The organism is Azospirillum terrae, from assembly GCF_053470425.1.
The window spans coordinates 1-55995 of the sequence record NZ_JBPXMR010000004.1 but is presented as its reverse complement, the minus strand read 5'-3'; the positions used below and the strand labels follow the sequence as shown (position 1 = coordinate 55995).

The window sequence follows — 55995 nt, the reverse complement described above, 5'->3', positions numbered from 1 at the left end:
ACCGGGCGCGCACCGTCCAGGTCGCCATCGACCCGGCCACCGGGCCGCAGGACATCACCACGCCCGGCCACGTGTTCCCGCTGCTGGCGCGCGACGGCGGCGTGCTGGTGCGCGCCGGGCACACCGAGGCCGCCGTGGACATCGCCCGCATGGTCGGGCAGATCCCGTCCGGCGTCATCTGCGAGATCATGAACGACGACGGCACCATGGCCCGCCTGCCGGATCTGGTGAAGTTCGCGCAGTTCCACGGCCTGAAGGTCGGCACCATCGCCGATCTGATCGCCTATCGCCGCCGCACCGAGACCATCGTCGAGCAGCGCCTCGTCGGCACGCTGGACAGCCGCTACGGCGGGCGCTTCCAGACCTACGTGTACGTCAACAAGGTGGCGTACGCCGAGCACGTCGCGCTGGTGCGCGGCGACATCTCCGGCGACGAGCCGGTGCTGGTCCGCATGCACGCGCTCAACGTGCTGGAAGACGTGCTGGGCGACACCTCGACCGGGCGCGACGGCGAACTGCACGCCAGCATGGAGCTGATCGCCAGGGAAGGCCGCGGCGTCATCGTGCTGCTGCGCGAGTCGCAGCCGGCCAACCTGTCGGCGGCGCTCAAGGCCCGCATGGAAGGGGCGGCCGGTGCTGGCGGCGAGCTGCGCGATTACGGCGTCGGCGCGCAGATCCTGCTGGACCTCGGCGTGCGCTCCATGATCCTTCTGTCGAACCGCAAGAAGACGATCATCAGCCTGGAAGGCTATGGGCTCACCGTCGTCGGGCAGCGGCCGATCCCGATGTCCGGGAACGGCGACGGGGAGTAGGCGGGCATGCCGGACACGCCGCACATCATGGTCATCGAGGCGCGGTTCTACGAGGACATCGCCGACGAACTGGCGAAGGGCGCCATCACCGAGATTGAGAAGGCCGGCGCCACCTACCAGCGTTACGCGGTGCCCGGCTGTCTGGAGATCCCGGCGGCGATCATGTACGCGGTGCGGTCCATGGACTTCTACTCGGCGCGCAAGCGGTTCGACGGGTATGTCGGGCTGGGCTGCGTGATCCGCGGCGAGACCACGCACTATGATATCGTGTGCAACGAGAGTGCGCGGGGCCTGCAAGACCTCGCGTTGCGCTACACGCTGGCTGTGGGCAACGGCATCCTGACCGTGGAGAACCGCGAGCAGGCCTGGGCCCGCGCCGGCACCGGCAACAAGAACAAGGGCGGCTTCGCGGCGCAGGCTTGCCTTGACATGATCGATCTGAAGCGCCAATTCCGCCTCTTCCCGCGCTGACCCCGCACCCTTGAAAAGACTTAGCAGAGCATCATGAGCAACGACGAAGCGCCGTCGCGCGCGAAACCGAAGCGTAACTCCCGGAGGACGTCCGGCGGCGGTTCGGCCAAGGCGCGGCGCAAGGCGGCCCGGCTTGCCGCGGTGCAGGCGCTCTACCAGATGGAGCAGTCCGGCACCGGAGTCGAGGCCGTCATCGGCGAGTTCGTCAAGCACCGCTTCGGCGAGGAGGTGGACGGCGCGCAGTTCGTCGCCGCCGACCCGCAGCTGTTCGGCGACATCGTGCGCGGCGTCAGCAACCGCCGGCCGGAGGTGGACGGGCTGGTGTCCACGGCGCTCGACCCCAAGTTCCCGCTGGAACGGCTGGAGATGCTGCTGCGCGCCATCCTGCGTGCCGGGGCGTACGAGGTGTTCGCGCACACGGGCACGCATCCGCGCATCCTGATCAGCGAGTACGTGGACGTGGCGCACGCCTTCTTCGCCGGGCGCGAGCCGGGGATGGTGAACGGAGTCCTCGACACCGTCGCACGCAAGGTCCGCGCCGAGGAACTGGCTCAGCCGGCGCCGGGTTCCTCGTAACGTCATGGCCGGGCTCGACCCGGCCATCCCGCGCCGCACATGGCAACGTCTCCGTGGATGCCCGGGTCAAGCCCGGGCATGACGGACGGAATGAAGTAATGACCAAGCCCCTCGGCGAGTTCGGCCGCATCGACCGCTTCTTCAAGCCACTGGCCGCCGGCTTTGCCGGGGCGCGCGGGCTGGCGGACGACGCGGCGGTGTTCGGCGTGCCGGACGGGAGGGAAATCGTGGTCACCGCCGACGCCATGGTCGCCGGCGTGCACTTCCTGGCATCCGACCCGCCCGGCGACATCGCCGCCAAGCTGCTGCGCGTCAATCTCTCCGACCTCGCCGCCATGGGGGCGGAGCCGCTGGCCTACACGCTGGTCACCGCGTTGCCGCGTGAACTCGGTGAGGACTGGCTGGCCGCCTTCACGGCGGGGCTGGCCGAAGACCAGCGGCGTTTCGGTATCCATCTGGCGGGCGGCGACTCCGTGTCCACCAGCGGGCCGATCACGCTGTCGGTGACCGCTTTCGGGCTGGTGCCGCAAGGGCAGGCGCTGCCGCGGCGGTCGGAGCGGATCGGCGATCCGGTGTTCGTCACCGGCCGCATCGGCGACGCGGCGCTCGGCCTTCAGGTGGTGCTGGGCAAGCTGGCCGGTCCGGGGATGGAGCCGCTGGTGGCGCGGCTGCGCCGGCCGGACCCGCGGGTGACGGTCGGGCCGCGGCTGCGCGGGCTGGCGGTGTCGTGCATCGACGTGTCCGACGGGCTGGTCGCCGATCTGGGGCATCTTGTCGAGGAATCGGGGTGTGCGGCGGTGCTGCACGCCGCCCGCGTCCCGGTGCCGGCGGTGGCTGGCGGCGATCCGGCGTTGCTGGCGCTGGCGCTGACCGGCGGCGATGACTACGAACTGCTGTTCACCGCACCCGAGGACGCGCGCGGCGAACTGGTGGCGCTCGCCGCCGAGTCCGGCGTGGCGATCACCGAGATCGGCCGCACGGTGGCCGGGCCGGCGGGGCGGGTGGAGGTGTTGGACGCGCAGGGCGAGCCGCTGGCACTGCCGCGGCGCGGCTGGGATCATTTCTGAAACCGAAGGCGCTTGATGTCTTTCATCAAGCGCCTTCGGTTCAACCCGGCAGCTCAATGCAACGCTCTCGCCCTTTGCCTATAGCAAAGGGCTGCCGCCAGCGCTTTCGTCCCGAAAGCGCGATAGGCATTGAGCGGGAGGGGCATACGGCCGGCCGATCATGAAGCATTCATGCGCCGGCCGTATGATTTAACCCGCCATAAAGTATCGGCGCCTTACGGTCAGGGCCGAACGATGGCGGACCCACCATGAAAGCGCTCTTCCTGTTGCTGTTCGGCTTGATGCTGCTGGGTGGGGCGGCGTTCGGCGGCTGGACGCTCTACAACAAGTTCATGGTCCCGCCGACCGCCGAGGAACTGGCGAAGAAGGAAGCCGAAAAGCCCCCGCCGCCGGTCGCTTACGTGCGCATCAACCCCATCGTCGTGCCGATGATCGGCAAGGACAAGGTTGAGCAGTTCGTCACCATCGTCGCCACCGTCGAGGTGGACGCCGCCAAGCAGCCGATCGCCCAGGCCAACACGCCGCGGCTGGTGGACGCGTTCATATCCGCGCTCTATGGGGGAATCGACGACAAGTCGGTGATGAGCGGCCCGCTGGTCAACATCCCCGCGGTGAAGGAAAAGCTGGCCGCGGCAGCCACCAAGGTGCTCGGCCCCGGCGTGGTGCAGAACGTGCTGGTCCAGGTGGTGACGCAACGCAACCTGTGACGAAAGGTACTCCTTTCGCAGGTGCGAATATGACTTTCGACAAGTCGTTTTTGTTTGGAAGCGATCTAAAGATCCCGCTCCGGCAATCCTAAAGTTTCAAAGCTGTCAATTCGTCGCGCTTCCTTGAGCGTGGCGGCTGTTGCATTGCTGTCCCCGCTTGGGCATGCTTCCCGCCGAAAATAGCAGCCCATTTGCACCGCGGCATTTGTTGCAGTGCGAAGTCGGGCTGGCGACAATTTTTTGGGGGAACGGATGACGGTAGGATTCCTTGTAGTCATCGCCTGCGGCCTCCTGGCGCTCGCCTATGGCGCGTATGCCGGGAAGCAGGTCATGGCCGCCGACGCGGGCTCCGCACGCATGCAGGAGATCTCGGGTGCGGTTCAAGAAGGTGCGCGCGCATACCTTAATCGTCAGTACACCACCATCGCCGGCGTCGGCGTGGTCATTCTCATCATCCTCGGCGCCATCCTCGGCCTGCCGGTGGCGTTCGGTTTCCTGATCGGGGCGGTGCTGTCGGGCATCGCCGGCTACGTCGGCATGAACGTGTCGGTGCGCGCCAATGTGCGCACCGCGCAGGCCGCCACCGTCGGCCTGGACCGCGCGCTGGACATCGCCTTCAAGTCGGGCGCCATCACCGGCATGCTGGTGGTCGGCCTGGGCCTGCTGGGCGTCGGCGGCTACTTCGCCATCCTGTCGATGATCTACAAGGTCACCGACCCGGCGCAGGCCCGCATCGTGCTGGAGGCCCTGGTCGGCCTGTCGTTCGGTGCGTCGCTGATCTCCATCTTCGCCCGCCTGGGCGGCGGCATCTTCACCAAGGGTGCGGACGTCGGCGCCGATCTGGTCGGCAAGGTCGAGGCCGGCATTCCCGAGGATGATCCCCGCAACCCCGCCGTCATCGCGGACAACGTGGGCGACAACGTCGGCGATTGCGCCGGCATGGCCGCCGACCTGTTCGAGACCTACGCCGTCACCATCGTCGCCACCATGCTGCTGGCCGCGATCTTCTTCACCGGCGACATCGTCCGCACGCTGCTGATGTACCCGCTGGTCATCGCCGCGGTCTGCATCATCGCCTCGGTCGCCGGCACCTTCATGGTCAAGCTGGGCCCGAGCAAGAACATCATGGGCGCCCTCTACAAGGGCCTCATCGGTTCGGCGGTCATCGGCGCCGTGCTGATCCTCGTCGTCACCGCGGTCATGTTCGGCTTCGCCCGGCCGATCCAGATGTCGACGGGCAGCGGCACCGCCACCGTCATCGTCACCGGCCTGAACTTCTTCGTCTGCGCGCTGGTCGGCCTGGGCGTCACCGGCCTGCTGGTGTGGATCACCGAGTACTACACCTCGACGTCGTTCCGTCCGGTGCGCTCGGTCGCCCGCGCGTCGGAGACCGGCCACGGCACCAACGTCATCCAGGGCCTCGCCGTGTCGATGGAAGCCACCGCCATGCCGGTGGTGGTCATCTGCGCCGGCATCATCATCGCCTACAACCAGGCGGGCGTGTTCGGCATCGGCATCGCCGCGACGACGATGCTGGCGCTGGCCGGCATGGTGGTGGCGCTCGACGCCTACGGCCCGGTGACCGACAACGCCGGCGGCATCGCCGAAATGTCGGAAATGCCGAAGGACATCCGCGTCACCACCGACGCGCTGGACGCGGTCGGCAACACCACCAAGGCGGTCACCAAGGGCTACGCCATCGGCTCGGCCGGTCTGGCCGCGCTGGTGCTGTTCGCCGCCTACATCCAGGATCTCGGGCACTACTTCCCGAACCTCGTCGTCGAGTTCAAGCTCAACGACCCGTACGTGGTGGTCGGCCTGCTGATCGGCGGCCTGCTGCCGTACCTGTTCGGCGCCATGGGCATGACCGCGGTCGGCCGTGCCGCCGGCTCGGTGGTGGTCGAGGTGCGCCGCCAGTTCCGCGAGATCTCGGGCATCATGGAAGGCACGGGCAAGCCGGACTACGGCCGCGCCGTCGACCTGCTGACCAAGGCCGCCATCAAGGAGATGGTCATCCCCTCGATGCTGCCGGTGTTCGCGCCGATCGTGCTGTACATCATCGTCGCCGCCATCGCCGGCAAGGCTCCGGCCTTCTCGGCCGTCGGCGCCATGCTGCTGGGCACCATCGTGACCGGCGTGTTCGTCGCCATCTCGATGACCTCGGGCGGCGGTGCGTGGGACAACGCCAAGAAGTACATCGAAGAGGGCAACCATGGTGGCAAGGGTTCGGACGCGCACAAGGCGGCCGTGACCGGCGACACCGTCGGCGACCCGTACAAGGACACCGCCGGCCCGGCGGTGAACCCGATGATCAAGATCACCAACATCGTCGCGATCCTGCTGCTGGCGATCCTCGCTCAGCTGGCCTGATCGACACGAAGTTGTACGTTACGGCCCCGGGGCGGCGACGCCCCGGGGTTTTTTCTTTTCTGGAAGCGAATTGACAGCCTCGGCAGGCCGCCCCATCGTTCTAACGGATATACGAACCGTCTAGCGAGGAGGCCGCCGTGCTGGCGCTCAAGCTCACGACCGTCGGGAACTCCGTCGGTGTCGTCCTGCCGAAGGAAGCCTTGTCCAAGCTGAAACTGGAGAAGGGCGACACGGTCTATCTCACCGAAACGCCGGACGGCTATCGGATCACGCCGTACAACCCGGACTTCGAGGAGCAGATGGGCACCGCCCGCACGATCATGAAGAAGCGCCGGAACGCCCTGCGCGAACTGGCGAAATAGGATGGCGTGGGTCTGGGTGGACGAGGCCGTCGTCCTGGCGATCCACGACGAGCAGTTGGCGGAGCATGGCGGCGCGTCCGCGGTCCGCGACCTGACGCTCCTGCAATCCGCGCTGGCGCGCCCGCGGCATCTCGAAGCGTACGGCGCACCGGACGCGGCGGCGCTGGCGGCGGCCTACGCCTACGGGATCGCGCGCAACCATCCCTTCGTGGACGGCAACAAGCGGACCGCGCTGGTCGTCGCCGAACTGTTCCTGGCGCTGAACGGTTACGAACTGGCGGCGGACGACGCGGCCTGCGTCACCGCCTTTCTCGCGCTGGCGGCTGGGACGCTCGACGAGGGCGCGCTGGCGGCGTGGTTCGCCGCAGGCATCAAAAACGAAAATGGGCCGGAGTCGCCTCCGGCCCGCCCGAAATCCTGAACCAATCCTGAACCGCTCAGCCGGTCAGCTGCCGGGGCCCTTGCCCTTGCTGTCCTTGGCGGAGAAGCGGCCGAAGTTGCCGATCATCTGCTCCAGGAAACCCATCTCGCGGCCGTGCGTCGGCGTGGTGCGCTCGACCATCTCGACGTCGAGGCCCTGGTTCTGGTCCAGCGTCTTCAGGTCGCTGACCACACCGGCGTCGTTGAAGTGCACGACGACGACCCGGCGCTCCAGCACGTCGGGCTTGAAGAAGGCGGTCTTTTCCGTCTTCTGCCCGATGTAGTACCAGACGTTCTGGTCGAAGGTGCCGACCGACGTGGGCGTGCCCAGCAGGCTCGCCACCTGATCGCGGGTGGTCGTCCCGGTCTGGATGGTGGCGACCGCATCGGGGTCGGTCAGGTTGCCTCGCGTCGCCAGGGTGGGCGTGCAGGCGGCGGCCGTCAGGCCCAGGAGGGCGACGGCGATAACGCGGGAAGGAGTCGATCTGGTCATGGCGCTCGGCTAGGATGAGGCATCCACGGGGCGGCCATGCGCTCAAACGAGCGAAAGCCCTGAACCCCAAGACGAAGGGACAATCGCACCCGGCGGTTGGCCCTGTCAACGACTCCGCCGAGTTGGGAGCCACAAGCGTGTTTGACCGCCTGCCCGGAAGCCCTTTCGGGCGCCTGTTCGGCCGCTCGCGCGAGCAGCGCGCCGCCGCCGACCTCTATTCGCGGATCGTCGCCCAGGCGCGCCGGCCGGAGTTCTACGACACGCTGGGCGTGCCCGACACGCTGGACGGGCGCTTCGACATGGTGGCGCTGCACCTGTTCCTCGCCATGCACCGGCTGAAGGGGCAGGGGGCGGCGGCGGACGCGCGCTCGCGCCGCCTGTTCGAGGTGGTGACCGCCGACTTCGAACGCTCGCTGCGCGAACTCGGCGTCGGCGACCAGGGCATCTCCCGGCGCGTCACCGCCATGGTCGGCGGCGTCAAGGGCCGGGTGATGGCCTACGATGCGGCGCTGGCCATCGGCGAACAGGCTGTGGAAGTGGCGCTCGACAACAATCTCTATGGCACGGTGCCGGAGCCCGATCCGCGTGACCTCGCCGCCATGGCCGGCTATATCCGGCGCGAGGTGGCGGGCCTCGCCGCGCAGCCGCTGGAGTCGCTGCTGGCCGGCGACATCCGCTTCGGCGCGCCGCCAAAGAAAATGGAGTAGGGGCGAGCCGCCCGGACTTCCGGGCTGTTAACCCGAATGGATAGGAATGAACCCATGCAGAACCATGTGCCGCCCCCCGAATTCTCGCGCCTCGTGAAAGCCGATTCCGTGCAGCAGCGCGGCGAGGTGGTCGAGGTGATCGAGGCCGACGAGGCGGAGCGCACGGCGCTGGCCGCCCGCTTCGAGCTGGAGGCCATCGGCCGCCTGAAGGCCACCGTGCGCCTGACGCGCACGCAGGGCGGCGAGATGGTGCGCGCCGTCGGCGAACTGGAAGCCGACGTGGTGCAGACCTGCGTCGTCACGCTGGAGTCGGTGCACAATTCGGTGAAGGAGCTGTTCGAATCGCTGTTCGCGCCGCCGGCCCTGGTGCCCGACACCCCCGACGACATGGACTTCGACGCCAGCATCGCCGACGAGGACATCATCGAGCCCATCGTCAACGGGCGCATCGACATCGGCGAACTGACGGCGCAGCACCTGTCGCTGGCGCTCGACCCGTACCCGCGCTGCCCCGGCGTCGAGGTGCCGGAAGAACTGCGCGGCGACGAGGACGAGGTGGTGGAGGAGCGGCCCAACCCCTTCGCTGCGCTCGGGCGCCTCAAAGGCTCGCAGCAGGAAGGTTGATCGGGCTTGCCCTTGGCGCGGGTTTGCCCTATTGAATGCGGCTCGCGCTGGGCGGCCTCTCATCGGGCCGCCTTTTCCAATGAGTTAAAGTGAGTTTCGGCCATGGCTGTTCCGAAGAAGAAGACCTCCAAGTCGCGGCGCAACATGCGTCGGTCGCACCACGCGCTGACGACGTCCGCCTATCACGAGTGCAAGAACTGCGGCGAGCTGAAGCGTCCGCACCATGTCTGCACCTCGTGCGGGCACTACGACGAGCGCGAAGTGGTGAAGACGACGGCTTGATGTCGGTTCGGCCGGCCGCCACCCGTTTGTTCCAGGGAGCCTGTCCTCGGTGAGCCAGCGCCTGACCATAGCCCTCGACGCCATGGGTGGGGACCACGCCCCCGACATGGTGGTCGCAGGGGCGGCCCTCGCCCGTGAGCGTTTCCCGGATGTCCAGTACCTGCTGTACGGGGACTCCGCGCGGATCGAGCCGCTGCTCGAAAAGCATCCGGCGCTGAAGGCGGTGGCGCAGGTCATGCACACCACCGAGGCGGTGGCCGGCGACGCCAAGCCGGCGGTGGCGTTGCGTGCCGGGCGGCAGTCCAGCATGCGCCTCGCCATCGACGCGGTGGCGGCGGGCAACGCGGCTGCCGTGGTCTCGGCCGGCAACACCGGCGCGCTGATGGCGATGGCGAAGTTCGTGCTGAAGACGCTGCCGGGCATCGACCGGCCGGCGATCGCGTCGTTCTTCCCGACGCAGCGCGGCGAGAGCGTCATGCTCGACCTCGGCGCCAACATCGAGTGCACGCCCGACAACCTCGTCCAGTTCGCGCTGATGGGGTCGGTCTTCGCGCGCACGGTGCTGGGGCTGCTGGAGCCCACGGTTGGGCTGCTCAACATCGGCTCGGAAGACGTCAAGGGCAACGAGACGGTGCGCGCCGCGGCGGCGCGGTTGCGGGAAGCGCCGTTCCCCGGCCGATTCTATGGATTCGTCGAGGGCAACGACATTGCGGCCGGCACCACCGACGTGATCGTCACCGACGGCTTCACCGGCAACGTCGCGCTGAAGACCGCCGAGGGCACCGCCAAGCTCTACGCCGAGTTCCTGCGCCGCACCTTCCAATCGTCGCTGATGGCGAAGCTGGGCTATTTGCTGGCGCGCTCGGCCTTCAACAAGCTGAAGCAGCGGGCCGACCCGCGCCGCTACAACGGCGCCATGTTCCTTGGCCTGCGCGGCGTCTGCGTGAAGAGCCACGGCGGCACCGACGCCATCGGCTTCGCCAACGCCATCGGCGTCGCGGTGAACCTGGCGACCAACAGCTTCAACGAAAAGATCAAGGCGGAGATGCACCGCCTCGGCGGCGACAGCACTCTTCCCGACACCAAGGCGGCGGCGGTCTGATATGGCGAAGCGTTCCCGGATCGTCGGCTGCGGCGCGTACCTGCCGGCCAACGCCGTTTCCAACAAGGATCTGGAGGCGCGCGGCGTCGACACGTCGGACGAGTGGATCGTCCAGCGCACCGGCATCAAGTCCCGCCACATCGCCGCCGAGGGCGAGATGACCTCGGATCTGGCGGTGGCCGCGGCCCGCGCGGCCCTGAACCACGCCGGGCTGGACGGCTCGGACATCGATTGCATCATCCTGGCCACCACCACGCCGGACAACACCTTCCCCTCGACGGCGACCAAGGTGCAGGCGAAGCTCGGCATGAGTCGCGGCTTCGCGATGGACGTGCAGGCGGTGTGCGCTGGCTTCGTCTACGCGCTGTCGGTGGCCGACACTTTCATCAAGGCCGGTCAGGCGACCCGCGCGCTGGTGATCGGCGCCGAGACCTTCTCGCGCCTGCTGGACTGGAAGGACCGCACCACCTGCGTGCTGTTCGGCGACGGCGCCGGTGCGGTGGTGCTGGAGGCCGTGGAGAGCAAGGGCGACTCGGCTGAGCGCGCGGTCTTGTCCACCCACCTGCACTCGGACGGCCGATTCTACGATCTGCTGTACGTGGACGGCGGCCCGTCGAGCACGATGACCACCGGGCACGTGCGCATGCACGGCCAGGAGATCTTCCGCCACGCCGTCACCAAGCTGTCGGAAGTGGTGGAGGAGGCGCTGGTCGCCAATGGGCTGGAGGCGGCGGACGTCGACTGGCTGGTGCCGCATCAGGCCAACCAGCGCATCATCGACGGCATCGCGCGCAAGCTGAAGCTGCCGTCGTCGAAGGTCGTGCTGACGGTGGACCGGCACGGCAACACCTCGGCCGCCTCGATTCCGCTGGCGCTGGCCGAAGCGGTGCACGATGGACGCGTCAAGCGCGGCGACCTGATCCTGATGGAAGCCATCGGTGGCGGGTTGACGTGGGGCTCCGCGCTCGTCCGCTGGTAGTGGGCCGCTGGTAGTGGGCACTCCCAACCTTTTGAATTGACGAGGTTCTCCTCGCGCATTACCGTTTCCTCCGAGGCTCGCGGGGGAGACTTTTCATGTCGCAGAACACCGTCACGCGCGCGCAGTTGAGCGAGGCCGTCTACCAGGAGGTGGGGCTGTCGCGCAACGAGTCCGCCGATCTGGTCGAAAGCATTCTCGACGAGATTTCCGACGCGCTGGCGCGTGGCGAGATGGTCAAGATTTCCTCCTTCGGCAGTTTCCAGGTCCGCTCCAAGGGCGAGCGGGTCGGCCGCAACCCCAAGACGGGCGAGGAGGTGCCGATCCTGCCGCGCCGCGTCCTGGTCTTCCGCGCCAGCCACGTGCTGAAGAACCGCATCAACCAGGGTCTCGCCGAAGTCGAAGCGGCGCAGACGCGCGTCAAGGCCGTGTCGTGACCCTTGGCTAGGGCTCTCTCCGCATGTTGAAGGCAGAGGGCCCGGTGAAGTCGCCCCCCGTAAAATCGACGACAGCGTTCCGCACCATCAGCGAGGTGTCCAGCGACCTGGACGTGCCGCAGCACGTCCTGCGGTTCTGGGAGACCAAGTTCCCGCAGATCCGCCCGCTGAAGCGCGGCGGCGGCCGGCGTTACTACCGGCCCGAGGACGTGGACCTACTGCGGCGAATCCAAAGCCTGCTTTACCACGAACGCTACACGATCAAGGGCGTGCAGCGCCTGCTGAAGGAGAGCCGGGGCGCCGTGCCGCCGACTCCGGCGCCTTACCCGGCCGCGGAAGAGGGCGACGACGAGCCGGCGATGCCGGACCTGTTCGCCGACGAGCTACCCCTGGTGCCGCCGGGCGTGGAATTGGCTGCTTCGGAATTGCCCGACACGGCGCGCCGCGAGATTGAGGCGGTGATCGGCGAGCTGCGCGACCTGCGGGTGCTGTTGGCGGTCCGCCGGGCGTGACGCACTTCTTGCCGCAAGGGCGTAAAAAGGTCACCGGAACCCGTTGCGTCCTCCATCGGGCGCCGCTATAGTCCCGGCCCGCACCGGTTCCAGGTTCGGAGCGTAGCGCAGCCTGGTAGCGCATCAGACTGGGGGTCTGGGGGTCGCAGGTTCGAATCCTGTCGCTCCGACCATTGCTGGAATCGGGCGGAAAGCCCCGGAGCCCAACGGCTCCGGGGCTTTTCCTTTGCCCACCTCAAATCGGCACGAACCACCCTGGATCGACCCGCGATGGCGGGATTCCCAGCAGCGTAATGTCGTCCGTCGCCGACATCCTGACCACCGCGTTGCCGAAACCATCCCCACCGACGGTAAAGCCCATGCCCGCGGCCAACCCGATCCTGTCGCCGTCGATGGGCGAGAAGTCCGCGATAACGTCGTGCCCGCTCCCCGGCTGGAAGGCGAAGAGGTCCGCTCCGCCCCCTCCCTTCAGCCAATCATTGCCCTGGTCGCCCCAGAGCGTGTCCTGATCAGGGCCGCCGAACAGCGTATCGTCATCCCGCCCCCCGTGCAGGAGATCGTTCCCGGCGCCCCCGAACAGGGTGTCCCGCCCCGGTCCACCGGTCAGCGCATCGTTGCCGGCTCGACCATCGAGAATGTCGTCGAGCGCGGTCCCGGCGATAACCTCATTTCCGATGCTGCCGACCCTCACGACGCCGCTTGGATTCGGCACCACGCGTGTCACCACCGTCGGCGTCGCAGTCGTGACCATGTCTGTGGTCACCAGCGGAGAGGGCGCAAACGGCGAGGTCACAAACGGTGTGGTCCCATGGAAGAACGGGTCCGTGGGAAGCCCGGTGCTCACCTGCCCGGTGCTGATGGTGACGGTGTTCCTGAAAGGGTCGATGCTTGTCCTGCCGACGCCAACCCCGGTGCTGGTGAAAAAATCGCCGTCGCTCATGACCAGTGACACATTGAAAGGATCGCTGCTGTTGACGACGCCCGATCCAGAGACGTCAAGAAACGGGTCGCTGCCGGTTCCAAAGATCGTAACGGTCATAGTGCTGCCCTCCCATGACTGACGCACCCAGTGCCGCCACGGAGTCAACGCTGCAGACAGCATCCGTGCTCCCCGCCTCCCTGAAATAGTTCGATCGCGTACGGTCTTGGCCGGTGAAGTCTAACGCATCGCGTCCGATGCCTTGCGCGCTGGCGAGACAATTGACCCTCCATCTCGACATCCCGACCTGGATCTCGGTCTCGAAGGCTGGGGGTAGCGGGATTTCCTGTGTCCGGCCAACAGCGGCGGTTATGGTTAAGGCGAAATTAACCAAAACGTGCGAGGGTTCGAAGGTCCGAACATCAGAGCACTTGCCGCAAATGTCCAGCAATCGACTGAGCGTGATCCCGGCGACCGACGACTCCGTCCTCCCGGTTCCAGAGACCTCGCTGAATCGCGAGCCGGACGTTCAACTCGCCGCCATGGTGCCGCAGAGCGTCAAGCGTGCCGTGCGTCGCCGCGCCGAGGAGGAGGGCACCACCGTGCGCAGCGTCCTGTTGCGCGCGCTCAAGCTGGCCGGCATCGCCGAGGTGGACGATACCGAGATCGCCGACCGCCGCGTCGCCGCCGGGGCTATGCGCTCCGGCCTGTGGCGCACCGCGCGGCGCTGACGGGGCGCGCGCCCATGAGCCTGCTGAACCGTCTGATGCTGAAGACCGTCCCGGCCCTGGGGGTGGACGATGTCCTGCGGTGGCCGCTGGGCATGCTGGCGGATGCGGCCGGCCGCTGGCTGAACGCCGACGTCCCGGACGTGGGGCGGGCGGAGCGCGAGCAGGCCAACGCCGCGGCGCACAAGATGGCTGCGGTGCTGGCCAGCACCACCGACGGCGTCTTCGAGGTCGACCCGGACTGGCGCATCACCTTCATGAACGACCGTGCCCGCATGCTGATCGCCGAGGGGCGCGACGTGGTCGGCAAACGGCTGTGGGACGCCTTCCCGGACGCGGTGGACAGCGTCTTCAGCCGGGAATACGACCGCGCCCTGGCCGAGCAGGAACCGGTGGAGTTCGAGGGCTACTATCCGCGGCTGGACGCGTGGTTCGCGGTGCGGGCGTTCCCGTCGCAAGGCGGGCTGGCGGTGTTCTTCCAGGACGTCACCGCACGCAAGCGCAGCGACGCGGCGCTGTTGGCCGCCAACCGCGAGAAATGCGAACTGCTGGCCCACCACGACGCCATGCTGGCGCACGCGCCGGTGGGCTTCGCCTTCTTCGACCGCGAGCGCCGCTGCATCCGCGTCAACGAGGAACTGGCCCGCCTCAACGGCTTGCCTGTCGATGCGCACGCCGGCCGCCCGCTGGACGAGGTGCTGCCCGGCAATGCCATGGTCATGGGACCGATCCTCGACCGGGTCTTCGCCACCGGCGAGGCGGTGCAGACCCGCGAGATCGTCGGCGAGGTTTCCCCGTCCGCCGGCGGCGGCCGGCGCCACTGGCTGACCAACATCTATCCGGTGAAGGAGGACGGCGCGGTCACCGCGGTGGGCGTCGTCGTCATGGAGATCACCGATCTGCGTGACGCCGAGGCGGCGCGGCGGCAGAGCGACGAGCGCGCCCGCTCGGTCTTCGCGCAGGCCGCCGTGGGCATCGAGCGCGTGGCGCTGGACGGCCGCATTCTGGAGGCCAACGGCAAGGCCTGCGCCATCCTTGGCTATACGGCGGAGGAGATTGCCGGGCGGTCGTTCCGCGAGTTGACGCACCCCGCCGACCGCGCCGCCGAAGAGGCGCTGCTCGACCGCCTGCTGGTCGGCGACGTCCCAAGCTACGCCCTGGAAAAGCGCTGCATCCGCAAGGACGGCAGCATGGTGTTGGTGCGGGTGACCTCGTCGCTGGCCCGCATCACCGGGACGGAGGCGGCCTATCGCATCGCCATCGTCGAAGACATCACCGAGCGCAAGCACGCCGAGGAGGCGCTGAAGGACAGCCAGGAGCGGCTGCGGCTGGCGCTGTCGAGCGCCGAGGCAGGAACCTGGGAGTGGGACATCGCCTCCAACACGAGCCGGTGGTCGGCGGAGTCATACGCGCTGTTCGGCCTGGAGCCCAACGGCAGTGCGCCGAAGCGGGAGACCTGGCTGGCCGTCATCGTGCCGGAGGACCGTGCCATTGCCGACGCCTGTCTCCACGACACGCTGGCGAACCGCCGCACCGAGTTCCACACCGAGTACCGGGTGAACCATCCCAAGCGCGGCTTGCGCTGGCTGGCGGCCATCGGCCGCGCCATCTACGCCGACGACGGCACGCCGGTGCGCATGACCGGCATCAACCTGGACATCACCGGGCGCAAGGAAATGGAGCAGGCGCTGCACCGCGCCAAGGAGGAGGCGGAGCGCGCCAACCTCGCCAAGACCAAGTTCCTGGCGGCGGCCAGCCACGATCTGCGCCAGCCCTTGCAGTCGCTGTTCTTCTTCACCGCGGCGCTGGAGGCGCAGGTTTCCTCGCCCAAGGGGGCCGAGGTGCTGCGCCATCTGGAACGCGGGCTGGACGCGCTGAAGGGTCTGCTGGACAGCCTGCTCGACGTCTCGCGCCTGGACGCCGGGCTGGTGACGGCGGACGTCGAGGACTTCGCGGTGTCCGACGTGCTGGACGAGATCGCCACCGCCTACGCGCCGGTCGCCAACGCCAAGGGGCTGCTGTGGCGGGTGACGCCCTGCCATTCGGTGGTTCGCAGCGACCGCACGCTGCTGTCGCGCATGGTCCGCAACCTCATCGAGAACGCGTTGCGCTACACGGCGGAAGGGGCGGTGGCGCTCGACTGCCGCAGCGACGGCGAGGCGCTGCACATCACCGTGCGCGACACCGGCATCGGCATCCCGCCCGACCAGCTCGAGCGCATCTGGGAAGAGTTCCATCAGGTCGGAAACCCGGAGCGCGACCGTGCGCAGGGACTGGGCCTGGGGCTGGCCATTGTGCGGCGACTGTCGGCCCTGCTCGACCACCCGGTGGAGGTTCGCTCGACGGTCGGCGCGGGGGCGGAGTTCCGCATCCGCGTGCCGCTCGGCACCGTCGCGGCCAAGCCGGCGGCGACGCCGGGCGGGCCGGTGGCGAGCGGGGCGGGGCGCTTCGCCGTGCTGGTGGACGACGACGCCATCGTGCTGATGGGATTGCAGGCCATCCTGAAGGAGTGGGGCTACGAGGTGCTGGCCGCCGGTTCGGCCGATCAGGCCGTGGAGGGGCTGGCCGCGGACGGGCGGACGCCGGACATCATCGTCGCCGACTACCGCCTGCGCGAGGGCCGCGTCGGCACCGAGGCGATCCTGCGCGTGCGGGCGCTGCACGGCGCCGGCATTCCCGGAATCATCCTGACCGGCGAGACCGGCCCGGAGTGCCAGCACGACGCCGCCGAGCACCACTTCTGCGTGGTGCACAAGCCGGTGACCCCGCGCGAACTCGGCGCGGCGCTGGAGCGGCAGATGCTGGCGGCGGAGTAGGGCGGCGGCTCCGCCTATCCGAACAGGTTTCCCTGGCGCCCTCCAAAATCCACCTGGATGACGGTGGAGCGCGCCATCACCGCGGCGCGGCCGGCGTCGGTCAGGCGGCAGACCAGCCAGTCCGGCTTGAGCGGGTTGTGGAACCAGTGCTCGGCCCATCCGGCGTCAAGGCAGGCGCGGATGGTGCGCAGATTGACGCGCTGGCCCTGTCGGGTGAACAGCGGCAGCTTGCCGCCGGGTTGCTCCATGCCGCGCCGAAGCCACGCCGCCTGCGGATCGCTGGGCGTGCGGCGGGAGCCGGGGGAGCGCGGCGCGGACATGGTGGACCCGGACTTCGGCTGTGGCAAACTTGGGACATTCTAAACCGGAACCGGGGGCGGGTCCAATGGACCTCGTGTCCGTCCATGGCTGATACGGCCGGCGCATGAATGCTTCCATGATCGGCCGGCCGTATCACCCTTTCGCTCAGTGCTATGCATTGAGCTGTCGGGTTTAAACCGAAGGCGCTTGATGGAAGACATCAAGCGCCTTCGGTATGAGACGGCGGTTGCATGTCGGCCATGCGGCCGGCATGGTTGCCGGTGCCAGGTGTGCGTGCGACCTTTTGTCCGATCCATCCGCCCCCGGAGATGTCGATGACCGAACTGTCCGCCCGCCTGTCCGTCGGTTTCTCCTGGGTTGGCCATACGCTCATGCACATCGTCGCCGCGCTGTATCTGACCGTGGTGCTGGCGCTGGAGCGCGAGTGGAACCTGCCCTACGACGATCTGATCCGGCTGTGGACGCTGGGGGCGCTGCTGATCGGGCTGGGCGCGCCGCTGGCCGGCTGGCTGGGCGACCGCTGGAGCAATTCCAAGATGATGGCCGCCTTCTTCCTGCTGACCGGCGCCGGTGCCGTCGCCTGCGGGCTGGCCGACACGCCGAGCGGGCTGATGGCGGCGCTGGCGGTGCTCGGGCTGGGGGCGTCGATCTACCATCCCGTGGGCATGGCCTGGATGGTCAAGAACGCGGTCAACCGCGGCAAGGCGCTGGGCTACATGGGCCTGTTCGGCACCATCGGCGTGGCCTCCGCGGCGCTGGTCGCGGGTGGGTTGACCGAGCTGATGGGCTGGCGCTGGGCCTTCTTCATTCCCGGCGGCATCTGCATGGCGTTCGGTGTGGCTTTGAGCGTGTTCATCGCGCTGGGCATGGTCCACGACCGTGCGGGCGACCTGACGCCGCAGGCCAAGCCGTCGCGCGGCGACGCCATGCGGGCCTTCATCGTGCTGTCGGTGACCATGGTCTGCGCCGGGCTGATGTTCAACGCCATGCAGGTGGTGCTGCCCAAGCTGTTCGAGGCGCGGCTGGGCGACATGCTGGGCGGCAGCACGCTGGGCGTCGGCGGGCTGGTGACCTTCGTCTATCTGCTGGCGGCGGTGCCGCAGCTCATCGGCGGGCATCTCGCCGACCGGTACCCGCTGAAGCGGATCTACGCGCTGTGCCTGCTGATCCAGGCGCCGATGATGGCGTTCATGGCGGTGCTGCTGGGCCTGCCGCTGGTGGTCGCGGCGGGGGCGGTGGTGATCGCGTCTCAGGTGCAGATCCCGGCGGAGAACATGCTGCTGGCGCGCTACACGCCGGACAAGCACCGCGGACTGGCGTTCGGCGCCAAGTTCATCCTGTCCTTCGGCGCCGGCCCGGTGGCGGTGCAGATGGTGGCGGCGTTCTACGAGCGTTTCGGCGAGTTCCAGGCGCTGTACCTGACGCTGACCGCGCTGGCGCTGGTGGCGTTCCTGGCGGCGCTGCTGCTGCCCGGCGAGCGCAAGGAGGCGGCGGCGGCGACCGCCCCGGCCCCGGCGGAGTAGCAGCCGGCGAACGCCCCCGCGAACGGACGCCTAGATCCGGTACAGCCACCCCACATAGGGCAGCGCCGCAACGGCGTTGGTGACGCTGAGGTTGCCGCTCCACGGCAGCAGCCATGCGTCCTTGATGCCGGCGGTGCGGACGATGGCAAGCTGGCGCAACGCGTCCTCGCGGTCGGTTGGGCGGATCACCACGCGGTAGTGGAGTTTGCCGAACACCGTCGCCTCGACGATGTCCATCGACGGGTGGGGAATGGCGGCGCGCTGCGCCTCGGCATGGGCGCGCTTGGTGAAGCTGCCGACCACCACCAGGACCGGCTTGCCGCCGTCGCGCAGCGCCGTTTCGACAGCGCCGGGCCGATCCGCCGGGGCTGGAGGCGGGGCTGGAGGCGGAGTGCGGGCAGGGGCGGGCAGGGGAGCGGCGCCGGGCGCCGGGGTGCTGTCGGTCAGCACCAGCGGGTCGGCCTCGGCCACCTCGACGCGGCCTTCGGCGCGGTCGCGGGCGGCGCGGGCGACGCTGTCGCTGGACGGCGGCACCGTCTCCACCTCGCGCAGCATCTCGGTGAGCAGTTGCGGCGGCGGTCCATCCTCGCACAGGCGTCCCCGGAGCAGCACGTTCACCATCGAGCAGTCGCGATCCGCCGCGGCCGAGATGATGTGGTCGGTGGCGGTCTTGCTGGTGCGTAGATACAGCACCGTGTCGACATAGAGCGAGGCGGCCGAGACCGCCACCGGCACGCCGACGCATCCCGCCATCCCGAGGCTCGCCGCAGCGGCGAGCCCGATCGTCAGCTTCACGCCCATCCCACACCCCTGAAGACAGAGCACCGCGCTCCCTACCAAGGTCCGTCCAGCGCGCAGGCGAATCAAGGAAGCGGCCGGAGCCCTCCAATTTGGTGTTGGTTTGCGAAAGCGCTTACCCTTTTCGGCGCCGTTGCGTTCGGATTGAACGCTCGCGGTTATCGTGAAACCATGTCCCGGCAACCAATAAAAACGGGAAGAACGCTCATGCTGGGGTTTCGCTGGATTGCACAACATGCCGGCGCACCGGACGCGCCGGCCTACCGGACGGCAGCGGACGAACTGAACGGCTTCGCGGGCGAGTCGTTGCAGACGCTGCCTAAGCCGGACACGGCGCTGCCGGAGCCGTCGCAGGCGTTGAAGGACTATGTCGGCGCGTGGGTCGCCAAGCGCGGCACCGGGCGCGCGGTGGTGATGGTGCACGGCTTCGACTTCGACCCGAGTTCCAGCGACGACGATCCCGGCAACGCCGACGATCCGTACAACGGCGTCTACGCCAACCCGACGGTGAGCGGGCGCGAGAGCTGGCTGCCCATCGTCGGCGAGACCGACGAGGCCGGCAACGTCCTGGCCGACATCGCCGTCGCCTTCTGCTGGACCTCCATCGGCAGCATGAAGCAGTACGGCTCGGCGTGCTGGTGCAACCTCTACCAATACCCGGTGTTTGATCTGGCGCCGCTGGCGTCGAAGGCGCTGGCGGCGATCATCCGCGCGCTGGCCGAGGCGGGGGTGCCGGTGGACATCTTCGCCCACAGCCTGGGCACCCGCACCGCCACGGAAGCGATCCAGCTGCTGGCCGCCAACGGCTTTCCCAATGCGGTGCGGCGGGTGCTGCTGGTCGGCGGGGCGCAGTTCAGCGTCGACGCGCGCGACGCCCTGGCCGGCGCGCAGGCCGACGTCTTCAGCTTCGCCTCGCAGTCGGACCCGGTGCTGAAGTGGGGCGGCACTACGGGCTGCCACCCCTATCGTTACGTCAACACCCAGCCGGCGCGGGTGATCGGCCGCGACGGCATGCAGCCGACGCCGAACTGGATCGATTTGCAGGTGGACCGCACGCCGGCCCAGCAGAGCGTCAGCTTCAACGCGTGGTTCCAGACGCGCTACGGCGCCACGCTGTGCGACACCCCGGACGAACGCGGGGCGCACTGGGCCTATTACCGCCAGCCGGGGAACCGGGTGGTGCTCGCCAAGATGCTCGTGCAGGACGGCTTGTCCCCACAGGGCATGCGCGCGGCGGGGGTGATCGAGGGGGTGGTGCGCAGCGGCGGCTACGGCGACCTGACCGTCCCGGTGCCGGCGACGCCGATGACCTGTGCGGGGCGCATGAACCCGCCGAACCTGCTGGTCGCCGACGCGGACTCGGTGAACAACCTCGTGGTGGGGTGATGGGGGAGGTTAGGTGGGGGAAACGGCCTTTCCGAGGAACCGTCGCCCTCACCCTTCCACTTCGAGGGCCCCTCCCTCTCCCGGCCCGGCCGGGAGAGGGGCTTGTTAGGCCCTCAGCGCCTGATCGAGGTCGGCGATGATGTCCTCGGCGCTCTCGATGCCGATGGACAGGCGCACCACCTCCTGGCCGGCGCCGGCCTTCGCCAAGCCTTCCTCGGAAAGCTGGCGGTGCGTCGTCGAGGCCGGGTGGATGATCAGCGAACGGCTGTCGCCAAGGTTGGCGACGTGGCTGAACAGCTGCACGCTCTCCACCACCTTGACGCCGGCCGCGTAGCCGCCCTTGACGCCGAAGGTGAACACCGAGCCGGCGCCGCGCGGCAGGTACTTCTTCGCCAACTGGTGATACTTGGACGATTCCAGGCCGGCGTAGCTGACCCAGGCGACCGCCGGGTGGCTCTCCAGGAACTGCGCCACCTTCAGCGCGTTGGCGGCGTGACGCTCCATGCGCAGCGGCAGCGTCTCGATGCCGTTCAGCGTCAGGAAGGCGTTCATCGGCGCCTGGCTCGGGCCGAGGTCGCGCAGGCCCACGGCGTGGCCGTGGATGGTGTAGGCGAGGTGGCCGAAGGTTTCGTGGAACTTCAGGCCGTGGTAGCCCGGCTCCGGCTCGGTCAGCGCCGGGTACTTGCCGGCCTTGGTCCAGTCGAACTTGCCCGAATCGATGATGACGCCGCCCAGCGACGTGCCGTTGCCCGACAGGAACTTGGTGGTCGAGTGAATGACCAGCGTGGCGCCGTGCTCGATGGGGCGGCACAGGTACGGGGTTGCCAGCGTGTTGTCGACCACCAGCGGAATCTGCGCGGCGTCGGCGATCTTCGCCAGCGCCTCCAGGTCGGTGACGACGCCGCCGGGGTTGGCGAGGCTCTCGACGAAGATCGCCTTGGTCTTCGGCGTCACCGCCTTGCGCACGGCTTCGAGGTCGTCGGTGTCGACGAAGATCGACTTCCAGCCGAAGGCGCGCGGGAAGCTGTTGGCGAACTGGTTGAGCGAGCCGCCGTAGAGCTTGGTGGACGCGATGAACTCGTCGCCCGGCGACAGCAGCGGGAACAGCGCCATCATCTGCGCCGAATGGCCCGATGACGTGCAGGTGGCGCCGACGCCGCCTTCGAGGTTCGCCAGCCGCTCCTCCAGCACCGAGACGGTGGGGTTGGTCAGGCGCGAGTAGATGAAGCCGAGCTTTTGCAGGTTGAACAGCGACGCCGCATCGTCGATGTCGTCGAAGACGTAGGCGGTGGTCTGGTAGATCGGCGTCTGCCGCGCGCCCGTCGCCGGATCGGGTGCCGCGCCCGCGTGAATGGCGCGGGTTTCAAAGCCGAAAGTCTTCTGCTCGCTCATAATGTTCCCCTAGATGAGTTTCTTGAACGTCCTGGTGAGTTTTTGCTTCTTGGTGACGAGAACGTCGGAGTTGACGCCGATCCGGCCGATTTCGCCGTACAGGCGCTGGTATTCGATCTTCGGGCAGCGGTTCATGACCACCGTCAAGCCGGCCGCCTCGGCGCGCGCCGCCGCCTCGTCGTTGCGCACGCCCAACTGCATCCACACCACCTTGGCACCCACGGCGATCGCCTCGTCGGTGACGCCGGCCGCGGCCTGAGCGTTGCGGAAGACATCCACCATGTCCGGCGGCGCCGGCAGGTCCTTGAGGCTGGCGTAGACCGTCAGGCCCAGCACCTCCTGCCCGGCGATGCCGGGGTTCACCGGATAGATCGTGTAGCCCTTGTCACGCAGGTACTTGGCGACGAAGTAGCTGGCCTTCACCGGGCTGCTGGAGAAGCCGACGATGGCGACCGACCGCACGCGGCCCAGCACCGCGCGCAGGACATCGTCGGTGTAGTGGTCATGACCGCTCATCGGCCGCACCACACCGGGTCGCGCTTGGCCAGGAAGGCGTCGATGCCCTCGGCGGCGTCCTGCGCCAGCATGTTGCGGGTCATCACCTCGGCCGCAAAGGCGTAAGCCTCGGCGGTCGGCTTTTCGAGCTGCTGGTAGAACGCCTCCTTGCCGATGGACAGCGTCAGCGGCGACTTCGACGCGATCTTGGACGCCACGGTGGCGATGGCGGCGTCCAGGTGTTCGGCGGGGACGACCGTGTTGACGAGGCCGATGCGCTCGGCCTCCTGCGCCGCGATCAGGTCTCCCAGCAGCAGCATCTCCATGGCCGCCTTGCGCCCGACCGCGCGGGTCAGCGCCACCATGGGCGTCGAGCAGAACAGCCCGATGTTCACCCCCGGCGTGGCGAATCGCGCGGTGTCCGCCGCGTAGGCGAGGTCACAGGTGGCGACCAGCTGGCAGCCCGCCGCGGTGGCGATGCCGTGCACGCGGGCGATCACCGGCTGGCGGATGCTGGTGATGGTCATCATCAACTTGGCGCACTGGGCGAACAGCGCCGCGTACGCCTCGTGCCGCGGATCGGCGCGCATCTCCTTCAGGTCGTGGCCGGCGCAAAACGCCGGGCCAGCCCCGGCCAGCACCACCACCGTGACCGACGGGTCGGTGTCGATGCTGTCCAGTTCCGCCTGCAAGGCGCGCATCAGCCCGACGGACAGCGCGTTGCGCGCGGCCGGCCGGTTCAGCGTCAGCGTGGCGATGCCGCCCTGATCCTGGCGCAGGACCAGCGGGGCCTCGGCGGCTTCGGCTGTGGTGGCGACGCTCATGCTCGTTCCTTTCCGGTCTTCTGGCTTGCCTGCGGCGGAGCTTACCCGCCGTTCGGCCGCAACGGAACGGGCGCGTTGCAGACCCAGCCATGAGAGCGCAGCGGGCGCGCGGATTCAACAGAAAAAATGTGAAATGCAGCGCGGATTGTACTGAATAAATACGTTGAAACTGGGCGGGGCCGGTCAAATCGCCGCACGAACACGGCTACTCCTTTCGGGGAATTCTTTGGCCTACGCATGATGTTTCGGTCATGATGGACCGGTTCAGCCAGTCGTCGGAGACCCGTTTTGGCATCGGAGGACACCGCGCCAGCGGCCATCGACTGGCGCGCCATCTTCATGGACAGCCCCACCGCGACCTGCATCGTCGGGGCGGACGAGCGCATCGTGGCGGCCAACGCCGCCTTCGCCGCGCTGATCGGGCGCGACGCCGATGCGGTGACGGGGCTTCCCTTCGACCAGTTGACACCGCTGCACGGGCCGGAGGGCCCTGCGCTGCCGATGCAGGGCCGCGGCACCGCGTTCCTGGTGCGCAGCGACGGTGACTGCCGCGACGTCACCTTCGCGGCGACTCCGCTGCCCGATGGCGGACGGCTGGTCACGCTGGCCGACGTGACCGAGGACAAGTGCTTCGTCTGCCAGATCTTCTCCAGCCGCGACAAGTTCCGCACGGCCATCGACGACCAGTCGGAGCTGGTCTGCCGCTTCCAACCGGACCTGAGCGTCAGCGTGGTCAACCGCGAGCTGGCGGCGCTGTGCGGCACCACGCCGCGCGACTTCGTCACCGGCTCGCTGCGCGAGCGGTTTCCAGCGGGCACCGTCGAGGCTACCGAGCGCTTCATCACCGAGGCGACGCCCGGCTCGGGCGCGATCAGCAGCGAGGAGCCCTGGCCGAACCCTGATGGCTCGATGCGCTGGATCACCTGGCGCCGGCTCGCCGTCTTCGACGGGGCGGGGAAGCTCACCGCCGTCCAGACGGTCGGCCGTGACACCACGCAACGCCGGCTCGCCGAGCAGGAGCGCATCCGCCTTGCGGCCATGATCAACCGCAGCCCCGTCGTCGGCCTCGTCTGGCGGACGGAGGGGCGGCTGCCGGTCGAGTTCGTCACCGACAACGTCGGCCGCCGCCTGCACGTCGGCAGCGCCCGGCTGCGGGCCGAGGCGGGCGGCGGGCTGCTCGACATCGTCCACCCCGAGGACCGTGCGGCGCTGACGGCGTGGGTGGAGAACTGTCCGGCCGTCGGCTCCCCCTGGCAGACCGCCGTGCGCATCGTCAACGACGACGGCGAGACGCGCTGGGTGTCGATCAGCGGCTGGCGCACCGGCCCCGGCCGCATGGAGGCGGTGATGCTCGACATCACCACCCAGCGCGCCGCCAGCATGGCGCTGCGCGAGCGTGAGCGGCGGTTCCGCGCCATCTTCGACCACACGTTCGAATTCATCGGCCTGCTGGAAACCGACGGCCGGATCATCGAAGCGAACGAGACGTCGCTGCGCTTCGTCGACGCCAGCGAGGAGTCGGTGCTCGGCCGGTATTTCTGGGACACGCCGTGGTGGTCGAATGCGCCCGCCGACCAGGAGCGCCTGAAGGTCGGGGTCGAGCAGGCGGCGCGCGGCGATTTCGTGCGATTCGAGACGACGCACTCGGCGCCGGGCGGTGCGGTGATCCATGTCGATTTCTCGTTGCGGCCGATCTTCGACGAGGACGGCGCGGTCATCTACCTCGTGCCCGAGGGGCGCGACATCACGCACCTGAAGCAGACCGAGCTGGCGCTGCTCGACGCCAAGCGCGAGGCGGAGGCGGCCAACCGCTCGAAGACCCACTTCCTGGCGGTGATGAGCCACGAGCTGCGCACGCCGCTGAACGCTATCCTCGGCTATTCCGAGGTGATGCAGACCGGCCTGTTCGGGCCGGTGGGCAGCGAGCGCTATCAAGGCTATGTGGGCGCCATCCACCTGTCCGGGCGTCACCTGCTGGGCATCATCGACGACATCCTGGAGATCTCGCGCATCGAGCTGGGCGTGCTGGAGTTGAGCGAGGAAACGGTGCCGGTGGGCGAACTGGTCGGCCGTGCCGCGCAGATGCTCACCAACCGGGCGACAGAGGCCGGCGTGGCGCTGGAATTCGACGTGCCGCAGCGCCTGCCGGACCTGCACTGCGACGGGCGCCGGGTCGTCCAGATGCTGGTGAATCTCGCCTTCAACAGCATCAAGTTCACCAAGCGCGGCGGTGCGGTGACGATCTCCGCCCGGACGCGCGGCGACGGCGGACTCGACCTCGCCGTGCGCGACACCGGCGCGGGCATCGCGGCCGAAGACCTCGTCCGGGTGTGGGAGCCGTTCGGGCAGGCCGGCAACCCCCACACCCGGCCGACCGGAGGGGTCGGGCTCGGCCTCACCATCACCAAGGCGCTGATCGAGGCGCACGGCGGAACCGTCCGTTTGGACAGCGAGCTTTACAAAGGCACCGTCGTCACGCTCTCCTTTCCTGCCGCGCGCTGCGGGGCAGGGACGGAGCCGGAGGCTCCGCCGATGCCGGTGGCGTGACCTGTCGGATAATTGCATGAGTTCCCAATGACCGCACCCGCCCCATCCGCCATCGCCATCCCGGAACTGGAAGCGCTGATTCGCGACGGCGTGCCTCTGGTCGGCGCCTTCGGCATCACCATCGACGAACTGGTCGCCGGCCGCGTGCGCATGCGCATGCCCTATAAGACCGACTTCGTCCGTCCCGGCGGCACCGTCATGGGGCCGGCGATGTTCGGGCTGGCCGACGTGGCGCTCTACGCCGCGGTGCTCAGCGCCATCGGCCGCGTCGAGCTGGCGGTCACCACCAGCATGACCATCAACTTCCTCAAGCGCCCGCCGCCCGTGGGCATGGTCGCAGAGGGGCGCCTGCTCAAGCTCGGCAAGCGGCTGGCCTACGGCGAGGTTCTGCTGTTCTCCGACGATGGGGTGGACGAGCCCGTGGCGCACGCCACCGGCACCTATTCCATCCCGCCGCACGACCCGGTCAGCATCGCGGTATCCGGATACCGGGAAGGTTCGGCGGGCTAAAAAGACCCTTGATATCAATGGCTTTCGCGATGTGGTATCTAAATACCCCGAGCCTAAGTCATTGAATTCACGTCATATTTTTTACGTTGACGCTGTGCGGTAAAACCCGTAGAAAGCCGGTCGCTTCGGCGCCGCAGGATTCGGCGGCCCGCCGATCCACGATTCACTCAACGAGTGTGGCGATGAAGACCTACAATCTGACGCCGGCGACCATCGAGAAGAAGTGGTACGTCGTCGACGCCGACGGCCTGATTCTCGGCCGTCTGGCGAGCATCCTGGCGAACATGTTGCGCGGCAAGCACAAGCCGACCTTTACCCCGCACATGGATTGCGGTGACCACATCGTGGTCATCAACGCGGAGAAGGTGAAGCTGACCGGCAACAAGCGGAAGGACGACATCTTCTACTGGCACACCGGCTATCCGGGCGGCATCAAGGGCCGTTCCAAGGGCCAGATCCTCGACGGCAAGTATCCGGAGCGGGTCATCGAGAAGGCCGTGGAGCGCATGGTTCCGCGCGGCCCGCTCGGCCGCCGCCAGATGTCTCACCTCAAGGTCTACAAGGGTGCGGTCCACCCGCACGAGGCGCAGCAGCCGGCCGTGCTGGACGTCGGCGCCCTGAACCCGAAGAATAAGCGGAGCGCGTAATCCTATGGCTCAGGTCACCACCACCCTCTCCAGCCTGAAGGATCTGCAGGGCACCGGTACGGCCGCGCCGGCCGGCGCCTCCGCCGATGTCGCCCAGCCGAAGCTCGACCAGTTCGGCCGCGCCTACGCCACCGGCAAGCGCAAGGACGCGGTCGCCCGCGTCTGGATCAAGCCGGGTTCCGGCAAGATCACCGTCAACGGCCGCGACCAGGAGGTCTACTTCGCCCGCCCGGTTCTGCGCATGATGATCGCCCAGCCGTTCGGCATTTCCGACCGCGCCGGCCAGTTCGACGTCATCGCCACGGTCACCGGCGGCGGCCTGTCCGGTCAGGCCGGTGCGGTCCGTCACGGCATCTCGAAGGCGCTGACCTACTTCGAGCCGGGCCTGCGCCCGCCGCTGAAGGCTGCCGGCTTCCTGACCCGCGATGCCCGCATCGTCGAGCGTAAGAAGTACGGCCGCGCCAAGGCGCGCCGCAGCTTCCAGTTCTCGAAGCGCTAACCCGCACGCGGTCTCTGCAAGCACGGTTACAGGCAGGGGGCGTCCCACGCGGGGCGCCCCCTTTCTGTTTGTCCGGTCCTGCCCCTCCAGTTCTGCCCCACGATAGGGAATCCCCATGGCCAACAACGTCACTCCCGTCCGGATCGGCATCCTCGGCGCCAGCGGCTACACCGGCGCGGATCTGGTGCGCATGCTGCTGCGCCACCCCGCGGCGGAGATCTGCGCCCTCACCGCCGAGCGGCAGGCCGGCAAGCCGATGGCCGAGGTGTTCCCGCATCTCTCGCACTACAAGCTGCCGGATCTGGTGAAGATCGAGGCGGTCAACTGGGACAAACTGGACGTGGTGTTCTGCGCCCTGCCGCACGGCACCACGCAGGAGGTCATCGCCGGCATCCCCAACGGCATCAAGGTGGTGGATCTGTCGGCCGACTTCCGCCTGTCCGATCCGCACGCCTACGCCGAGTGGTACGGCCATGAGCACCGGGCGGTCGATCTGCAAAAGGAGGTCGCCTACGGCCTGACCGAGTTGAACCGGCAGGGCGTGCGCAAGGCCCGCGTCGTCGCCAACCCCGGCTGCTACCCGACCTGCTCGCTGTTGCCGCTGGCGCCGCTGCTGCTGGACGAAATGATCGAGCCGGGCGGAATCGTCATCGACGCCAAATCCGGCGTGTCCGGGGCAGGGCGCGACGCCAAGCAGCAGAACCTCTTCACCGAGGTGTCCGAGGGCTTCAACGCCTACGGCGTCGGCTATCACCGGCACATGCCGGAGATCGAGCAGGAACTGCGGCTGGCCGCCGGCCGGCCGGTCACCGTGTCGTTCACGCCGCACCTCGTGCCGATGAACCGCGGCATGATGGCAACGATCTACGTCCGCATGGCCGAGGGCGTCAGCGCCGAGGACCTGCGCGAGGCCCTGACGAGGAAGTACCGGGACGAGCCGTTCGTGGCGGTGACCGCGCCGGGCATCGCGCCGGCGACCAGGCACGTGCGCGGCTCCAACCACAACCTGATCGGCGTCTTTGCGGATCGCACGCCGCGCGGCGCCATCATCGTGTCGGTGATCGATAATCTGGTGAAGGGCGCTTCGGGGCAGGCGATCCAGAACATGAACGTCATGCTCGGCCTCGGCGAGACGACGGGCATCGATCAGGCGCCGATGTTCCCGTAAAGAGAAGGCACGCAGACCATGCCCGCCATCATCCGGCCCTATCGCAGCATCCGGCCGAAGGTCGATCCGACGGCCTTCGTCGCCGAAACCGCGACGCTCGTCGGCGACGTCGAGATCGGGCCGGAAACCAGCATCTGGTATGGCTGCGTGCTTCGCGGCGACGTCAACGACATCCGAATCGGCGCGCGCACCAACATCCAGGACGGCACGGTCATCCACGTCTCGCGCGGCGTGCAGGGGGCCTACATCGGCGACGGCATCACGGTGGGCCACATGGCGCTGCTGCACGCCTGCACGCTGGAGAGCAACTGCTTCATCGGCATGAAGGCCTGCGTCATGGACCGGGCCGTCGTCGAGTCGGGCGCCATGGTGGCTGCGGGAGCCCTGGTGACCCCCGGAAAGCGTGTAAAAAGCGGCTGGCTGTGGGCCGGATCGCCCGCCCGGCCGATTCGCGAGCTTACGCAAGAGGATCTTGCTTCCTTTACTGTGTCTTCGCGGCACTATGCGGACCTCGCAATGGAGTATCGTGGCGGTTGAGGCTGGCTTAGCCCAAGCTGTTGAGTTAGCATGCGTCCCGTGTCAGCCATTCTACGGTGGGTGAACGGCGGCGGCTTGGGCTTCCGGAGAATAGGAAAGGAACGACCCGTTCCGTTTCCTTGTTTTTGGAAGGCGCCGCCACGCCTGCCGAGTGTTCATCGGCGTACCGGGCGGTCATCCGACGGTACGCGCCACCACGGGATGCGTTCTCGATAGGGGAGTAGGGTATGAAGAGCTTTATCTCTGGTCTGGCCATGCTGCCGGCCGTCATCGTTGCTGGTGGTCTGATGGCTTCGCCTGCCATGGCGCAGGCCGAGGCCAAGGTGTGGTGCAACCCGGTGATCGGCTGGGGCAATGTCCCGGTCCGCACGGCCGACGGCGGTTACGCCATCCACCAGGGCAGCTACGGCTGCCCGGCGGCCACGACGCAGACGACCGCCGCCGTCGGTGGCCTGCAGCGCGAGTACCTGGTGTTCTTCGACTGGGACAAGTCGAACATCACCCCGGCCGCTGACCGCGTCCTGAGCGACATGGTCACCGCCGCCAAGGGTCAGGCCGTGCGCGTCCGCGTCGTCGGTCACACCGACACCTCGGGCAAGCCGAGCTACAACCAGAAGCTCTCGGTGCGCCGCGCCGAGTCGGTGAAGCGCGTGCTGGTCGCCAAGGGCATCCCGGCCGGTGCCATCACCACCGAAGGCAAGGGCGAGAGCGAGCTGCTGGTCAAGACCGGCGACAACGTTCGCGAGCCGTCGAACCGCCGCGCGCAGGTCCTGCCGACCGTTGCCGGCCCGACCTCGTAATAAGGTCAGCGGATCTTCCGCAAAGAGGAAAGGCCCCGGAGGGAAACCTCCGGGGCCTTTTCTTTTGGGGCTCTGCTGTGTGCAGATCTTGCCCCCACCCTAACCCTCCCCCGGCAGGGCCGGGGGAGGGGGGAGGCATCATACCGAAGGCGCTTGATGTCTTCCATCAAGCGCCTTCGGTTTAAACCCGACAGCTCAATGCATAGCATTGAGCGAAAGGGTGATGCGGCCGGCCGATCATGGAAGCATTCATGCGCCGGCCGTATCACACCACGCGGGTCTTCACGTAGGAACCCGGCGCCTCGTCGAGGACCTTCAGCTTGCCCTTGGCCGGATCGCGGGGCGGAACGCGGCCGTTGGAGAAGCCGTCGACCCACTTCTGCCACTCCGGCCACCAGGAACCGGGGCTCTGCTTGGCGTCCTTCAGCCAGGCGTCCGTTTCCTTCGGCAGCTTGGCGTTGGTCCAGTAGCAGTACTTCTCGGCCGCCGGCGGGTTGATGACGCCGGCGATGTGGCCCGACGCCGCCAGCACGAACTTGACCGGGCCCGTGAACAGCTGGGTGCCCTGGTAGGTCGAGGTCCACGGCGCGATGTGGTCCTCGCGGGCGGACAGGAAGAAGGACGGCGTCTTGACCTTGCGCAGGTCGATCGGCTCGCCCTTCAGCGTTACGCCGCCCGGCTGGCACAGCAGGTTCTTCTGGTACATGGAGCGCAGATAGAAGCTGTGCATGGCGGCCGGCATGCGCGTCGAGTCACTGTTCCAGTACAGCAGGTCGAACGGGAACGGGTCCTTGCCGAGCAGGTAGTTGTTCACCACGAACGACCAGATCAGGTCGTTGGCGCGCAGCATGTTGAAGGTGGTCGCCATCTTGGCGCCGTCCAGATAGCCGACCTCGGCCATCTGGTTCTCGATGAAGTTCAGCTGCTCCTCGTCGATGAAGACCGACAGCTCGCCGGCCTCGGCGAAGTCCAGCATGGTGGTGAAGAAGGTCGCCGACTTGATGCGGTCGTCGCCCTTGGCCGCCATGTAGGCCAGCGTCGAACCCAGCAGCGTGCCGCCGAGGCAGTAGCCGATGGCGTTGACGTCCTTCTCGCCGGTCTGCTTCTCGATGGCGTCGAGTGCCGCCAGCACGCCCTCGGTCATGTAGTCCTCGAAGGACTTCTGCGCGAGGTTCTCGTCCGGGTTGACCCACGACAGCACGAAGACGGTGTGGCCCTGATCGACCGCCCACTTCACGAAGCTGTTCTTCTCGCGCAGGTCGAGGATGTAGAACTTGTTGATCCACGGCGGAATGATCATCAGCGGCCGCTTGGCCACGTCCGGCGTCGTCGGCGTGTACTGCACCAGCTGCATCAGGTCGGTCTGGAAGACCACCTTGCCCGGCGTCAGCGCGATGTTCTTGCCGACCTGGAAGGCGTCGTAGTCGGTCATCGAGATGCGCAGCTCGCCCTTGCCGCGCTCCAGGTCCTTCAGCAGATGCTCCAAGCCCTTGACCAGATTCTCGCCGCCGCTCTCGATGGTCGTGCGCAGCACCTCCGGGTTCGTCATGACGAAGTTGGAGGGCGCCATCGCGTCGACGAACTGGCGGGTGTAGAAGTCCACCTTCTTGGCGGTGTGGCCGTCCAGGCCGTCGACCTCCTGCACCGTGGACTGCATCCACCGGGCGCTCAGCAGGTAGGACTGCTTGATGAAGTCGAACAGCGTGTTCTCGTCCCAGGCCGAGTCCTTGAAGCGGCGGTCGTCCTTCGCGGGGGCGATGACCGGCTCGGCTTCCTGGCCCAGCAGGCGCTGCGTCGTGCGCTGCCACAGGGTCAGGTAATCCTGCCACAGCGACATCTGAGCCTTCATCAGCTTGGCCGGATCGGCCATCATGCGCTTGGTCATCTCAAGGAAGGCGTTGCCGACACCCATCGGGTCGGGGTTCCCGGAGCCCGCACCGTCCTGCTGACGCGACAGGAAGTCGGTGACGAGCTTCTGACTCTGCTCGGCAATGCGGGTCATCGCCCGCGACAGCTCGACGGGATCGGGCAGCTTCACATCCGGGGCCTGGTTTTCGGCCATGAGGCAGTCCTTTATCGTATCGTTTGGGCTTCAGGAGCGACGAACAGAGGTTTATACAGTCCCGTACGGATTTTGAAACCGCGAAGGTGGGGTTGCGACTCCGTGTACAGGGGCTGCGACACTCATACACGTGCGGCATGAAGATTTTATGTCCTTTGGCCGGTTGCAAGATGCGCCAAAAGACTGGTTTTGCGGAGTGTACCGAATGACGATAGGCAGAGGGCGCATCGGGGCGCGCGGGGGTTGGGGCGGCGCGGCGCTGGTCGCGGCGCTTCTGGCGCTGTCCGGGTGCAGCAACCGCGTGACCGACGCGGGCGTGATCAACTCGGTCTTCGGCGGCGGGCCGCCGCCGGACGCCCCCACCCCCATACGCGGTCTGTCCGGCGAGAAGGCGACCTACCCGAATCTGGCGACGGTTCCCGGCCGCCCCACCGACGTGCCCACGGTGGCGCAGCGCGAGAAAGACGTGACGACCCTGGAGCAGGAACGCGCGCAATCGCGCGCCACGGCCAAGGAACTGGAGGAGAAGTACAAGCCGATGACCATCCCGCCGCCGCCCAAGGTGACGCCCGGCAAGAGCGGCTGACGCCGCGCCGTTGTGCGGCGTTGAGCACGCCGCGCCGGGTGCGCAATGGGCGGAGCCCACCGCAATCCACCCAAGGCAAACGCAATCGGCGCACCGCTCCCCCGTGAAATTTGCCTCGCTAATCCTCGGGCGCGGCGGTAGATAAGGGGTCCCGGTCCGCTCGCGTTTTTTGGTCCTGCCCGCGGCCGGCAAGGTCTCGGAGCGTCCATGAGCGATTCGTCAGAATTCCACCGCATCAAGCGTCTGCCGCCCTACGTCTTCGCCGAAGTCAACGCCATGAAGGCGCGCGCCCGCGCCGCCGGCGAGGACATCATCGACCTCGGCATGGGCAACCCAGACCAGCCCACCCCGCAGCACATCGTCGACAAGCTGGTCGAAACCGTCCAGAACCCGAAGACGCACCGCTATTCCAACTCGCGCGGCATCCCCGGCCTGCGCCGGGCGCACGCCGCCTATTACAAGCGGCGCTTCAACGTCGACCTCGATCCCGAGACCGAGACCATCGTCACCATCGGGTCGAAGGAGGGCTTGGCGAACCTCGCCAACGCCATCACCAGCCCCGGCGACACCATCCTGGTGCCGAACCCCAGCTACCCGATCCATCCCTTCGGGTTCGTGCTGGCCGGCGCGTCGATCCGCCATCTGCCGGTGGGCTCGGAGGGCGGCGCCTCGCCGGACCTCGACAAGTTCATGGACGTGCTGGAGCGCGCCACCAAGCACAGCGTGCCCAAGCCGCTGGCCCTGGTGCTGAACTACCCGTCGAACCCGACGGCGCAGGTGGTGGACCTGGACTTCTACCGGCCCATCGTCGCGTTCTGCCGCAAGCACGGCATCTACATCCTGTCCGACCTCGCCTACGCCGAGATCTATTTCGACGACGTGCCGTCGCCGTCGATCCTGGAGATCCCCGAGGCGCGCGAGATCGCCATCGAGTTCACCTCGATGTCGAAGACCTACAACATGGCCGGCTGGCGCATCGGCTTCGCGTCGGGCAACAAGAAGCTCGTCGCGGCGCTGGCGCGCATCAAGTCGTATCTGGACTACGGCGCCTTCACGCCGATCCAGGTCGCCGCGGCGCACGCGCTGAACGGCCCTCAGGACTGCGTCGATCAGATCCGCGCCATGTACAAGCAGCGCCGCGACGTGCTGATCGAGGGGCTGGAGCAGGCCGGCTGGCCGGTGCCGAGCCCGCGCGCCAGCATGTTCGCCTGGGCGCCGATCCCGCAGCAGTTCGCCCACCTCGGCTCGCTGGAGTTCTCGAAGCTGCTGATGCAGGAGGCCAAGGTGGCGGTGTCGCCGGGCATCGGCTTCGGCGAGTACGGCGACGGCCACGTGCGCCTGGGTCTGGTGGAGAACGTTCACCGCATCCGTCAGGCCACCCGCAACATCAAGGAGTTCTTCCGCTCCAACGCCGCCGGAAGCGCTGCGAGCCAGGACCCCGCGGTGCGCGAGCAACTGTATAAGGAGGCCGGGTTGCCATGAGCGCTCCGCTGAAGATCGCGGTCGCCGGCCTGGGCACGGTCGGCGCCGGAGTGCTTAAGGTGCTGGCCGAGCACGGCGCGCTCATCGAGCAGCGCTGCGGCCGGCGCATCCAGGTGACGGCGGTCAGCGCGCGTGACCGCTCCAAGGACCGCGGCGTCGATCTGAGCAACGTCCGCTGGTTCGAGGACCCCGTCGCCATGGCGGCGGCGCCCGACGTGGACGCGGTGGTCGAGCTGATCGGCGGCTCCGACGGGCCGGCCAAGGCGACCGTCGAGACGGCGCTGGAACAGGGGCGGCACGTGGTTACCGCCAACAAGGCGCTGCTCGCCAACCACGGCACGGCGCTGGCCGAACGCGCCGAGGCGCGCGGGCTGACGCTGGCGTTCGAGGCGTCGGTGGCCGGCGGCATTCCGGTCATCAAGGCGCTGCGCGAGGGCCTCGCCGCCAACCGGGTGAGCGAGGTGCACGGCATCCTCAACGGGACGTGCAACTACATCCTCACCGAGATGCGCACCACCGGGCGCGAGTTCGCCGACGTGCTGGCCGAGGCGCAGACCCTGGGCTACGCCGAGGCCGACCCGAGCTTCGACATCGACGGCATCGACGCGGCGCACAAGCTGGCGGTCCTCACCTCGGTGGCGTTCGGCTGCCCGGTGGATTTCCAGAACGTGCACATCGAGGGCATCCGCCACGTCTCGGCCACGGATCTGTGCTACGCTGAGGAGCTGGGCTACCGCATCAAGCTCTTGGGCATCGCGCGGCTGACCCGCAACGGCGTCGAGCAGCGCGTGCACCCCTGCATGGTGCCGAAGGACGCCCCCATCGCCGCGGTGGACGGCGTGTTCAACGCCGTGGTGGCGCAGGGCGACTTCGTCGACCGCGTCCTGCTGGTCGGCCGCGGGGCCGGCGCTGGCCCCACCGCTTCGGCCGTGGTGGCCGATCTGGTGGACGTGGCGCGCGGGCGCAGCACGCCGACGTTCGGTGTGCCGGCGGCACACCTCGCCCGGCTCGACCCGTCGCCCATGGAGGGGCGGCAAGGGGCGTACTACGTTCGCCTCATGGTCGTGGACCGGCCCGGCGTGATAGCCGAGGTGGCGGCGGTGCTGCGCGATCACAATGTCTCGATGGAGAGCTTCCTGCAACGCGGCCGGTCGCCCGGCGAGGCGGTGCCGGTGGTGCTCACCACGCACGACACCAACGAGGCGTCCATGCAGAAGGCCCTGGCGGCGATCGCCGCCCAGGCCGCGGTTCTGGAACCGCCGCGCATGATCCGCATCGAACAGTTCTAAACAGACAAGACAAGACCGAAAGTTCGGGGAGCAACACCATGCCTAATCAACATGTCGACCTGTCCGGTATGGATCGGAATCTGGCGCTCGAGGCCGTGCGCGTCACCGAGGCGGCGGCGCTGTCCGCGTCGCTGCTGATGGGCCGCGGCGACGAGAAGCTTGCCGATCAGGCCGCCGTCGACGCCATGCGCCAGGCGCTCAACACGCTTTCCATCGACGGCACCGTGGTGATCGGCGAGGGCGAGCGCGACGAGGCGCCGATGCTGTACATCGGCGAGAAGGTCGGCGGCGCCATCGGCAAGGGCATGAAGGTCGACATCGCGCTCGACCCGCTGGAGGGCACGACCATCACCGCCAAGGGCGGCCCCAACGCGCTGGCCGTCATCGCCATGGCGGACCAGGGCGGCTTCCTCAACGCCCCCGACGTCTACATGGACAAGATCGCGGTGGGCGGCGGCCTGCCCGAGGGCATCGTCGATCTCGACGAGACGCCGGCCAACAACCTCAAGGCGCTGGCCAAGGCCAAAGGCACCGAGGTCGAGGAACTGGTGGTCTGCATCCTCGACCGCCCGCGCCACACCGAGCTGATCGCCCGCGTCCGCGAAGCCGGCGCGCGCATCATGCTGATCTCCGACGGCGACGTGTCGGGTGTGATCGCCACCAGCCAGGCGAACGCCGGCGTGGATTTGTACGTCGGCTCCGGCGGCGCGCCCGAGGGCGTGCTGGCGGCGGCGGCGCTGCGCTGCATCGGCGGCCAGTTCCAGGGCCGTCTGCTGTTCCGCAACGACGACGAGAAGGCGCGCGCCGCGCGCTGGGGCGTCACCGACCTCACCAAGAAGTACAGCCTGACCGAGCTGGCCAGCGGCAACGTGATGTTCGCGGCGACCGGCGTCACCGACGGCGCCATGCTGAAGGGTGTGCGCCGCTTCCCCGGCGGTGCGACGACCCACTCGGTGATCATGCGCTCGAAGTCCGGCACCGTGCGCTACATCGAGGCGCACCACAACTTCAAGCACAAGCCGGGCATCGTTAAGTAAGGCGCCCCACGCAAAAGCCCCTCTCCCCCTGCGGGAGAGGGGTTTGGGGAGAGGGGGCGTTCCATGATCGGCAACGACGGCAAACCGGTTCCGCGCGAGCAACTCCGCGCGCACGTGGCGGCGTACAACACGCAGTCGCGCGGCTCGAAGGAGTTCGCCGGCATCCCCCGCGCGCTGGTCACCGTGCTCGACAATCTGAAGGCCGGCAAGACCACCTACGTCAAGTGCATCGACGGTCAGCTCCAACTCGCGCGCCGCAAGGACAACAGCGTTTCCGTGACCTGAGGGCGGCGCCATGGCAGTGGCGGACGCGGAGAATGGCACCTCCGACCACGCCGGAAACGCCGCCACCAGCGCGTCGAGATCCCGCATTCCCGCGGAATCCTCCCTGCGCGAAGCGCTGGAACGGGGGAGTTCATTGCGGAGGAGCAGGGGAAGGGGCCGTGCTTGCGCTTCAAGCGCTCCCTTCTCTTGACACGGGACGCGGCTTCCTAAAGTGCATCGGCCTGCGGGAGCGATGGTTTTGGAAAAACGCTCCTGAGGTGTGGCGATTCACCATTTTTCTTGGTTTGGCGAGAATATATCGCCAGAAGCTGCTATCGTGAGGAGCGATCCCTTTGCTTCCGGCACGATCTTTCATGGCCTTGCGCACAACAAGCAACCGAAAGCCACCGAACAACCCGCTGACCCGCCCGGAGGTCCAGAAGGCGCTCCTGGCTGGGCACCCCGTACAAAAGCGCTGGCATAAACGCGTAAGCGATTTAACGCCGTTGTCCGGGCTGAGCGGGTTGCAGAGGCTGGACCTGAGCGGGACAGGGGTGAGGGACGTGTCGGCGTTGTCCGGGCTGAGCGGGTTGCGGTCCCTGTACCTGAGCCGGACGGGAGTGACGGACGTGTCGGCGCTGTCCGGGCTGAGCGGATTGCAGTTGCTGGACCTGAGCCGGACGGGGGTGACGGACGTGTCGGCGCTGTCCGGGCTGAGCGGGTTGCAGTTTCTGGACCTGAGCTGGACGGGGGTGACGGACGTGTCAGCACTGTCCGGGCTGAGCGGGTTGCGGTCCCTGTACCTGCACGAGGCGAGGGTGACGGACGTGTCGGCGCTTGCGCACCTCCCTGACTTGAAAATCTATGGCCTTGCCGCCCCGAAACAGCCGCCCGCGGTTCCTCCTGCCGTTGAGTCGGCTTCTTCCTCGGCTGCTGGTTTCGTGCCCTATTCCGAAGACATCTGGAAGGGCGCGCTGACCGACCGATTCAAGCTGAAGATTGACGATCCAAGATGGCTCTTTGCGGTCCTCGCGGTTGAGGACCCTGGCATCAGCGTCACAGGTGTCAGCCGCGACCTCGGATTTGTTGCCGTGGCACGACCGGCGGGAGTTTCGGAGGACCAATTCCGCAGCATATTGGAGACCCTGTGCGCGCGATTTGGCGGGCATCTCATCCCCGAGTTCCGCTACGATCTTGAGGACGAACCGACGTTCGATCCAACTTTCGCCGTAGAATCCCCGGATGCAGTAGCGACGCTAGACGACGTGCTCGTCCGGATTCGGGCCAGGAATCTGCATAATCACCGGAGCGAGAATGTCGTCATCGCGGTCGTTGACACCGGGGTGGACGGCACGCGTCTGGAATTCCAGACGCCCGGCAAGATAGTCCCGGGCTGGGCGCCGCCGAGCGAAGATCCGTGGACGGACTATCTCGGCCACGGCACCATGTGCGCCTGCATCGCCGCGGGCGCGGCCGGTGCCCGGTTCGCCGGTGTGGCGCCACACGCCAAGCTGATGTCCTGCCGGTCAACCTTCGTGGACGGCGACCTCGTCCTGATCTACGAACAGCTCATCCGCCTTGCTCAAAGTGGAATCAAGGTCGTGGCCACCAACAGTTTCGGGACGAACAGCGGTACGCCGCCGGCACTCCACGCTGGCGCGCTGTTCCCCACCGCCCTGGAAAAAGCCATTGAGGCGGGCGTGCATGTGGTGTTCAGCGCCGGCAACTACCACGCGCTCGCCGGCGGTGCGGCGGACGCCTGTTCGCCGAATTCGATCTGGCTGCACAAGGGGCGCGCCGACGTCATGACGGTTGGCACCTGCGACCTCGACGGCCGGATGTGGAGCTATTCCAGCCGGGGGCCGGGGCAGTTTCCCGGCACGGTCAACACGGCCGCGAAACCCGACGTGGTGGCGCCCACGCCGCGCAATGGGCTGATCGCCTACGGTGGCGGGGAAAGGGTTTCGGCAAACGGTTGGGGGACGAGCGGCGCCGCACCGCAGGTGGCGGGCTTGATCGCCCTGCTGCTGTCGGCGCGGCCGGATCTACCGCGCGACGAACTCTATGCCATCGTTCGTGAAACCGCGGTTTGCCTTGGACACGGGCGAACCTGCCAAGGCCATGGGATGATCGATTGTACGGCCGCCATCGACCGTGTTCTCGATGGAACGCTTACGGAATTCGCCTGAATTGCCGTTGGATGTCGATCCAATCGCAACCAGATACCTGTGCGGAGCTGGAAAACGTGGCATGATGCGCAGTGGACCTAGGTGACGTGGAATGACGCGCTACAAGGTCATGGCCTCGGACGACCGACAACTCCGCCAGATCGAAGGGTTGGTGGCGGGGAAAACGCGTGTCTTCGGCACCTCGGCGATGTTCCACTTCGTGGCGACGGGCGATCTCTCGCCGGATCTTCAGGACCGCATCCGGGCCATCGGCGCGCGGATCGTGCCGGAAGAGACTTATAATCTTGAAGGCACCGGCTGAAGGTGCTCTTCCATGGCGCGCCATATGATTAAAATGCACGAGAGCCATCGCGCTCCCGACATTGAGCTTGCTCTTGGCGCCTCGCGCCCTGGAGGAAGGGAACGAACTGAACACCCCCTGCACAGTGTTCCAAAGTGTTCCATTCTGTTCCACTCGCCCTCGAACGGCGGCGCAGCTCACCCGCGCCAGGACTGTCGTCCTTTTCGCGCCGGGGCGATGCCTCCGCACCCGACCACGGCGCCGGGTCCCCCTAGCCCCACCCCTCGCGCTTCTGCTATGGCTTCGCCCCCGTCCATGGCACCATAGCGCGATGACCGACACCCCCTGCTTCCTCGACGTCCGCGCCTCGATCACCGGCAAGCGCTGGCAGGCGCGCGCGTATGACGAGCGGATGGCCTGGGCCATGGCGCAGAGCCGCGGGCTGCCGGAAATCGTCGCCCGCGTGCTCGCCTCGCGCGGCATCACCGAGGGGACGTGCGACAGCTTCCTCAACCCAACCCTCAAGGCCCTGCTGCCCGATCCCTCGCGTTTCCGCGACATGGACATCGCCGCCGCCCGCATCGCCCGCGCCGTCATGGAGGGCGAGAGCATCGCCGTGTTCGGCGACTACGACGTGGACGGCGCCACCTCGGCGGCGCTGCTCGTGCGCTTCTTCCGCGCCATCGGGGCCGACGCCCGAATCTACGTGCCGGACCGCATCACCGAAGGCTATGGACCGAACGCCCCGGCGCTGCTGCGCCTGCACGCCGAGGGCGTGCGGCTGGTCGTCACCGTGGACTGCGGGGTGGCCTCGTTCGTGGCGCTGGAGGCGGCGGCCGGGGTGGGGCTCAACGTCGTCGTGCTCGACCACCACGCGGCCGAGCCGCGGCTGCCACCGGCCGTCGCCATCGTCAACCCCAACCGGCTGGACGAGGACGGCGACTACCGCACGCTGTGCGCCGCCGGTGTCACCTTCCTGGCCGTCGTCGCCGTCAACCGCGCGCTGCGCGCGGCCGGGTTCTATCAGGGGCGCAACCCGCCCGACCTGATGGGGTGGCTCGATCTGGTGGCGCTCGGCACGGTGTGCGACGTGGTGCCGCTCACCGGGCTGAACCGCGCGCTGGTGGCGCAGGGGCTCAAGGTTATGGCGCGGCGCTCCAACACCGGGCTGGCGGCGCTCGCCGACGTCGCCGGGGTGAAGGAACGGCCCGACGCCTACCACGCCGGCTATGTGCTGGGGCCGAGGGTCAACGCCGGCGGGCGAGTCGGGCTGGCCGATCTGGGCGCCCGGCTGCTCTCCACCGACGACCCCGTCGAGGCCATGCAGCTTGCCCAGCGCCTCGACGAGCACAACGGCGAGCGGCGCGCCATCGAGGCCATCGTGCTGGAAGAGGCCATCGCCCACGTCGAGGCGCTGGCCGATCTGGAGGCCGAGCTGGTCTTCGTGGCGGGGCAGGGGTGGCATCCGGGCGTGGTGGGCATCGTCGCCTCGCGCCTGAAGGAGCGCTACAGCCGCCCGGCCTGCGTGGTGGCGCTGGAGACCCGGGACGACGGCACGGTGATCGGCAAGGCCTCGGGGCGGTCGGTGCGCGGGGTGGATCTGGGTGCCGCGGTGATCGCGGCGCGGCAGGAGGGGCTGCTGATCGCCGGCGGCGGGCATCGCATGGCGGCGGGGTTCACCGTGGCGGGGGACAAGCTGTCGGAGCTGCGGGTGTTCCTCACCGCGCGAATCGCGGCGCAGGTGCAGGCGGCTCCGCTGGTGCCGACGCTGGAACTGGACGGCGCGCTGGCGGTGGGGGCGGCGACTCCCGAGTTGGTGGACACGCTGGGCAAGCTGGGGCCGTACGGGACGGGGAACGCGGAGCCGCGATTCGCCCTGGCCGACGCGCGGGTGGTGCGCGCCGACGTGGTGGGGGGCGCGCATGTGCGCTGCATCTTGTCGGGCAGCGACGGCGGGCGGTTGAAGGCGATTGCGTTCCGGTGTTTGGAGAGCCCGCTGGGCAAGGCTTTGCTGACCGCACACGGGGCGCCGCTGCATCTGGCGGGGGTGCTGCGGGTCGATCGCTGGAACGGCGCGGAGGGCGTTCAGCTGCTAATCGACGATGCAGCGCGACCGGGTGGGAATTCTCCTTGATTTCTCAGCGGCCGGCCGTTAGTTCTCTCTCCGCGCCGACGACGTCCCCATCGTCTAGAGGCCTAGGACACCGCCCTTTCACGGCGGCGACACGAGTTCGAATCTCGTTGGGGACGCCACTCTCTCAGTGTGTATGTAAGCGATTGAAAAGGCTCAGCTTTTTGGTTGGGCCTTTCGCTTTTCCACACACGCTTTCCCCACACGTTTTGATGCGCTTTCGGCCGGGATAGGGGAGGCTGCCCGTCCCAACGCTCAGCGACACCAAGGATGTGCATTAGTTTCCACTCATATTTATGCCGCGAAAGAAACAGGGGGAAGCTTTCGCCTCCCCCTGCATGTCCCCCAAGTGCAGTCACTGCACCTATGGGCGCCCAACCTTGTCCCGACTCGGTTCCCGGCAGCCACCCACCGGGAACACCTCTGGTCACGCGCCGACTCTGAAAGGCTTCTGCTGGGCTTCGATAAACGTGCGGGTATCCTTGTTCATGCTACGTTGCTGTGTCGCTGCACCGCATTGGCCCATTCAGTAAACGACTCGCGCCCCAGCGGTGAAAGGGCTGCCATAACGCTGGGAAGCGTAGCGTTCACATGCTCTTGCCGTTCCTCGAATGAGGCACCCGCAAGGGCTTGGCGCCCGAGTTCCGCGCTCAGATCCTCATACGCTTTGATGCCAGCAATAAGCTTCGCCCGGTTATCATCGGTGGAAATCCACATGATATCTGCCGATTACGTTGGGATCTTCAGCTTGCTTCGGTCATCACCGAACGCAGCGTACGCTTTCATCACGTCCCCACCCAGCCGCAGCGCAGCACCCGTGAAATCCGGTGCCTTGGGTTCGGGGATCTGATTGATTTGACCTTGGGCGCCCTTCTGGAGACCCTGCATGTTGAGGTCGAGTTGCGCCGACTTGCGGGCGTAGTTCTCCTCAACGGTCGAGTTGTAGGTGCCTTCCTGACGCGAGAAGTCGGCCATCAGGGCATCCACGGAGATACCCGACACACCCGCCTCACCGGCAGCCACACGCGCCCGCGCACGGGCCTTGGCGGCATCCAGGGAGGTAGCGCCGATCTTCTGCGAGGCGTTGGCAAGCTCCTGTTGCTTCTGAAGCCCAAGCTGGTCGTATCCGGCAATCGTGTTGGCGCGGATGGCGTCAGCCTGGGCAGCGGCGTACTTCTTCTGACTCTGTTGCTGGGACGATTGAGCCGCCAGCGTTGCCACGGTGCCCATAGCGGACACTGCGGAGGAGATGAGGAAGGCGTTGTTCGCCATGAAGGCGGTAATGCCACCAGCCGCAGCCGCCGTTCCTGCCGCAGCGGTACCAGCCGCCGCCGTTGCAGTAGCAGCGGTTGCCGCAGCCGTCGATGCAGCCGCCGTTGCTGTTGCCGCTGTGGCAGCCGCAGCGGGTGCTAGGAAGAAGCACATTAGATGATCCTGTTGTTGTGGTTTGGATAAGAGAAAAAGTCACGCCACAAGTGCATATGGTTCACTTGTGGCGGCATTTGCGGAGTGTTTCTGATTTAGATCGGTGCAGTCACTGCATTTTGCTCATAGGAACTTCGTTATTGCTGAACCTTGAGGGCCTGTGCCCGGTTGAACTGGTGTGCCATGTAGTGAGACTGAAGGTCCTCATTCTCTTTGATGAGTGCTCCTTCCGCCATGTGACGGTAGCCGCCGAGGATGGCCTTGATGGTCATCATACGGGAACCGTCGTAGGTTTCCCCGCCGTCCGTGAGCTTTGACCAGTCGTTGCCAAGGATACGCTCCTCAAGGGTGTCCTTGACGGTCCTACCGCGGCTGTCCTTGACGGTGCCAATGAGTTCCTGAAGGCGATCATAGGCGGTCTGATTGGGGCCAACCTTGGCTTGCGTCAGGTCAAAGTCACCCCACTTCTTAGCGGGCGGCTGGAACCCCGTCTTGTTGATTTCCGCCAGACGCGAGAGTTCATCATAGACAGCATCGTTCTTCCACTCGGAACCATAGAAGGGGTTGATGGCGTCAATTCCGTGCCCACTCGGGAGGGCGATCTTCTCCCCGAGCATGTTCCGTACGGGATCTAGGGTTTCACTCAGGCCCGGCGTCTTGGCCTTGATGGCGTCAACCGTGCTGCGGACTTCCCTCATGTACGGGTCATCCTTGAAGGCAGCAGCGGCGGCAGGAACATAGGAGGACACGTAACCCTCCCACCACTTCTCCACCTTCTTATCCGGCTGTGCCCACGCCTGGACGGCGTTGGTGATGCCCTGAAGGTAAGACTTGTTGTTCAGATTGTGCGCAAGGGCGGTGGTCGCGGCGAGGGCAAGCTTCTCAAACTCCATGTCGCTCATGTGCGGACCAATCTCAACGATGTCCGCAGCAAGACCCATGAACATGGAGATTGGGTCAGCTTTGTTGTACGGCGTGTAGGTCACCTTACCCGTTTCCGGGTCCACCTCACGGATGCTGTATGGCTTCCACCCTGTTTCTAGCTTTGTCTTGCGCACGTTTGGGTCAGCCGGGCCGTTGCCGGTGATGGAGCCGTTGAGCGCAAGGCCAAAGCCCGCCGTCCACAGAGCGCCACCCGTGGCCGTCTTTGCCAGCACCGAAGCTCGCCGCTCGCCACCGGCCAGGAAGTCCTGTTGCATCTGCTTATGCAGCATGTTGATGCCGGGGGTGCGATCCCACAGATACGCCATGATGTTGGCTGGGGTGCGGACGAAGGGGGCGATGATCTTCAGCGGTGCGAACTTGTTGGTCCCGTTCTGCATCCACGAGGAGAAGCTTCCAGCTTCAAGCGGTTGCTGGAACGTGGTGTCCCGCGCGATCTTCATTGCCCGGTCATCCAGGCCGCGCCCGGTCCCGTCAAAGGCTTGCTCAAGCTTGGAACCGGCGTAGTCCAGGGCGTCACGCCCACGGATACCCTTGTCCCACGCCTCGCGGACGAAAGAACCCCAGAGGTTACCCCGATAGGTCAACTGCTTACTGAACTCGTCAATACCGATCATGGCGCGGGACGGGATGTTCACGAATTGCCCGACGCCATCAATCATGTTGGCACCCAAGCCCGGCTTCACGCCCCAATAGGAAGACGAGATTGCGTGCTGCGGGGTGCCATCCAAGAAGGACACGTGAGGGTCAAGGACGGCTTCCCCGAGACGCAAGGACTTTCCGGCCATGCGGATGGAGTCCACAGCGTTCATCATGTACCCAGCATAAGTCAGGAAGCCATCAAGCACCTGACCCTTGTCCCCATTGATGGCGCCAGCAATGGCGTTCTCAGCAGGATCAAGCAACATGCGCGCGGTGTTGCCGAGGAAGTTGGCCGCCCATGTCTTCGGATTGGACAACATGGCGTTGATCCAATATTCATTGTGGGTGTTCCACAGCTTGTTTCCGAGGCTTCCGCGGACGATCTTGCCAGCCGCCGCAGGGTCATCCGCCGCCATCACCAACTGTTTCGCCATGGTCTGAAGATCGGTGCCGAGGACCATCTTCAAGTCGGTCCCAGCCGGAAGCTTCATGGCGTTGAGCGAACGGGCGATGTTGGTCTGAACGCCCTTGAACAGCGCCTGGGTTTCGCCCCAAAGCTGGACGTGATGGACAAGGTTCCTCTCAAGCTCCTCCATCGTGCCAAACACACCCGGCTTATTCGCGTTGTAGAGACGGGCAATCGCCAGGGTCTTGTCAGTAATGGAGTTCAGGAAGGTCCGATAGGCGAGAACCTTGCTGTCCATGAACTTCATGTCACGGGCATCGTCACGGAGCTTGTTGAACATAATCATCGGATCTTCTCCGACTTGTTCAGCAAGGCGGTCGGAGTTGCGCTGTACGGTCTGCCAGTTGCGGATACCCTCGGAGTTCCCGCCCTTTACCTTTCGGATTTCCTCGTCAATCGTCGCGGACATGGTGTTTATGGCGGCGCGAACATCTTCGGAAGACGTGAAGTTGCTGAAGTTGAAGTCCTGACCATGAACGGTCATGTCCTCACCGCCAACCGTATACATCCGCTTGACGTTCTCGCGGAGTTCCTGAACCTTCTCCGGTGCCATGAAGGGCTTTGGTGCAGTCACTGCACCTTCCCGTGTCAGATCCGTGGGCTTCGACTTCCCGGCATCCGTCTGGACACCGGGGCGAACCTGCTCATGGATGCTGTCCGGCTTCGGCCCGCCACCTTCCAGATTGAGAGAACCCTGAACAGGCTCCGTCTCAAGCTTCTTGGCGACGGTCTCAGCTTCCGCAGAAAGGGCTTCCGCCGCCGCCGTGTCGCCTCTCCTTAGGGCCTTCAGAGCCTTCGCCCCGAGGAAGACGCCTTCCGTCACCCCGCCCAACAGCAGACCTTCCAGGGCGTTCTTGAAGCGCCCCTCGGCTTCCCCATCGTCGGGCTTGGCAGCCAGATATTGGGTCACCGAGTTGTCAAGCATCGGGTACTGAATGAGTAGGTTTGACAGGCGCTCCTCGGTGCCCTTGAAGACCGCAGCGTCAGAGATGGCGCCAGCGGCGGAAGCCTGGGCGAACTTCCCCGCCGTTGACACCGCCGCGCCACCGGACGCTGCCTTGACGATCCGCATTCCGCCGACGAAGCCGGTGAGGAACTTGGACACATCCTTGACCAGATTGCCGGTGACGGACTGTGGGTCCGCCATGTCGCGGAACACGCCGTTGTCAAACGTCGGGTCCTGCCCGGTGAGGGCCTTGGTCAGCCCGGTCTTTTCCTCAAGCCACTTCGCGGCGGGTGCCGTGGCGTCGAAGACTTCGTTGACCGCTCCGGTTACACCCTTGGCAACCGCTCGGGGAACTTCGGTGATGCCGGTGCCGATGTCGGAGGCAACCTTCCCAACGGTGTCCATGACGCCACCACTGGTCTGATTACCCTCCCACTGCGCTTGACGCTGAAGTCCCTCCTGAATGGCAAGGTCCAGTTCGTCAGGCTGAGCGGTATCCCGCGCTTCATACTGCGCCTGACGCCGAAGTCCTTCGGCAATGGCAATGTCAAGTTCGTCAGGTGCTTGCTTTTGGTTGTTCATTAGCTGATCATGTTGTTGTGACTTGGATAAACAAAAGGCCCGCCGAAAGTGCCTCTGGTGCACTTAGAGCGGGCCTTTGTGGGGTGGTTCGGATTTAGTTTGGTGCAGTCACTGCACCTTAGGGTTTGATCGAGTGAATGGGCTCAGGGAGCGCCATGATATACGGGAACAGGAAAGCCGGTAGATAGAGTCAGCTTTGAAAATTGTGCGTAATGCTCAGGTGTTGTATTGTCGGCTACTATCTCGTGAAATTTATACCATAGCTCCATATGGATGCTTTCGTACTTTTCGTCATCGATACCCAGCCTCAGCATCTCTTCCACGCAGTCATCGACCATTTTTGTGAACCGAAGCAAATCTTTGTTTGAAAGAGATTTCGTGGAAGACGCTGAAGTACCAATTAGCACAGGAGTTACGGCAGACATATTATCGTCCTTTCCAGTTGTCGGAAGCGCATCGGCGCGTAGAGTTGTTCATGGGAATGGTGCAGTCACTGCACCGAGAGGCAGCACACCAGGGGACCCGCCAGAAAGAACCATTCCCGGTCCTCTGCCCATGCTCCCATCGCCTTCCCCTCGGGGTGGTCAATGGGCTTCATGGGGCCACGATAGCAGCCCAGCCAAAGACAAAATGAACCAATGCGGGCAACGAGGCCGTTGCTCTCACCAATTTCCAACTTCATTGAGGGTTCCTCCGATGTGATAACGAAGGGATTACCTCGACAGTTATGGGTGTGTCCAGTGGTTTTATTTGTACTTGATCTGAGAGAGTCCCAGATGTAGCGCAGTATTATGTCTAGGATACCATGTCCGCTATGTCATTCATCACTTTGGCGCCTTCGGCAGTGAGATACGCGACCTTATGTCTTCGATCTTCCGGCATTTCCGGCGCCGCCATCAAGCCTTCGCTAACGTACCAGTCAACAATTCGCGCGACTGTGGACCTGCTCAAGTCAGATAGGACAACAAGGTCCTGAAATGATATGCCTGGACGATTGTTCACATGCGCGAGGATCACGACGTACTGGATTGGCTTCTTATCCAGTAGCCGCTGAAATGCCAGCGCTAGCTTGCATAATTTTCGGGTTGCCGGGGTGCTCATGCCGTCACTCCATCCACTTTTCTTGATATGAGAGCGGTAATTCTAAACCGCTGAGCGTGATATGGCAACGAATATTGGAAGGTTTGGTGTTCATGTGTTTGCTTGTTGTTGTGGTTATACTGCGGTGGTTGCCCGCACCTTCCCCAAGTTGCCCTGTTGGTTCCACCGAAGCGAAGCCATAGGACTTGGGGAAGGGAGGAGACGGGCAGGAGCCTTACGCGGCAACCCGCTTCAGGATGTTCCACACGTGTTCAACTGTGGACTGTTCAATATGGATCTGCTCATTGTCGAGGTAAAGTTTATGGCCGTTACCTTCGAGAACAAGCTTGGCGGTCAGGGTGTTGAAGGTCAGAACTTCCTGACCCTTGTGAGTGTTGATAGTCGTGTTGATAGCCATTGGTATTTCCTTGTTAGAAGCGCTTGTTGCGATCAGTTCTAAAGCGTTGGATGGCGAGGTCTTCCGAGTGGTACAGGGGCAGCCACTTCTTTTCCCCGCCGTGATACAAAGTCAGACCCAACGTGTCGGCGTCGGATACACGCATGATGCTGGAGCCTATCCAGATCATCTGATTTCCGTTTCCCCAGCCGCACGGCTTGCCGTTTACAAAGCGCCCTGGATAGCGGTCTTCAGTGCCCTCTACACGGTCAGCTTCGGGGGACTGAGGGGAAGCTTCGGGAGTGCTGAAGTCATCCAGGCTCTTGTGAACCTGAATGCCAGTGGAAAAGGTGATGACGACGGTTCGGCCTTCGGTGACGTTGGAGCGGATATCACCCCAACCCTGCGCTGTGGCCTTGGCCTTCACCTCTTTGAGCCAGCGCGCATAGGGTGACCCGTGGACAGGGATCATCCGTTAGACGTTCCTGCTCACGCGGATGAGTCCGTGCTTGACGGCGCTCGCGTAGCCCATAGAGCCATGCCCCGGAATGTCGAGGACGATCCTGCCGTTTATCTCACGGGCACCGATGCCAGCCGCACGGGCCGCGTCCATCACATCCCCGGTGCGGATGGCGTCCAGATTGGAGACGTATTCCCGCGCCAAGGTCCGATAGCCTTGGGTGGTGCGGTCTTCAGCGTGGGACCGGATGGCAGCCTCAAGGGACGGCTTGCGGTGTTCCTTGGCCCACTCCCAGAACTCGCCATCATCGGGGACACCTTCGGCTTTCACCGAGAGGTCGGCTTGGACCTTCATGGGCAGGATGGCGGAATGAACGATCTCCCGCGCTTCCTCCATGCCGACACCCTTGGCTACCATCACATCACCAAGGATGTAGGTGTTAACGCCCAACTCCCTCGACACCTGGGCAACAATCTTCTGTTGCGTGGTCGGGCGAAGGGAGTTGGCAAGGTCGGAGATGACAGCCTCGCTCTCCGGGTCCAAGGCTTCCAGCGAAGGCCCTTCCCCCGGTGACGGGTTGGCCTCACCAGTGCGTTCCGGGGTGCCGGGGGTACCCGACATAGCCCCCGAGGGAGAAGCCATTCCTTGGCTCGTCCCTCCCTCCGTCAGAAAGGGCCGGTGGCGCTGCCAACCTCCCGGTAGAAACCGCCAGCATCACGGGTCAGAAGGCCCATGCGTTCGGCAATGGCTGCCGTCATGCTCATACCGTCGATGGTGACAAGGCTGTCACCCTTCACATCCGAGGGGGCCTGAGGCGTCCCCCAAGCGGTCGTTGCGGTGTCCAGCAGTCCACCAGCGCCCGTCCGCAGATCCCCGGCGGTGGCACGGTTGGTCTTGCTGTAGGTGGCATCCATCTGACCATCACGCATGACGACGCTATGAACGCCTCCGGTGTTGCCGGTGCGCTCCTGGGCCGCACTGAGGTCGGCGTCACGTTCCGCCTTAAGGGAAGCGTCAAACTCCGCCTTGGTGCGCTCATGGTCCGCACGGTCGAAACCGGCGCTGGGGATCTGAAAAGAATTGAAGTTGCTCATTGGGTTCTCGTTCGTGTGTTCTGGTGAAATACGTTGCTAAGTCTAATGTGTATGTTGGACACATTAGCTTCCCTAACCGTGGGGTTAGAGGATGGTCGGTGCCGGGGTGACATTGGCACCGCTGGTGCGGTTTGGGCTGGTGCCCTGCGTGACTACTCGGCGTCAGCCAAAGCCGACACAGGGGCGGCCCCTGGTGCCTTGGCGGGGAAGCTGGGGAGGACGTAAGGGGCGAACCGAGGGCCGCTGTTTGCGTCTTCCTTCACGGTCAGCTTGGCAGCCTTCCGAATGGAGGAGATGAACATGGCCGGAGCGTCACCCCGGTAGACGGTAAGGCACTCGTCTCCGTGGCCTTCCTCCACCAGCTTGCGGCAGAGGGTGAGAACGGGGTCTTCCGAGTAGGCGGAAACGCTGAGCTTCCGGCAGACAACAAGCCGCTTGGTGCCACGGCTGAACTTCTGCCCGAACTTCACGGGCGGGTTGGGTGCGAAATGGGCTTCGAGCATGGTGTTTCTTGGGTTCGGTGCAGTCACTGCACCTTGGGTGAAGGCTAGCGAGACAGCCGCATAGCCGGGTGCTTCCTGACCACCCCACGGCTCACTTCCTCGGCCAAGCTTTGCAGGGCTACGGAAATGACGATGGATGAGGAAACGGCGAAACCGAGGCTGGCCTTGTAGGTGTCTCGGAGAGAGGATAGAGAGGACACGTCGGAGAAACCGAGGTGGAACTTGCGGACTTCCGTCAGTTCCTTCATGCGTGCCTTTGAGGGCTTCTTGCGCATTGAGGGCCTATTTTCAAAACTCAGGAACAGATACACGGGATGAAGAAGGCGCACGCCATCCTCACAGACCCAAGCGGATAGCCTGGGCTGCCTTAGGTGCAGTGACTGCACTTTTCCCGGATTGGGAGATGGGGAGGTAGGGATGGATGGTTGTCACTACAGGCCACCTAATGTGAACCGTGAGTGACACTGAGGTGTTATCTAGGTGTCATCTACCATTCATCGCACCTATTCCTAAACCTTACAGGGACACCTAGGTTGACACCTATGTTTCCCCCTTACCCCCAACCTTGATGATCTTCCTCTTGGGGTGTCTTCCATGTATGGGGTCGAGAAAAAGGACCGCCCAAGGCAAGCTCAAGCGGTCCAGTTCAGCAACACAACACACATGGTCGAACGAGAGGAGGTCTACCGATGAAGCACGACGAGGTACGGCAGGGGCCGCTTCCGTGAGAGTGTCGGGTAATTGGCTTCATGGTCGTTCCGGTGCAGTCACTGCACTTTGGACGGGAGCCGATCAGAACACCCGTTTGGCTGAAGGGGCACGGTAATTGGGGACCGCTTCTCATTGCCCAAGGCAGCGGTACACGCTAGCCCTGCCGATCCCCAACCGCTGTGCAATCTCGGTTGCCCCGACACCATCAGCCGCAAGGGCCTTCACGGCTTCAGCGTCAATGGACGGCTTCCGCCCCTTGTATATCCCCTCGGCCTTGGCCTTGGCGATCCCCTCCATCTGCCGTTCGCGGCGCAGCTTGGTTTCAAAGTCCGCGAACACCCCGAGGAGGTTCAGCGTCAACTCACCGTAGATATCGCCCGTGTCGAATGGCTGTTCCGTCGCCTTCAGACGAACGCCCTTTCCCTTCAACTCCCGCACGATGTCCTGAAGGTCGCCAATGGACCGCGCCAAGCGATCTACGCGCGTAACACAGAGCGTGTCACCAGCGCGGATGAACTGCATGAGGTTGTTCAGCTCTTCCCGCCCGTTGCGGCTTGTCCCGCTGACCTTCTCGGCGCGGATGACATCGCACCCAGCAGCCCGAAGCGAGGCTTCCTGTAGGCTGAGATCCTGATCGGTGGTGCTGACGCGCGCATATCCATAGACCGCCATGACACCCGCCCCTCTGTCTCGTTTGGCTCTAGACCTTCTCACTGTGACTGTCTTGGAATACGATGTCAACCCAAATGAGACACGCAAGCCTTGGGCTTGGCTGTCCCGTTGAGACGCCTTGCGTGGGTATACCTAAACGAGACGGACGAGAGAGCGGCGGCGGTTGGGCTGGGCTTCCCTGTAGACACCTACGCCAGCGCCCCAGGTTGGCCCTCAGGATGCGCCTTGGCCTTCCCCGGTAGGTCGGCACCTCCCAGGCGCCCAGGACTCACCAGCGGTGCCAATGTAGCCCCGGCGTGAGGGTGTGGGCGGGGTGCCCCCAGGTGACACATAGGGCGGCGGCACCCCCATGGGGGGAAGGTGGGTGCGCCAGTATAGCGGTATAGCTCTCAGATTTTTCGGTGAAACTTGACCTACCTCCGTCTACAATCCTCCAGCGATACACCAAAGATCCCCTCAAGCGCTCCTATAATGGGCCAGCGGTTCTTGTCGGCGCCACCATTGGCATACTGAAGTATCAGTCCTTGATTTCCTAAGGCTTCCCAAAGGTGGCTACAGGCGTTGTCTCGCCTATTGTTGACCATTTGTGTCCATATGGTGAAGGATAGCAGGGCGCAGCCCCCAACAAACCACCACCCCAACTTTTCTGTGCTCATGTTCCGGTCAACCATGAAATGGATCTGCGCTTAATAGAAATGAGGGGCTTGTGTCGCCCCTCGTACGCCCTACCGATTAAGAATGAGAACATTGTTCTCGGGGTTGAGGCGAAGTAGAAGGTTGTCGTAAAACCATCCAGCAAGGAAAATGGCAAAGGATAGGGCGAAATATATGAGCGATGCCCAGCCTTGCCCGTCCTTTCCGAGAATTAGTATTGCGATTGCTCCCAGGAAGCACACTCCTCCAATCAATCGGAGGGCGAGCTTTAGAATTGGCCTCAGGAACATCAATGGGTAAAACAGTAGCCCCTTCACTAATACCCCCGTATGCAAGCGGCGAGAGAGTTGCATGATGGCTTAGCCCGCGGCTGGTGTCAAAGCTGCCCTATTGGGTGTGCTTTCGCATATGTGAGAGGCCGCTTGTGACGCTTTGCGGATGTTCCCCACGTTCATGGTCGAGGTGGTGCCGTGGCGGTTCGTGTAGGTTCGGGGTTGGGGTTCACTGTCATTGGATGACGGTGACGTTTCGCGGCGTAGGCGGGACACGAAGTCGTTCGACACCGCGACACGGCGGGCAATCTCCCGGTCACTCCGGCAGGACCAGCAGCGGTTCCCTTCAGGACACACGTGCTTTCCCAGAGAACACCCAGGCTGGTAATCCTCAAGCAGCCGCAGGACAGCCCGCCGCTTGTCCGCGTTGGTGCGCCTCAGGCCATGCGTAGCGTTCGCTCCTACGCTCAGGAGGATGGCTTCACGATAGGTGCCTTGGCGGACTTCGGCGGGGAGCGAGGGGCACCCAGCAGAAAGCGTTAGCGGCACCCCACGTTGCCCCTCAGGATGCGTTCTGGCCTTCCCCGGTAGTCGGCACCTCCCAGGCCCCTAAATCCCACCAGGGGCGCCAACCTCACCCCGGCGCGATGGGGAGGTGGTCAAGATCGGCGCCAAGGCGATCACCCACTCCCGCTATGTGGCCTTCCGGTTGGGCTGGAACCGGGCTGCATTTGCGTCAATCAGGGGTGAATAGGCTGTCCATATGGGAAATCCGGGTTTAAGATATTGCTGACAGCTCATATACAATTTTCTCTAGGGGGGTAATGATGGATTGGCTGATTGCTGTTTATAATGACGCATTAAACAAGACGGCGTGGGAGTGGGCAGGACTTCTATTCACCATTTTTGGGTGCCTTGGAAGTTTCGCTATGGTGATAAAGTGGGTGCGGATGTGGATTGCGCGCAAGGCGGCCATTAAATCCGTGCGCGCGCTCAAAAAGAAGATTGCCGTCTTCATCAAAAAGAAAGATTTCGTATCATTTTCTGAGCGCCATCCATTTGGGGCTATGGCTGAAATTATCCGTTTGGCGTCTGGAGTTGCGTTATTTGCTTGCATAGCCATTGTTTTATCGCAGCGCGACTTCGTGCCGTATCCATTCAACCTTCTGTTTGGATTTGCTGGTCTGCTGTTCTGTATGGATCTCATGAACAAATGTGCGATCAAAAGTATCGACATACAAGGCGGAATGAAAGAAGTTGATGCGCTGGCCAGGGAAATCCAGAAAGCTTTGGACGAATTGGTTTCGAAGTCACAATATCTGCCCGCCACAGCGCGCAAGCGTCTTGAGGGGCTAAAGGTGCTTTGGGAGAGCGTGGGGTCCCTTTCGGCCACGCCAAATGCGTCTCTGGAACTAGATGGAACGAGTAGTGGAGGCAGAAATGCCACCCTACCTGTTGGAAAGAAGTCCGCTCCGATGGAACTCGCAGACCAAGAGGCGCAGGATTAGCCGTTCGGTGTGATGCAGGGCGGCTTCACCCATACGGGGGGAAGGGCCTCGCGCCAGGAGGGTTGAGGGCGCCTCAGGTTGGCCCGCTGGGTGCGTTCTGGCACATCGGGGGCACCCGGCAGCCACAGCGCACCAGAGAGGCCAACCTGTCACCGGGAACGGGCCTCTTCCCTCCCGACGTGCGCCCGCCCTCACGCTCCGGGATAGTCGATTTTCTCCAGTGCCTTCCGCTTCACCTCCAGTGAGGCGCCACCCGAGTACAGGCCATAGGTCATCGTGGGCTTATCGTGCCCCAGGATGTCCGCAGAGACGTTCTCGGGAACCCCCGCGTTCTCCAGCAAGGTCGCCACGGTCTTGCGGATGGAGTGGAAGACGTGGGCTTCGGTGAACCCGAGTTCCTTCTTCAGCCTCCCGAAGCGCTTCCCTACGGCGTTGCTGCGGTCGCCATACTTGTTGGGTGAGAGACCAGACAGGAGATAGCTGTCCTTGCTGGCCTTCTTCAGCCGGTCAATGGTGGGCTGAAGCCTGGGGTGGATGGGTACCTGCCGCCACCCGGCCGCCGTCTTGGCTTCCTCAATCTCAATGAACCCGTCCCCCACCTTGGTCAGCTTCAGGGCGCATAGTTCCTCAACGCGCGCCCCCGTCCACATGCCCAGGCGGATCAGGTCCGCAACCTCGTGGTCCTTGCTCTCCTGGGCAGCATGTAGGAGCTTGACCACCTCGGCGGGGGTGAAGGGCTTCCGATCGCCGTTGCCGTTCTTGGGCTTCGCGGCCTTCGGCATGGACAGCTTTTCAAAGGGCAGGGCGTTCTCCGAGGCTGCCTCAATGGAGGTGAGGTAGGCCCAATACCCGCGAAGCTCCGATAGGGATCGGCGGATAGTGGCGACGGCTTTCCCTTCCTGCCCCTGCTTGTTAACCCAACGCTGAACGGCCTTGCGCTGCACATCCTGAAGATAGGGGAACGCCTCAGCGAACTTCTTGAGCGTAGACCGCTTCATGTCGATAGTCTTAGCTTCATTCTTGAGGGTTGCAAGGTACTCCTCAATGTGTTCGTCAAAGCGTGTAATCTGCCCTGTGGCGACCTTGAAGAACCGAATTGCCTCGTCATACTCTGGCATCTCTTCAACATCCGGGTTGTCCTCGTCCACGATACCGGCCCGTGTTGCGACTTTTTGCCAGCGATTATCCGCCTCGTCTGCAATGAGGCTGACTACCATGTCTCGTTCGGACTCCGGGGTGTCGCGCAAGACCTTCCGCCAGTAGCTTGCGTCTTGTTCAATGTGGTCGGTGCTCTGTGTGCGGGCCTTACGGATCTCCGACAGCCAGCGAACTTCAAGGGGAGACGCCCGCCGCTTCGCTTCCGCGCGGTCCTCGGTCTCCAGGCTTTGGACGAACCGCTTGCGTCCAAGAGCCTCTTGAACGTCAGCCGGAATGTCGTGCAGGGCATACCAGCGCCGCCGCCTACGCTCCATGTACATTGGGCCTCTCCCACACACGTTTTCCCCACACGTATACCCTTGGGAAATGGCTGAAATCAAGGTTTTCAATGGTCGATTGGGAGGCGGGCGGATCGTCTCGTTGGGGACGCCACTTCTACTTTTCCCTGAAAAATCAGGAGCTTACGGGCGGTGATTCGACCGCGTTCGAGCCGTAAGTGTAACAGGGGAATGGACCGTTGCAAGCCGGCAGATAGTGTGACTCTACGCGGCGCCCCTCAGCCGACCATCACGCCGTCCAACTCACCTGTGCGCATTAGGTCGTCGCGGACGCGTCCGCTCCAGATGTTGGCATCGGCCAGCGCGAGTCGCACCAACCCGGCGCGAGACGCACCGGTGTCGGAAATGGCGGGGGTGGCGACGATCGCATCGACGAGGCGGTCGTAAATCGCGTTTGATAAATAGATGTCCATGGGTTCCTCCTGGGTGGTAACGCTGGCGATTCTGCCAGCGACGCCCCCTACGCTGCAACAATAAAGTTGTGTGCAGATTGGCGTGTGCAGCCATAGGTAAGTCAGGTTTGATTGACGCCTGGGTTAGCATTGTCTGCGCCTCGGCGACTCCATACACGGCTGCCCGTGAGTCGTTGGCATGCTTCTGAGGGTGGGGTCGCAGGGGGAGTAGCTGCCGGAGCCAGCGCGCGCCCACGGCAGAAATTTCAGGCCGGGGCGAAAACCCCTCGTGGCCAGAAGGATCAAGGGTATCGCCGTGGCCTTCGGCGTCTCCCGGAAGGGGCTCTTGCGTCTCCGATATCGGCGCCGTCATCCGCGACCGAGGCAGGTCTGTGATTTCCTCCGGGAGACATTGCCAGCGCGTCGGGGGCGAGCGCAGCGAGCGCCGACGCCGCGGCGCCATAAATTGGAGTATGAATCTCTGAGAGTCTTCTCTGATTGGGGTTACGGGGTCAAGGCCGGATAGCGTGCCTGCTCTTCGATAATGTCGGCTGGTATCGCGTGTGCCCTTATCCCTTTGTTCGACCGGTTCAGACCATCCCTTC

56 protein-coding genes and 2 tRNA genes (1 of these 58 only partly in view) are annotated in these 55995 nt (G+C 65.4%); 37 read left to right on the top strand and 21 right to left on the bottom strand.

Features of this window, described 5'->3' with window-relative positions; genetic code table 11:
* The 8 genes from ribB to ACSVDD_RS12570 all read left to right on the top strand — a co-directional run.
* On the top strand, positions 1-812 hold the 3' portion of the coding sequence (ribB, locus tag ACSVDD_RS12605) for a 3,4-dihydroxy-2-butanone-4-phosphate synthase (protein ID WP_448189708.1). The gene continues 328 nt to the left of window position 1, outside the view; the window shows 812 of its 1140 coding nt (coding positions 329-1140); its start codon lies off the left edge, out of view; the stop codon is at positions 810-812.
* A gap of 6 nt (positions 813-818) precedes the next feature.
* Entirely contained in the window at positions 819-1283 is a 465-nt protein-coding gene (gene ribH, locus ACSVDD_RS12600; RefSeq protein ID WP_448189707.1) for a 6,7-dimethyl-8-ribityllumazine synthase, read from the top strand.
* Positions 1284-1316: 33 nt separating this feature from the next.
* A complete protein-coding gene (nusB, locus tag ACSVDD_RS12595; RefSeq protein WP_448189706.1) occupies positions 1317-1859 on the top strand; it encodes a transcription antitermination factor NusB in 543 nt (180 codons plus the stop codon).
* Between the two features lie 98 nt (positions 1860-1957).
* Positions 1958-2926, top strand: a complete 969-nt coding sequence (thiL, locus tag ACSVDD_RS12590; protein WP_448189705.1) for a thiamine-phosphate kinase — start codon at positions 1958-1960, stop codon at positions 2924-2926.
* 248 nt (positions 2927-3174) lie between these two features.
* The gene (locus ACSVDD_RS12585) at positions 3175-3633 is read left to right on the top strand and encodes a hypothetical protein (RefSeq protein WP_448189704.1); all 459 of its coding nucleotides are present in this window, start codon (positions 3175-3177) and stop codon (positions 3631-3633) included.
* 252 nt (positions 3634-3885) lie between these two features.
* Positions 3886-6003 carry a sodium-translocating pyrophosphatase gene (locus ACSVDD_RS12580; RefSeq protein ID WP_448189703.1) on the top strand — a complete coding sequence of 706 codons (2118 nt, stop codon included), beginning with the start codon at positions 3886-3888 and terminating at the stop codon, positions 6001-6003.
* A 137-nt stretch (positions 6004-6140) separates the two neighbouring features.
* Positions 6141-6365, top strand: coding sequence for an AbrB/MazE/SpoVT family DNA-binding domain-containing protein (locus ACSVDD_RS12575; protein ID WP_448189702.1), 225 nt, complete (start codon positions 6141-6143; stop codon positions 6363-6365).
* 1 nt (position 6366) lies between these two features.
* On the top strand, positions 6367-6786 hold the full coding sequence (locus ACSVDD_RS12570) for a type II toxin-antitoxin system death-on-curing family toxin (protein WP_448189701.1): 420 nt from the start codon (positions 6367-6369) through the stop codon (positions 6784-6786).
* A 24-nt stretch (positions 6787-6810) separates the two neighbouring features.
* Here the strand turns inward: ACSVDD_RS12570 and ACSVDD_RS12565 are convergent, their stop codons facing one another.
* Entirely contained in the window at positions 6811-7278 is a 468-nt protein-coding gene (locus ACSVDD_RS12565) for an outer membrane protein assembly factor BamE (protein WP_448189700.1), read from the bottom strand.
* Positions 7279-7415: 137 nt separating this feature from the next.
* Here ACSVDD_RS12565 and ACSVDD_RS12560 point away from each other — a divergent pair, with 137 nt between their 5' ends.
* The 8 genes from ACSVDD_RS12560 to ACSVDD_RS12525 all read left to right on the top strand — a co-directional run bounded on the left by ACSVDD_RS12560 (position 7416) and on the right by ACSVDD_RS12525 (position 12091).
* Positions 7416-7985, top strand: a complete 570-nt coding sequence (locus tag ACSVDD_RS12560; RefSeq protein ID WP_448189699.1) for a ubiquinol-cytochrome C chaperone family protein — start codon at positions 7416-7418, stop codon at positions 7983-7985.
* A gap of 54 nt (positions 7986-8039) precedes the next feature.
* Positions 8040-8609 (top strand): YceD family protein, encoded by a 570-nt coding sequence (locus tag ACSVDD_RS12555; RefSeq protein ID WP_448189698.1) that lies wholly within the window; start codon positions 8040-8042, stop codon positions 8607-8609.
* 102 nt (positions 8610-8711) lie between these two features.
* Positions 8712-8891, top strand: a complete 180-nt coding sequence (rpmF, locus tag ACSVDD_RS12550; protein ID WP_448189697.1) for a 50S ribosomal protein L32 — start codon at positions 8712-8714, stop codon at positions 8889-8891.
* Between the two features lie 49 nt (positions 8892-8940).
* Positions 8941-9993: a phosphate acyltransferase PlsX gene (gene plsX, locus ACSVDD_RS12545; protein WP_448189696.1), complete on the top strand. Its 1053-nt coding sequence runs from the start codon at positions 8941-8943 to the stop codon at positions 9991-9993.
* 1 nt (position 9994) lies between these two features.
* The gene (locus ACSVDD_RS12540; protein ID WP_448189695.1) at positions 9995-10972 is read left to right on the top strand and encodes a beta-ketoacyl-ACP synthase III; all 978 of its coding nucleotides are present in this window, start codon (positions 9995-9997) and stop codon (positions 10970-10972) included.
* Between the two features lie 95 nt (positions 10973-11067).
* Positions 11068-11406 (top strand): integration host factor subunit alpha, encoded by a 339-nt coding sequence (locus tag ACSVDD_RS12535; RefSeq protein WP_448189694.1) that lies wholly within the window; start codon positions 11068-11070, stop codon positions 11404-11406.
* A gap of 23 nt (positions 11407-11429) precedes the next feature.
* Positions 11430-11918: a MerR family transcriptional regulator gene (locus ACSVDD_RS12530; RefSeq protein ID WP_448189693.1), complete on the top strand. Its 489-nt coding sequence runs from the start codon at positions 11430-11432 to the stop codon at positions 11916-11918.
* A 96-nt stretch (positions 11919-12014) separates the two neighbouring features.
* Positions 12015-12091 (top strand) — tRNA-Pro (locus ACSVDD_RS12525).
* 62 nt (positions 12092-12153) lie between these two features.
* Here ACSVDD_RS12525 and ACSVDD_RS12520 read toward each other — a convergent pair.
* Positions 12154-12957 carry a calcium-binding protein gene (locus tag ACSVDD_RS12520; protein WP_448189692.1) on the bottom strand — a complete coding sequence of 268 codons (804 nt, stop codon included), beginning with the start codon at positions 12955-12957 and terminating at the stop codon, positions 12154-12156.
* Between the two features lie 320 nt (positions 12958-13277).
* Here ACSVDD_RS12520 and ACSVDD_RS12515 point away from each other — a divergent pair, with 320 nt between their 5' ends.
* Together ACSVDD_RS12515 and ACSVDD_RS12510 are read left to right on the top strand one after the other, a co-directional pair.
* Positions 13278-13568, top strand: coding sequence for a hypothetical protein (locus ACSVDD_RS12515; RefSeq protein WP_448189691.1), 291 nt, complete (start codon positions 13278-13280; stop codon positions 13566-13568).
* 14 nt (positions 13569-13582) lie between these two features.
* A complete protein-coding gene (locus ACSVDD_RS12510; RefSeq protein WP_448189690.1) occupies positions 13583-16381 on the top strand; it encodes a hybrid sensor histidine kinase/response regulator in 2799 nt (932 codons plus the stop codon).
* Positions 16382-16395: 14 nt separating this feature from the next.
* On the opposite strand, the gene ACSVDD_RS12505 is transcribed toward ACSVDD_RS12510, so the two are convergent.
* Positions 16396-16701 carry a hypothetical protein gene (locus ACSVDD_RS12505; RefSeq protein ID WP_448189689.1) on the bottom strand — a complete coding sequence of 102 codons (306 nt, stop codon included), beginning with the start codon at positions 16699-16701 and terminating at the stop codon, positions 16396-16398.
* A gap of 315 nt (positions 16702-17016) precedes the next feature.
* Between ACSVDD_RS12505 and ACSVDD_RS12500 the strand changes: the two genes are divergently transcribed.
* Positions 17017-18225 carry an MFS transporter gene (locus ACSVDD_RS12500; protein ID WP_448189688.1) on the top strand — a complete coding sequence of 403 codons (1209 nt, stop codon included), beginning with the start codon at positions 17017-17019 and terminating at the stop codon, positions 18223-18225.
* 30 nt (positions 18226-18255) lie between these two features.
* Here ACSVDD_RS12500 and ACSVDD_RS12495 read toward each other — a convergent pair whose 3' ends face one another.
* A complete protein-coding gene (locus ACSVDD_RS12495) occupies positions 18256-19020 on the bottom strand; it encodes an SPOR domain-containing protein (RefSeq protein ID WP_448189687.1) in 765 nt (254 codons plus the stop codon).
* A 210-nt stretch (positions 19021-19230) separates the two neighbouring features.
* On the opposite strand from ACSVDD_RS12495, the gene ACSVDD_RS12490 reads away from it, so the two are divergent.
* Entirely contained in the window at positions 19231-20409 is a 1179-nt protein-coding gene (locus tag ACSVDD_RS12490; RefSeq protein ID WP_448189686.1) for a hypothetical protein, read from the top strand.
* 105 nt (positions 20410-20514) lie between these two features.
* On the opposite strand, the gene ACSVDD_RS12485 is transcribed toward ACSVDD_RS12490, so the two are convergent.
* The 3 genes from ACSVDD_RS12485 to ACSVDD_RS12475 are packed head-to-tail and all read right to left on the bottom strand — an operon-like array spanning position 20515 to position 23120.
* A complete protein-coding gene (locus ACSVDD_RS12485) occupies positions 20515-21801 on the bottom strand; it encodes an O-acetylhomoserine aminocarboxypropyltransferase (RefSeq protein ID WP_448189685.1) in 1287 nt (428 codons plus the stop codon).
* A 9-nt stretch (positions 21802-21810) separates the two neighbouring features.
* The gene (locus ACSVDD_RS12480) at positions 21811-22317 is read right to left on the bottom strand and encodes a CoA-binding protein (protein WP_448189684.1); all 507 of its coding nucleotides are present in this window, start codon (positions 22315-22317) and stop codon (positions 21811-21813) included.
* Entirely contained in the window at positions 22314-23120 is an 807-nt protein-coding gene (locus ACSVDD_RS12475) for an enoyl-CoA hydratase (protein ID WP_448189683.1), read from the bottom strand. The genes ACSVDD_RS12480 and ACSVDD_RS12475 overlap by 4 nt, the downstream gene beginning before the upstream one ends.
* A 288-nt stretch (positions 23121-23408) precedes the next feature.
* Here ACSVDD_RS12475 and ACSVDD_RS12470 point away from each other — a divergent pair, with 288 nt between their 5' ends.
* From ACSVDD_RS12470 to ACSVDD_RS12440, 7 genes are all read left to right on the top strand, one after another.
* A complete protein-coding gene (locus ACSVDD_RS12470; protein ID WP_448189682.1) occupies positions 23409-25667 on the top strand; it encodes a PAS domain-containing sensor histidine kinase in 2259 nt (752 codons plus the stop codon).
* A gap of 27 nt (positions 25668-25694) precedes the next feature.
* Complete coding sequence (locus ACSVDD_RS12465; RefSeq protein ID WP_448189681.1) at positions 25695-26177, top strand: PaaI family thioesterase; 483 nt, start codon at positions 25695-25697, stop codon at positions 26175-26177.
* A 182-nt stretch (positions 26178-26359) separates the two neighbouring features.
* Positions 26360-26824, top strand: a complete 465-nt coding sequence (gene rplM, locus ACSVDD_RS12460) for a 50S ribosomal protein L13 (RefSeq protein ID WP_448189680.1) — start codon at positions 26360-26362, stop codon at positions 26822-26824.
* Positions 26825-26828: 4 nt separating this feature from the next.
* Complete coding sequence (gene rpsI, locus ACSVDD_RS12455) at positions 26829-27323, top strand: 30S ribosomal protein S9 (RefSeq protein WP_448189679.1); 495 nt, start codon at positions 26829-26831, stop codon at positions 27321-27323.
* 115 nt (positions 27324-27438) lie between these two features.
* The gene (argC, locus tag ACSVDD_RS12450) at positions 27439-28491 is read left to right on the top strand and encodes an N-acetyl-gamma-glutamyl-phosphate reductase (RefSeq protein ID WP_448189678.1); all 1053 of its coding nucleotides are present in this window, start codon (positions 27439-27441) and stop codon (positions 28489-28491) included.
* Between the two features lie 18 nt (positions 28492-28509).
* Entirely contained in the window at positions 28510-29028 is a 519-nt protein-coding gene (locus tag ACSVDD_RS12445) for a gamma carbonic anhydrase family protein (protein ID WP_448189677.1), read from the top strand.
* 227 nt (positions 29029-29255) lie between these two features.
* Complete coding sequence (locus ACSVDD_RS12440) at positions 29256-29828, top strand: OmpA family protein (RefSeq protein WP_448189676.1); 573 nt, start codon at positions 29256-29258, stop codon at positions 29826-29828.
* Between the two features lie 265 nt (positions 29829-30093).
* On the opposite strand, the gene phaC is transcribed toward ACSVDD_RS12440, so the two are convergent.
* A complete protein-coding gene (gene phaC / locus ACSVDD_RS12435; protein WP_448189675.1) occupies positions 30094-31890 on the bottom strand; it encodes a class I poly(R)-hydroxyalkanoic acid synthase in 1797 nt (598 codons plus the stop codon).
* A 205-nt stretch (positions 31891-32095) separates the two neighbouring features.
* Between phaC and ACSVDD_RS12430 the strand changes: the two genes are divergently transcribed.
* The 9 genes from ACSVDD_RS12430 to ACSVDD_RS12390 all read left to right on the top strand — a co-directional run bounded on the left by ACSVDD_RS12430 (position 32096) and on the right by ACSVDD_RS12390 (position 41270).
* A complete protein-coding gene (locus ACSVDD_RS12430) occupies positions 32096-32476 on the top strand; it encodes a hypothetical protein (RefSeq protein WP_448189674.1) in 381 nt (126 codons plus the stop codon).
* A gap of 207 nt (positions 32477-32683) precedes the next feature.
* Positions 32684-33958 (top strand): LL-diaminopimelate aminotransferase, encoded by a 1275-nt coding sequence (locus ACSVDD_RS12425; RefSeq protein ID WP_448189673.1) that lies wholly within the window; start codon positions 32684-32686, stop codon positions 33956-33958.
* Positions 33955-35247 carry a homoserine dehydrogenase gene (locus tag ACSVDD_RS12420; RefSeq protein ID WP_448189672.1) on the top strand — a complete coding sequence of 431 codons (1293 nt, stop codon included), beginning with the start codon at positions 33955-33957 and terminating at the stop codon, positions 35245-35247. The genes ACSVDD_RS12425 and ACSVDD_RS12420 overlap by 4 nt, the downstream gene beginning before the upstream one ends.
* 68 nt (positions 35248-35315) lie before the next feature.
* Positions 35316-36284 (top strand): class II fructose-bisphosphatase, encoded by a 969-nt coding sequence (glpX, locus tag ACSVDD_RS12415; RefSeq protein WP_448190064.1) that lies wholly within the window; start codon positions 35316-35318, stop codon positions 36282-36284.
* A 63-nt stretch (positions 36285-36347) separates the two neighbouring features.
* Positions 36348-36569, top strand: coding sequence for a hypothetical protein (locus tag ACSVDD_RS12410; RefSeq protein ID WP_448189671.1), 222 nt, complete (start codon positions 36348-36350; stop codon positions 36567-36569).
* A 608-nt stretch (positions 36570-37177) separates the two neighbouring features.
* Positions 37178-38737: a S8 family peptidase gene (locus tag ACSVDD_RS12405; protein WP_448189670.1), complete on the top strand. Its 1560-nt coding sequence runs from the start codon at positions 37178-37180 to the stop codon at positions 38735-38737.
* Between the two features lie 91 nt (positions 38738-38828).
* The gene (locus ACSVDD_RS12400; protein ID WP_448189669.1) at positions 38829-39038 is read left to right on the top strand and encodes a hypothetical protein; all 210 of its coding nucleotides are present in this window, start codon (positions 38829-38831) and stop codon (positions 39036-39038) included.
* Between the two features lie 310 nt (positions 39039-39348).
* Positions 39349-41151 carry a single-stranded-DNA-specific exonuclease RecJ gene (recJ, locus tag ACSVDD_RS12395; RefSeq protein WP_448189668.1) on the top strand — a complete coding sequence of 601 codons (1803 nt, stop codon included), beginning with the start codon at positions 39349-39351 and terminating at the stop codon, positions 41149-41151.
* A gap of 43 nt (positions 41152-41194) precedes the next feature.
* Positions 41195-41270: transfer RNA gene (locus ACSVDD_RS12390), tRNA-Glu, on the top strand.
* 364 nt (positions 41271-41634) lie between these two features.
* On the opposite strand, the gene ACSVDD_RS12385 is transcribed toward ACSVDD_RS12390, so the two are convergent.
* From ACSVDD_RS12385 to ACSVDD_RS12335, 11 genes are all read right to left on the bottom strand, one after another.
* Complete coding sequence (locus ACSVDD_RS12385) at positions 41635-41865, bottom strand: hypothetical protein (protein ID WP_448189667.1); 231 nt, start codon at positions 41863-41865, stop codon at positions 41635-41637.
* Positions 41866-41877: 12 nt separating this feature from the next.
* Entirely contained in the window at positions 41878-42420 is a 543-nt protein-coding gene (locus ACSVDD_RS12380) for a virion core protein, T7 gp14 family (protein WP_448189666.1), read from the bottom strand.
* A gap of 290 nt (positions 42421-42710) precedes the next feature.
* Positions 42711-46151 (bottom strand): hypothetical protein, encoded by a 3441-nt coding sequence (locus ACSVDD_RS12375; RefSeq protein WP_448189665.1) that lies wholly within the window; start codon positions 46149-46151, stop codon positions 42711-42713.
* A 795-nt stretch (positions 46152-46946) separates the two neighbouring features.
* Positions 46947-47252, bottom strand: a complete 306-nt coding sequence (locus ACSVDD_RS12370; RefSeq protein ID WP_448189664.1) for a MarR family transcriptional regulator — start codon at positions 47250-47252, stop codon at positions 46947-46949.
* Positions 47253-47466: 214 nt separating this feature from the next.
* Positions 47467-47649: a hypothetical protein gene (locus tag ACSVDD_RS12365; RefSeq protein ID WP_448189663.1), complete on the bottom strand. Its 183-nt coding sequence runs from the start codon at positions 47647-47649 to the stop codon at positions 47467-47469.
* Between the two features lie 13 nt (positions 47650-47662).
* Entirely contained in the window at positions 47663-48100 is a 438-nt protein-coding gene (locus ACSVDD_RS12360; RefSeq protein ID WP_448189662.1) for a hypothetical protein, read from the bottom strand.
* A gap of 3 nt (positions 48101-48103) precedes the next feature.
* Positions 48104-48631, bottom strand: a complete 528-nt coding sequence (locus tag ACSVDD_RS12355) for a hypothetical protein (protein ID WP_448189661.1) — start codon at positions 48629-48631, stop codon at positions 48104-48106.
* A gap of 122 nt (positions 48632-48753) precedes the next feature.
* Entirely contained in the window at positions 48754-49182 is a 429-nt protein-coding gene (locus ACSVDD_RS12350; RefSeq protein ID WP_448189660.1) for a hypothetical protein, read from the bottom strand.
* Positions 49183-49334: 152 nt separating this feature from the next.
* The gene (locus tag ACSVDD_RS12345) at positions 49335-49685 is read right to left on the bottom strand and encodes a hypothetical protein (protein WP_448189659.1); all 351 of its coding nucleotides are present in this window, start codon (positions 49683-49685) and stop codon (positions 49335-49337) included.
* A gap of 44 nt (positions 49686-49729) precedes the next feature.
* Complete coding sequence (locus ACSVDD_RS12340) at positions 49730-49933, bottom strand: hypothetical protein (protein ID WP_448189658.1); 204 nt, start codon at positions 49931-49933, stop codon at positions 49730-49732.
* Between the two features lie 592 nt (positions 49934-50525).
* Positions 50526-51068 (bottom strand): recombinase family protein, encoded by a 543-nt coding sequence (locus ACSVDD_RS12335; protein ID WP_448189657.1) that lies wholly within the window; start codon positions 51066-51068, stop codon positions 50526-50528.
* A 1753-nt stretch (positions 51069-52821) separates the two neighbouring features.
* On the opposite strand from ACSVDD_RS12335, the gene ACSVDD_RS12330 reads away from it, so the two are divergent.
* Complete coding sequence (locus tag ACSVDD_RS12330) at positions 52822-53502, top strand: hypothetical protein (protein WP_448189656.1); 681 nt, start codon at positions 52822-52824, stop codon at positions 53500-53502.
* A gap of 191 nt (positions 53503-53693) precedes the next feature.
* On the opposite strand, the gene ACSVDD_RS12325 is transcribed toward ACSVDD_RS12330, so the two are convergent.
* Together ACSVDD_RS12325 and ACSVDD_RS12320 are read right to left on the bottom strand one after the other, a co-directional pair.
* A complete protein-coding gene (locus tag ACSVDD_RS12325; RefSeq protein ID WP_448189655.1) occupies positions 53694-54980 on the bottom strand; it encodes a tyrosine-type recombinase/integrase in 1287 nt (428 codons plus the stop codon).
* Positions 54981-55216: 236 nt separating this feature from the next.
* Positions 55217-55411, bottom strand: coding sequence for a hypothetical protein (locus ACSVDD_RS12320; protein ID WP_448189654.1), 195 nt, complete (start codon positions 55409-55411; stop codon positions 55217-55219).
* Positions 55412-55995 lie beyond the last annotated feature (584 nt).

Coding starts and splice junctions, on each gene's coding strand:
- ribH (WP_448189707.1), top strand. CDS start 819: ATGCCGGACACGCCGCACATCATGGTCATCGAGGCGCGGTTCTACGAG.
- nusB (WP_448189706.1), top strand. CDS start 1,317: ATGAGCAACGACGAAGCGCCGTCGCGCGCGAAACCGAAGCGTAACTCC.
- thiL (WP_448189705.1), top strand. CDS start 1,958: ATGACCAAGCCCCTCGGCGAGTTCGGCCGCATCGACCGCTTCTTCAAG.
- ACSVDD_RS12585 (WP_448189704.1), top strand. CDS start 3,175: ATGAAAGCGCTCTTCCTGTTGCTGTTCGGCTTGATGCTGCTGGGTGGG.
- ACSVDD_RS12580 (WP_448189703.1), top strand. CDS start 3,886: ATGACGGTAGGATTCCTTGTAGTCATCGCCTGCGGCCTCCTGGCGCTC.
- ACSVDD_RS12570 (WP_448189701.1), top strand. CDS start 6,367: ATGGCGTGGGTCTGGGTGGACGAGGCCGTCGTCCTGGCGATCCACGAC.
- ACSVDD_RS12565 (WP_448189700.1), bottom strand. CDS start 7,278: ATGACCAGATCGACTCCTTCCCGCGTTATCGCCGTCGCCCTCCTGGGC.
- ACSVDD_RS12555 (WP_448189698.1), top strand. CDS start 8,040: ATGCAGAACCATGTGCCGCCCCCCGAATTCTCGCGCCTCGTGAAAGCC.
- rpmF (WP_448189697.1), top strand. CDS start 8,712: ATGGCTGTTCCGAAGAAGAAGACCTCCAAGTCGCGGCGCAACATGCGT.
- ACSVDD_RS12540 (WP_448189695.1), top strand. CDS start 9,995: ATGGCGAAGCGTTCCCGGATCGTCGGCTGCGGCGCGTACCTGCCGGCC.
- ACSVDD_RS12535 (WP_448189694.1), top strand. CDS start 11,068: ATGTCGCAGAACACCGTCACGCGCGCGCAGTTGAGCGAGGCCGTCTAC.
- ACSVDD_RS12530 (WP_448189693.1), top strand. CDS start 11,430: ATGTTGAAGGCAGAGGGCCCGGTGAAGTCGCCCCCCGTAAAATCGACG.
- ACSVDD_RS12520 (WP_448189692.1), bottom strand. CDS start 12,957: ATGACCGTTACGATCTTTGGAACCGGCAGCGACCCGTTTCTTGACGTC.
- ACSVDD_RS12515 (WP_448189691.1), top strand. CDS start 13,278: ATGTCCAGCAATCGACTGAGCGTGATCCCGGCGACCGACGACTCCGTC.
- ACSVDD_RS12510 (WP_448189690.1), top strand. CDS start 13,583: ATGAGCCTGCTGAACCGTCTGATGCTGAAGACCGTCCCGGCCCTGGGG.
- ACSVDD_RS12505 (WP_448189689.1), bottom strand. CDS start 16,701: ATGTCCGCGCCGCGCTCCCCCGGCTCCCGCCGCACGCCCAGCGATCCG.
- ACSVDD_RS12500 (WP_448189688.1), top strand. CDS start 17,017: ATGACCGAACTGTCCGCCCGCCTGTCCGTCGGTTTCTCCTGGGTTGGC.
- ACSVDD_RS12490 (WP_448189686.1), top strand. CDS start 19,231: ATGCTGGGGTTTCGCTGGATTGCACAACATGCCGGCGCACCGGACGCG.
- ACSVDD_RS12485 (WP_448189685.1), bottom strand. CDS start 21,801: ATGAGCGAGCAGAAGACTTTCGGCTTTGAAACCCGCGCCATTCACGCG.
- ACSVDD_RS12480 (WP_448189684.1), bottom strand. CDS start 22,317: ATGAGCGGTCATGACCACTACACCGACGATGTCCTGCGCGCGGTGCTG.
- ACSVDD_RS12475 (WP_448189683.1), bottom strand. CDS start 23,120: ATGAGCGTCGCCACCACAGCCGAAGCCGCCGAGGCCCCGCTGGTCCTG.
- ACSVDD_RS12465 (WP_448189681.1), top strand. CDS start 25,695: ATGACCGCACCCGCCCCATCCGCCATCGCCATCCCGGAACTGGAAGCG.
- rplM (WP_448189680.1), top strand. CDS start 26,360: ATGAAGACCTACAATCTGACGCCGGCGACCATCGAGAAGAAGTGGTAC.
- rpsI (WP_448189679.1), top strand. CDS start 26,829: ATGGCTCAGGTCACCACCACCCTCTCCAGCCTGAAGGATCTGCAGGGC.
- argC (WP_448189678.1), top strand. CDS start 27,439: ATGGCCAACAACGTCACTCCCGTCCGGATCGGCATCCTCGGCGCCAGC.
- ACSVDD_RS12445 (WP_448189677.1), top strand. CDS start 28,510: ATGCCCGCCATCATCCGGCCCTATCGCAGCATCCGGCCGAAGGTCGAT.
- ACSVDD_RS12440 (WP_448189676.1), top strand. CDS start 29,256: ATGAAGAGCTTTATCTCTGGTCTGGCCATGCTGCCGGCCGTCATCGTT.
- phaC (WP_448189675.1), bottom strand. CDS start 31,890: ATGGCCGAAAACCAGGCCCCGGATGTGAAGCTGCCCGATCCCGTCGAG.
- ACSVDD_RS12430 (WP_448189674.1), top strand. CDS start 32,096: ATGACGATAGGCAGAGGGCGCATCGGGGCGCGCGGGGGTTGGGGCGGC.
- ACSVDD_RS12425 (WP_448189673.1), top strand. CDS start 32,684: ATGAGCGATTCGTCAGAATTCCACCGCATCAAGCGTCTGCCGCCCTAC.
- ACSVDD_RS12420 (WP_448189672.1), top strand. CDS start 33,955: ATGAGCGCTCCGCTGAAGATCGCGGTCGCCGGCCTGGGCACGGTCGGC.
- glpX (WP_448190064.1), top strand. CDS start 35,316: ATGGATCGGAATCTGGCGCTCGAGGCCGTGCGCGTCACCGAGGCGGCG.
- ACSVDD_RS12410 (WP_448189671.1), top strand. CDS start 36,348: ATGATCGGCAACGACGGCAAACCGGTTCCGCGCGAGCAACTCCGCGCG.
- ACSVDD_RS12400 (WP_448189669.1), top strand. CDS start 38,829: ATGACGCGCTACAAGGTCATGGCCTCGGACGACCGACAACTCCGCCAG.
- recJ (WP_448189668.1), top strand. CDS start 39,349: ATGACCGACACCCCCTGCTTCCTCGACGTCCGCGCCTCGATCACCGGC.
- ACSVDD_RS12385 (WP_448189667.1), bottom strand. CDS start 41,865: ATGTGGATTTCCACCGATGATAACCGGGCGAAGCTTATTGCTGGCATC.
- ACSVDD_RS12380 (WP_448189666.1), bottom strand. CDS start 42,420: ATGGCGAACAACGCCTTCCTCATCTCCTCCGCAGTGTCCGCTATGGGC.
- ACSVDD_RS12375 (WP_448189665.1), bottom strand. CDS start 46,151: ATGAACAACCAAAAGCAAGCACCTGACGAACTTGACATTGCCATTGCC.
- ACSVDD_RS12370 (WP_448189664.1), bottom strand. CDS start 47,252: ATGAGCACCCCGGCAACCCGAAAATTATGCAAGCTAGCGCTGGCATTT.
- ACSVDD_RS12365 (WP_448189663.1), bottom strand. CDS start 47,649: ATGGCTATCAACACGACTATCAACACTCACAAGGGTCAGGAAGTTCTG.
- ACSVDD_RS12360 (WP_448189662.1), bottom strand. CDS start 48,100: ATGATCCCTGTCCACGGGTCACCCTATGCGCGCTGGCTCAAAGAGGTG.
- ACSVDD_RS12350 (WP_448189660.1), bottom strand. CDS start 49,182: ATGAGCAACTTCAATTCTTTTCAGATCCCCAGCGCCGGTTTCGACCGT.
- ACSVDD_RS12345 (WP_448189659.1), bottom strand. CDS start 49,685: ATGCTCGAAGCCCATTTCGCACCCAACCCGCCCGTGAAGTTCGGGCAG.
- ACSVDD_RS12340 (WP_448189658.1), bottom strand. CDS start 49,933: ATGAAGGAACTGACGGAAGTCCGCAAGTTCCACCTCGGTTTCTCCGAC.
- ACSVDD_RS12335 (WP_448189657.1), bottom strand. CDS start 51,068: ATGGCGGTCTATGGATATGCGCGCGTCAGCACCACCGATCAGGATCTC.
- ACSVDD_RS12330 (WP_448189656.1), top strand. CDS start 52,822: ATGGATTGGCTGATTGCTGTTTATAATGACGCATTAAACAAGACGGCG.
- ACSVDD_RS12325 (WP_448189655.1), bottom strand. CDS start 54,980: ATGTACATGGAGCGTAGGCGGCGGCGCTGGTATGCCCTGCACGACATT.
- ACSVDD_RS12320 (WP_448189654.1), bottom strand. CDS start 55,411: ATGGACATCTATTTATCAAACGCGATTTACGACCGCCTCGTCGATGCG.